Raw genomic sequence first — 57,671 nt, 5'->3', positions numbered from 1 at the left:
TTTTTTCGGTATCAAAAAAGTTTTGTTCTTCAATAGAAATATATTCGTCGAGATTGGCATTTTTGATATTGTCTTTGGCTTTCTGAACTGCACTTGGTGCTTTATCATAACCTTTTATGGTATAATGAAACTCACGAACGCGTTTCAATAAACTGTCTGAAATATTATCAAACAAATCATTGTCCCAATCGTTCCATTTTTCAAAAGCAAATTCCTTACGGTTTATATTTGCTGGAATATTACAAGCAATCATAGCTGCTTCTGCTAAAAATGTTCCTGATCCACACATTGGATCTAAAAAATCCGTTTGACCGTCCCAACCGGAAAGCAATAAAATTCCTGCTGCTAAAACCTCGTTTATAGGAGCAATATTGGTTGCTGTTCTGTACCCACGTTGATTCAATGCATTTCCTGAAGTATCAAGCGCTACTGAAACTTGGTCTTTATCGATATGAATGTTGATTCTTAAATCAGGATGTACTTTATCAATACTTGGTCGTTGCCCTGTTCTTTCTCTGAACTGATCCACAATCGCATCTTTACATTTTTGAGAAACGAATTCAGAGTGATTAAAATATTCTGAATGCACAGTAGTATCAATCACAAAAGTCTGATTGGCGTTCAGTAACTTTGACCAATTCATACTCGAAATACCTTTATACAATGCCTGTTCGTTATTGGCTTTGAAAAAATAAATAGGCTTAAGGATTTTCAAAGCCGTACGCAAAGACAAATTTGCTTTGTACATAAACCCTTTGTCTCCCTTAAAACTAACCATTCTGACTCCTTGTTCCACGTTTTGTGCACCTAGGTTTTGCAGTTCTTTTGCTAATATTTCTTCAAAACCAAAAAAGGTTTTGGCAATCATTTTATAATTATTTTCCATTTGCCCACTCTAACCCCTAATGGGGGAATTGTTATCGTTATATTCGGCAAAAATACACTAAATTTGCATCATTAGAATTAATTGAAAAAGAATAAATGTCTGCAGCACAAAATCCTCCCACAGAAAACCATCTAAAATCAACTGAAAACTGGTATACTTCCTGGTTTGACACTCCCTATTATCACATCCTTTACAAAGATAGAAATTATAGAGAAGCTCAGGTTTTTATGGATAATCTTACCCATTACTTAAATCTTCCAGAAAATGCAACAGTATTAGATTTAGCGTGTGGTAAAGGCCGTCATTCTATCTATTTAAATCAGTTAGGTTTTACAGTTCTTGGAGCTGATTTATCGGAGAACAGCATTGCTGAAGCCAATAAAAACACAAATAAAACCCTTAACTTCAAGGTACACGATATGCGTGAGCCTTTTGAAGAGAAATTTGATGCCATTTTCAATCTATTTACAAGCTTTGGTTATTTCGAAAATGACGAAGACAATCTCACTACGCTGAAAGCTATCAAAGAAAGCCTATCAGAATATGGTTTTGCCGTGATTGACTTTATGAATGTTACTCAAGTAATCGAAACGCTTATACCGGAAGAAACAAAAACGGTCGAAGGAATCGATTTTTACATCAAACGCTATCTAAAAGACGGTCATATTTATAAAGAAATTGACTTTGAAGACAAAGGTCAAAAATTTCATTTCACCGAAAAAGTAAAAGCACTTACTTTAAAAGATTTTGAGGAATTAATGGAAGAAGCTGGCATTTATCTTTTGGATATTTTCGGCGACTACAAACTTAAAAAATTCCATAAAACAGAAAGTGAACGACTAATCATGATTTTTAAATAATTGTTGGGTTAATCGGTTAATCGTTTAAAGGGTTAATCGTAAAAACAAACAAACCGTGAAGCAGATTAACGGTTAAACAAATAAACAAATAAACGGTTAAGCAAGAAACATGAATTACCTTTTACCATTACTATCCGTAATCATAGGTTACATCGTAGCATTGATTATACGTCCAAAGAATAAAAGCAACCTAAAATTGCTATTGGCATTTAGTGGTTCTTTTTTACTTTCCTTAACGGTAATGCATTTATTACCTGAAATTTACGAAAATGCAAACCCAAACATTGGCCTTTTTATCATGCTGGGGATTTTGTTCCAAATCATATTGGAGTTTTTCTCTAAAGGTGCAGAACACGGTCACGTACACGGACACGAAATAATGACACAAATCCCGTGGTTATTATTCATCAGTCTTTGTTTACATGCATTTCTGGAAGGATTTCCCGTAAGCCACCATAAGGATTTAGCAATAGGAATTGCCATCCACCACTTGCCTATAGCCATTATTTTGACTACCTTTTTTATTAATGCTAGTCTGAACAAAAAAGCAATTTTTTTCTTTATGATAACCTTTGCAGTGATGACACCACTGGGAACTATCTTGTCTGATTATTTGCCAATATTAAACGTATATTATACAGAAATCACAGCCATAGTTATAGGGATATTATTCCATATTTCATCGACCATTATTTTCGAAAGCAGCGAAGGACATAAGTTCAATATTGCCAAGGTTTCAATGATTGTGATAGGAATTGCATTGGCGTATTTTATTTAAATTTATAATTTGGGCGTGACCACAAGGGTCGGGCTATTCGTTGCAAATGAAATTCACCGAATTCCGGCTAAAATAAAAGTAAGATGAGGTAATCTTTTTTCATTTCGCTAACGCTACATGATAAAAAGGATTTCCACTTCTATCCCTTACGCAAGAAATAAATGTACGGACACCTCGCTAGTTGTCCCTCCAAAAAAACATAATTATGGAATTCACAAAAACCACCGAACAATCCTCAAAGTACGAACATTTAGAAAAAATGTCGGTTCAAAAATTGTTGTCTAATATCAATCAGGAAGACAAAACCGTTCCGCTTGCCGTAGAAAAAGCATTGCCGCAAATAGAAAATTTAGTAACTGAAATCGTTACTAAAATGAAACTAGGCGGTCGATTATTTTACATTGGCGCAGGAACCTCAGGAAGATTAGGAATTGTTGATGCTTCAGAATGTCCACCAACTTTTGGCGTTCCTTTCGATTTAGTAGTTGGGATTATTGCCGGTGGTGACACCGCTATACGTCGCGCTGTAGAAAATGCCGAAGATAACGCTACTCAAGCCTGGATTGACTTGAAAGCTTTTGATATAAATGAAAATGATGTTGTTGTAGGAATAGCAGCTTCGGGAACAACGCCTTATGTTATTGGAGGATTACAAACTTGCAACGAAAATAATATAACCACAGGAAGTATTTCTTGCAATGCCGGAAGTCCGCTTTCGCAAACAGCAAAATTCCCTATTGAAGTAGTTGTAGGACCAGAATTTGTAACAGGAAGCTCCAGAATGAAAGCAGGAACGGCACAAAAACTGGTACTGAATATGATTACTACGGCTACAATGATTCAACTGGGTAAAGTAAAAGGTAATAAAATGGTCGACATGCAACTCAGCAACAGCAAACTGGTGGATCGCGGTGTGAAAATGATAATGGGAGAAATTTCTGTTTCCTATGACGAAGGTGCCGAATTATTAAAAAAATACGGTAGTGTAAGGAAAGCGGTTGATAATTTTAACAAATAAACAGCGATGATTCACCATGTAGTAATGTGGAAATTAAAAGATTTTGCAGAAGGCAAAAACAAAACCGAAAATGCAATCATTTTAAAAGAGAGACTCGAAAGTTTAAAAAAGGATATTCCTGAAATAGTTGAAATTCGAGTAGGAATTAATATTGAAAGTGAATACTCTAACTTTGATGCCGTTCTACACTCCTACTTTGAATCGTTTGAAACATTAGACAAATACCAAAATCATCCAATACATAATGTTGTTGCTGAATGGATAGGTAAAATTAGATATTTAAGATATTGTGTGGATTATGAATTTTAATTATTAAATTATGGCAACGAATAAAGAACTATTATCAAAAGGAATAAAATATCTTGCAGGCGCATTACCATTACTATTTTTGGGGCCAACCGTGATTTATAATGCCTTTATGAACAAGCAAAACGTGTGGCATTATTTAGTTTTAGTAATTGGTATTATTGCCTGTGGTGCCGCCATGTATTTGATGTATGCCGGTTTAAAATTTATTATGAAAAGTTTATTTAACGACTGATGGAAGAACTCATTCACATTCAAAAAACATTTGAAAAAATCGTTTACATCGATAAAAAAGTAAACAATAGAGAATTTGAGGAATGCGTTTTTAAAAACTGCGATTTCTCTAATTGCGATTTCTCGAATAGTACATTTATGGATTGCGAGTTCATTGATTGTAATTTGGCCATGACTAAATTATCCGGAACTAGCTTGAAAAGTGTACATTTTAAAAACTGTAAATTACTGGGTATTCAATTTGAGGAATGCGATGATTTCTTGTTCAATGTGAGTTTTCAGGAATGTGTTTTGGATTATTCTTCTTTTATCAATAAAAAAATGCCAAAGACAAAATTCAATTCTTGCTCGTTAAGAGAAGCAAGCTTTGTTGGGACCAATCTTACGAGTGCTATTTTTGACAACAGTACTTTAGACGGTGCTATTTTTAACAATACGCAATTAGCCGGAGCCGATTTTTCAAAAGCAACTAATTTTAAAATTGATCCCGAATATAATCCGATGAAAAAAGCAAAATTTTCGACGGTAGGAATTATAGGGCTTTTAGACAAATATGATATTAAAATACAATAATGCCTACCCCAGATGGAAGTGAAAACCCATAAGGATTAAAGCTATTTTTTCTTGACTAAAAAGAGCGACCAAAGGAAGCTCCTTTTTTGTCATTAGAAAAAAAGATTTTAGAATTGAGAGTTGCAACGTACAGCTGGATTAGGTCCTAAAAAATAAAAAATAAAAAAAAATGAAAAAAATAGTATTCCTTCTCCCACTACTGCTTCTAATGTCATGCTATGATGTAGAGCGCAATTGTAAAGATTTTAAAACCGGAAAATTCAAATTTGAATATGAAGTTGACGGTGTCAAGAAAACAACTGTTTTTGAGCGTAATGATAGTATAGAAATAGAAACTTTTGAAGGAAAAACTGATACTGCATCAATACGATGGGTTAACGATTGCGAATATGTTTTACTGAAGTTACACCCAAAAAACATGGCAGAAGAAAAGGCTATTGGTATGAAAATTTTGACAACCTCAAAAAATTCCTATACCTTTGAGTTTGGCATGGTAGGTTCTGATGCAAAGCAAAGAGGAACAGTTACTAAGATTGCTGATTAAATATTAAAAACTATAATTAAATAAACATGGAAGTATTTTTAAATCCCGATGCTTGGGTTGCACTGTTAACATTAACTTTTCTTGAAATTATTTTAGGAATTGACAATATTATATTCATATCGATTGTTACTGGCAAATTACCTCCTGAGAAACGCAAAAAAGCTACTCAAATTGGTTTGTTTTTAGCTATGTTTATGCGAATTGCATTATTATTTGGAATCACATTACTGATCAAAATGAAGGAACCTCTTTTTAGTTTTGACTGGGGTTGGTTCAGCGGTCATTTTAATGGTCAAGCATTGATATTATTAAGTGGTGGTATTTTTTTAATTTATAAAAGTACCAAAGAGATTCATGAGAAAGTAGATCTTAAAGGCGAAGAGGAATTAGAGTTAAAAACCTCAGCGGCAAAATCATTTGGAAATGTAATTTTTCAGATTTTATTGATTGATCTTATTTTCTCTGTAGACAGTATTCTAACCGCTGTAGGAATGACTAACGGACTAGAAGGTGCTTTGTATATAATGGTTACTGCCGTAGTCATTTCTGTTATTGTGATGATGTTGTTTGCTGTGCCTGTAGGTAAATTTGTTAACAATAATCCTTCCATTCAGATTTTAGGTTTAGCCTTTTTGATTTTAATCGGATTCATGTTAATTACTGAAAGTATGCACTTATCAGATGCAGTATTGGCAGGACAAACTGTGGGTGCAGTCCCAAAAGCGTATTTGTATTTTGCAATCGCTTTCTCCCTTGCGGTAGAATTCCTCAATATGAAAATGAGAAAGAGGAAAAAATAATATTTCATAAAAAAAGCGCTAAAAGCGCTTTTTTTTATTTTTTATTCTAAACTTAAAGTAATCTGTCCATCATCATCTAATTGAATATCAGAATCATCGGCACCTGTCTCTCCTTTTACTTCTAAATCTTCAGGAATAACCTCAACAGGAATTTCATACGGCAAAGGCTCTAGTAGGTTTACTTGTTTCAACTTATCAGTTGTCAATTGATTTCCTAAGGCTTTGAATCCTTTTACAGCAATAAACGATTCTATGTCGACTGTCAAAGCCTCTTTTTGAACTCCTTTTACTTTTGTAAAAATCAATTCTGCTACAGGGCGATAATCTGTTGAAACAATCTCTAATTGCGAATTAGGATGCTCCGTGATAAAACTTTCTTCTTTATTCTCTGTTTCTACTAAAAAACGTTTGATGTAATACCGCTCTTTTTCACCATCATAGTAAATCGCAGAAATTGGTTTTTTAGGGATCCATTTTTCTAAAACCACCATATCTTCATCAAAATGAGTTGACAATTCTGGTGTGATTACTTTTAGTTTTCCAGCTTGCGTTATAACAAGGATTTTATCATTTGGCCTGAACTCGCCTAATAATCCTCCTCTTGCATCAACATTTAATCGTTGAACGGTATCGTCAAACCACACTTTTCTTGGTAATAAAGTAGAAATTCCTTTCTCTTTTAATTCTATTTTTTTGATTGGATATTTGGTTACTAAATTTCCTTTAGAAGCACGTCCTTTTATCGCTAAACTAGCAAAATCAATGTCGAATTTCAATTTTTTGACACTGCCTACCTGACGCAATAATATGGTAATTACCTCAGCTTCCCCATTGGGATTACAAGAAAAATACAATACTTGAGAACCAGCAGTTTCATTGGTCAAATCGTATGCTTTGTCACGGGTAACTCCTGAAACATTGAATCGTTTTATATACGAAGGACCTGATTTTCCATCGCGGTAAATCATGTTGTAAATAGTGCGCTTATCGCTTTTGTCAAAAATAGCAATGTGAATAATATCCTTACCTACAAAGGTTTTTGCATCGACTTTGGTAATCATCATTTTTCCATCACGAAGAAAAACAATTACATCATCAATATCAGAGCAGTCTGTAACGTACTCGTCTTTTTTCAAGCTAGTACCTACAAATCCTTCTTCTCTATTTACATATAATTTTGTGTTTCTTAAAACTACTTTCGTCGCTTCGATATCATCAAAAATACGAAGCTCCGTTTGTCGTTCGCGTCCTTTTCCGTATTTCTCTTTTAGTTTAGTAAAATAGGCAATAGCAAAATCAATCAGATGTTCTAGATTGTGTTTTACTTGTTCGATATCACCTTCTAACGCTTCGATTTTATCCTGTGCCTTGTTACTGTCAAATTTTGAAATACGCATGATTCGTATGTCTAACAAACGTAGTATATCTTCTTCGGTAACAGCACGTTTCAAGTGTTTTGTATGTGGCTTCAAACCATCATCAACGGCCTTAATTACCGTTTCTCTAGTCGTCATTTCTTCAATGTCACGATAGATTTTATTTTCGATAAAAATACGTTCCAAAGAAAGAAAATGCCATTGTTCTTCCAATTCACCCAACTGAATTTCGAGTTCACTTTTTAGCAATTCAACGGTTCGGTTTGTAGAAATTTTCAACATTTCAGACACACCTATAAAAAGCGGTTTGTTGTCTTCAATCACGCAACCTAATGGCGCTACCGAAGTTTCACAAGCCGTAAAAGCAAATAGTGCATCAATAGTTTTATCTGGAGAAACACCTGGAAAAAGATGAATTAATATCTCTACCTCTGCCGCAGTATTGTCTTCAATCTTCTTGATTTTGATTTTGCCTTTTTCATTCGCTTTCAAAATACTGTCAATCAAAGTCGTCGTATTGGTCGAAAACGGAATTTGGGTAATGACCAACGTATTTTTGTCCAGTTGACCTATTTTGGCACGAACTCGAACACGTCCACCACGCAATCCATCATTATAATTGGACACATCAGCAATTCCTTGCGTCATGAAATCTGGATAGAGTGTAAAAGGCTTCCCTTTTAATATTTTTATCGAAGAATCGATTAATTCATTAAAATTATGTGGCAAAACTTTGGTCGAAAGACCCACCGCAATACCCTCTGCTCCTTGAGCTAAAAGCAACGGGAACTTTACTGGAAGATTGTTCGGTTCCGCACGTCTTCCATCATAAGAAACGCCCCAATCAGTAATTTTTGGAGAATACAAAACCTCCAAAGCAAACTTTGATAAACGTGCCTCTATGTAACGAGATGCTGCAGCACCATCACCTGTTAAGATGTTCCCCCAGTTACCTTGGCAATCAATTAATAAATCTTTTTGTCCAATTTGCACCATGGCATCACCAATACTCTGATCTCCGTGAGGATGATATTGCATGGTGTGCCCGACAACATTGGCCACTTTATTATAACGACCATCGTCTAATTCTTTCAAAGAGTGCATGATACGACGTTGCACCGGTTTAAAACCGTCTTCAATAGCCGGAACTGCACGCTCCAGAATTACATACGAAGCATAATCCAGAAACCAGTCTTTATACATTCCCGTAACTTTGGTAATGGTATCGTTTCCGTCTTCTTGATTATCGTAAAAATGTTGGCCTCCAGAAGAAATTATATCTTCAAAACCATCATCACCACTTGTATTATCTTCTTCTTGACCCTCTGGTACTATGTTATCGTCTTCTTCGTCTTTCATTATATTGATTCCGAAATTAATTGTATTAAATCCTCTCTGCTTGGCAGAATTGTTTTGTATTTACTGGCAAAAATTTGCTCGTTATTTTCTGGTAAAGTGTATTCTACAACCAAATCACTTTTGTTTTGGCAAAGAACAATTCCTATTGTTTTATTTTCGTCTTCCAAACGCATTTCTCTGTCGTAATAATTGACATACATTTGCATTTGTCCTAAATCTTGGTGTTTCAATTCTCCTATTTTTAAATCAATGAGAACAAAACATTTAAGAATTCTGTTGTAAAAAACTAAATCGATTCGAAAATGTTTATCATCGAAAGTAATTCTGTTTTGTCTTGCTACGAAAGTAAATCCGTGACCTAATTCTAGTAAAAAATGTTCAAGTTTATTAATAATTCCCTCCTCTAATTCCGATTCCGAATACTGATGCAATTCTGGTAAACCCAAAAATTCTAAAATATAAGGGTCTTTAATAAGGTCTTTTGGTTTCTCTATAATCTGTCCTTGTTCCGACAGTTTCAAGACTCCTGCAAAATCTCGACTTAAAGCCAATCGTGTATAAAGAGCTGAATCATATTGTCGTTTTAATTCCCGAACACTCCAGTTGTATTTCTCAGATTCTATTTCGTAAAAACGTCTTTCTCGCTCATCGTCAATTCGCATTAAGAATGAATAATGAGACCATGTCAATTTAAAAATCGAAATCAGCGATTGCATAATTTCATTTTTAGAATTCATAGCCAGTGTTGACGAATTTGAATTCTCAAAATCCCTAAACATTGTCTCTGAATTATGAATCTGCAAAATCCTAGACACTGTCTCGGAAATTGAGTAAGCTAAATAAAACTTTCTTATATTCTCTAAATTTGCCACAGAAAACCCTTTTCCAAACTCAATTGTCAACTGTTCCGAAAGTCCTTTCAATAATTGCTTTCCGTATTGAGCTCGTTCTTTTCCGTTTTGCTCTTCTTCGACAATCATTCTTCCTATTTCAAAATAGGTATACACCATTGTTGAATTTACGGTGCGTAAAACCTGTAGACGGGCATTTTGCAATAGCGCAACTACTTGAGAAAATAAAATTTTATTTTTAAGATTATCTTGCATTAACTACTTGCTACCTTTAATAAACTATTTAAATTTTCTCAATTACATCCAATTCCACTTTCAAATTCTTGATAATAAATTCCTGTCGGTCTGGCGTATTTTTTCCCATATAGAAAGACAATAATTGCTCGATAGAAGTGTTTTTATCCATCATAATAGGATCCAAACGAATGGTTTCTCCAATGAAATTTTTGAACTCATCCGGGGAAATTTCTCCTAATCCCTTGAATCGGGTGATTTCTGGTTTTGGTTTTAGTTTTTCGATGGCATCTTTTCGTTCTTCCTCCGAATAACAATAAATGGTTTCTTTCTTGTTTCGAACCCTGAACAATGGCGTTTGTAAAATGTACAAATGTCCTTCTTTTATCAATTCAGGAAAAAACTGAAGAAAAAACGTAATCAATAATAATCGAATGTGCATTCCATCGACATCGGCATCGGTAGCGATTACAATGTTGTTGTAACGCAATTTTTCCAGTCCGTCTTCTATATCTAAAGCGGCTTGTAATAAGTTGAACTCTTCATTTTCATACACAATTTTCTTGCTCATTCCATATGAATTCAAAGGCTTACCACGCAAACTAAAAACTGCTTGCGTATTTACATCGCGAGATTTTGTAATAGACCCAGAAGCTGAATCTCCCTCTGTGATAAAAAGTGTACTTTCTAAATTTCTTGGGTTTTTGGTATCGGGTAAATGCGCACGACAATCTCTTAATTTCTTGTTGTGTAAATTCGCTTTTTTAGCGCGATCTGTTGCTAATTTTCGAATACCAGAAAGCTCTTTACGTTCTCTTTCGGCTTGAAGAATTTTTCGCAACAGCGCCTCTGCTGTCGCAGGATTCTTGTGCAAATAATTATCTAATTTCGTTTTCACAAAATCATTTACAAATGTACGTACCGATGGCATTCCAGGCTCTGAACCCATATCTGTAGAACCCAATTTGGTTTTGGTTTGCGACTCAAAAACGGGCTCCATTACTTTGATACTAATGGCCGTAACTATCGATTTTCGGACATCAGATGCTTCGAAACTTTTATTATAAAACTCCCGAATGGTTTTTACAATCGCTTCTCTGTATGCTGCTAAGTGCGTACCACCTTGTGTGGTATTCTGTCCGTTGACAAAGGAATGATACTCCTCAGAATATTGGGTTTTGCTGTGTGTTAAGGCAATCTCAATATCTCCCTCTTTTAAGTGAATGATAGGATATTCTAAATCCTCAACATTTATCGTGGCTTCTAGTAAATCTTTAAGTCCGTTTTCAGAATAGTATTTTTCACCATTAAAAATGATGGTTAAACCATTATTTAGATAACAATAATTTTGAATCATCTTTATTACATATTCCATACGGAATTTGTAATTCTTAAAAATGGTTTCGTCAGGAGTAAAAACAACTTTAGTACCTTTTCGTTTGGTAGTTTCTATAATGTCTTCTTCGAGAACTAAATTTCCAGCGGAGAATTCGGCTGCTTTTTGTTTTTCATCTCGAACAGACTCCACTCTGAAATAATTAGACAGCGCATTGACTGCTTTAGTACCTACCCCGTTTAGACCCACTGATTTCTGGAAAGCTTTTGAATCATACTTCCCACCAGTATTCATTTTTGACACTACGTCAACCACTTTTCCTAACGGAATACCACGTCCATAATCCCGAACAGTAACCGTTTTGTCCTTAATTGTTACCTCAATAGTTTTTCCGGCGCCCATTGCAAATTCATCGATACAGTTATCGAGAACTTCTTTGACCAAAATATAAATACCATCATCTGCTGAAGAACCATCTCCCAGTTTTCCGATGTACATTCCAGGACGCATGCGAATGTGTTCTTTCCAGTCGAGTGACCGAATATTATCTTCGGTATATTGATTTTGTTCGGACATTGTAGAATTTGTGGATTTTAACTTCGTTCAGTTCGGGCTTTACTATGCGCAAAGCTCTCGAGTGTGCTAATGTAGTGTAATTCGATAAAATTTAAAATAGGAAACCATCAAAGTTATCAAGAATAATATTGACATTTTCTATTGAAAGATTGAAAAAATAAAGGATTGAAAAAAGATTAAAAATTCTTGATAATTTCTTTCAGCTGACTGTCCAATTCCGGATTGGAAATATTTCCTTTTTCTACATCAAAATTAGCATCAAAACTTGGCAATGAAAAAGCAGCTTTTATATTTCCACCGTAAAATGGAAAAGCTTTTTTAGCAATTTCTAAAACGCTTGCTCCACCTCTTGCACCCGGAGAGGTTGCCATTAACAACATGGGTTTTTCTTGAAAAACTTTTCCTGAAATTCTGGAGCACCAATCAAATATATTTTTAAAAGCAACAGAAAAATTCCCGTTATTTTCTGCAAGGGAAACTACTAAAATATCCGCGGTTGCAATTTTAGCCATAAATGCTTTAGCTAATTCATGTTGGCCAATTTCCTTTTCAATATCAACCGTAAATATTGGCATCTGAAATTCATTTAAATCCAGAACATCAACTTCGGCATTTTCAAAAAGAGTTGCTGCGTAAGTTGCTAATTTTTTATTGATAGAGTTTTTGCTGGGGCTTGCGCCAAAAGCGATTATTTTCATGACGATTAATTTTTCTTAAAAGTAGTGAAAATAAAATAGCAACAACATAATTAGCCACAGATTCCCAGATCAGAAAAACTGTGTAAAAACTAAAATCTAATATCGTATTTTAATACAGCACTAAATTTCTTTGCCACAGATTTCAAAGATTAGCGCAGATTAACTCGTTGTGTAATTTTAAAAATCTTTTAATCCTTTCAATCTGTGGCAAAAACTCTTTTTACTATTTGCGACACAATATCTTTAGTACTACTTAAAAATAAAAAACGAAATTTTATTTTTCCTAGATCGATTTCTACCCCTGATTGCAAAGGCAAGCTAGATTAGGTCCATAAAAAAAGTCGAAAGTTATTACTAACTTTCGACTTTATGACTTTCAGCTTTATGACTGTATATTTAAACGTTGAATCTAAAATGCATCACATCACCATCCTTCACGATATATTCTTTTCCTTCTACTTTAAATTTTCCGGCTTCTTTGCATTTAGCTTCTGAACCGTAATGAACGAAATCCTCATAAGCAATAACTTCGGCACGAATAAATCCTTTCTCGAAATCAGTATGAATAACTCCCGCAGCTTGAGGTGCAGTTGCTCCTATATTAATGGTCCAAGCACGAACTTCCTTGACACCTGCGGTAAAATAAGTTTGCTGTTTCAATAACTTGTAAGCTGCTCGAATCAACACCGATGCACCTGGCTCACTTAGCCCCATGTCTTCTAAGAAAACCTGACGCTCTTCGTAACTTTCTAACTCCGTAATATCTGCTTCAGCACCTACAGAAAGCACGATAACCTCAGCATCTTCATCCTTAACCATTTCACGAACCTGATCTACATACTTATTTCCGTTAACAGCTGAATTTTCATCTACGTTACAAACATACAATACTGGTTTTGCAGTAATCAATTGAAAACCTTCCATCAAAACTTCTTCATCATTGTTTTGTGGCGTTATAGTTCTCGCTGATTTTGCTTGAAGTAAAGTCTCTCTAATTCTATTTAACAACGCTTCTTCAACAATTGCTTCTTTATTTCCAGTTTTAGCAGCACGTTTTACTTTTTCCAAACGTTTTTCAACATTTTCTAAATCTTTCAACTGCAACTCGATATCGATGGTTTCTTTGTCACGAATAGGATTTACATTTCCATCAACGTGAACTATATTATCGTTATCAAAACAACGTAAAACGTGAATAATCGCATTACATTCTCTAATGTTTCCTAGAAACTGATTCCCTAAGCCTTCCCCTTTACTGGCTCCCTTTACCAATCCTGCGATATCAACGATATCAACAGTAGCCATTTGCACGCGCTCTGGCTTTACTAATTCTTCCAATTTTTCAATTCGAGAATCTGGTACGTTTACTACACCTATATTAGGTTCGATAGTACAAAAAGGAAAATTTGCACTTTGTGCTTTTGCATTAGATAGACAATTGAATAATGTTGATTTTCCAACATTAGGTAATCCTACAATTCCTGCTTTCATATGTTGATAATATTTATTTTAATTGAATTTAGTATCGCAATTCAGTAATTTGTTTACCAAAACATTCTGTTTGCGATTTTATAATTATTTACTTTACAAATAACGGTTGCCTGTTAAAAGTTCAGCATTTACTTTAAAAGTTTGCAAATATAAGATTTTATAAATGTTTAAGTAAGTAAAAATTGCAGTTTAAACACGTTTACAAATTTTTTATAAAAAAAACAGATTATCCTTTAAAATTTTGTTAAAAAAAAATTATATTGCACCTGATTTTAAACCAAACAAAAACCAAACACAATTTAATTATGAAAAAATTTGCATTATTATTATTTCTATTAAACGTCTCGTTTCTTTTTGCACAAAAAGAAGTCACGGGTGTTGTAAAAGATAATTCCGGTAATTCTCTACCAGGAGTTAACATTGTTGAAAAAGGGACAAAAAATGGAGTATCCACTGACGCAGATGGTTCATACAAAATTAAAGTCAAAGAAGGAGCTACATTAGTTTTTAGCTATGTGGGCTTTAACAAAGTGGAGAGAGCCGCTAACGAGACTGTTATTAATGTTGTTTTATCCGAAGAAGGTGGACAAAATTTAAATGAGGTTGTTGTAACTGGTACAAGAACCGCACCCAGGAGTAATACAACATCAGCATTGCCAATAGATGTATTGTCTTCAAAAGACTTGACTTCAACTGGTCAAGCTACCTTTGACAAGGCGTTACAGTACAAAATACCGTCTTTTAACACGGTACAAACTCCTGTAAATGATGCTACTTCATTGCTAGATCCATATGAAATAAGAAATATGGGACCAAGTAGAACATTAATTCTTATCAATGGAAAACGTAAAAACTTGAGTTCATTGTTATATGTACAAACATCTCCAGGACGTGGAGAAACAGGTTCTGATATCTCTGCAATACCTACAGATGCTATCGAAAGAGTTGAAATACTTCGTGATGGTGCATCAGCACAATACGGATCTGATGCAATTGCGGGTGTAATGAACATTATCTTGAAAAAAAATACAAATGGTGCCTCTGTTACAATGAGAAGCGGAATGACATCTCAAGGAGATGGAGAAATGATTGGTGTAAGCTTAAATAACGGATCAGAAGTTGGAGAAAAAGGATATATAAATTATACAGTAGATTTTTCTAAAGTTAATTTAGCCAATAGACCTGGAACAGTGGACGCTGCTGGAGAAGCAGCTGATTTTGGAGCTTCACTAGCAAGTGTACAATCATTCTTAGCATTACAACCAGATGCTGGAAATATCAATGGATCTCCAGAAACTGCTGCCGCTAAATTTTTAGTTAATGGTGGATTTGGATTATCTGATGACACTTCACTTTACTATAATGCTGCTTATGTTTACAAAAAAGTAAATTCGTTTGCTAATTATAGAACTCCATATTGGAGAACATTATCTGACTTTCCTTTCTTAGCTGATTTCTTTGGGAATGGAACTCCTGCATCATACCAGGGCTATGTGCCTACATTTACAGGAGATCTTAACGATTACAATGCTACTTTAGGATACAAAGCAGTTAAAAACGGTTGGAATACTGACGCAAGTATTACTGTAGGTGGTAACTCTCAAACTTATAGTGTTGAAAATTCATTTAACCGTTCGAACATTCAAGATGATGCTGGAAATAATGTATATCTAGAGAACAGTCCAATCTCATTTAAACCAGGAGGAACTTCTTTCAATCACGTAGTAGGAAATATTGATATCTCTAAAAACCTTTCTGATAAAGTAAGTATTGGTTTTGGTACTGAAATTAGAACAGAAACTTTTGAAGTTACTGAAGGAGATAAAGCTTCTTGGGACGGAATTGGAGCTGACTCATTCGCGGGTAACAGACCTGAGAATTCAGGAAAATGGAACCGATATAATTTAGGTGCTTACTTTGATTTAGCGTATGACATTACAGAAGACTTTTTAATCAACGGAACTTTGAGATATGAAGATTATAGCGATTTTGGCGGAGCTACTGTATGGAAAATTAGTTCAAGATATAAATTCTTAGACGATAAGGTTACTTTAAGAGGTTCTGTGTCTACAGGATTTAGAGCGCCTACTTTACACCAAATTTATACTCAAAAATCTCAGTACTCATTTGTACCTGGACAAGGAATTCAAGTGAGTGGAATTATCAATAACGTTTCTCCACAGGCAAGACAACTTGATATTGATCCACTAGATGCTGAGAAATCGACAAACATCACTATTGGTATAGGTGCAAAACCATCTAAAAACTTCAATTTCACTGTTGATTACTATAACATTAAAGTTGAAGACAGAATCGTACTTGGTGATATTACTTCAACTCGTTTTGGAGATGTTGCTTGGTTTGAAAATTCATTTGATACTAGAACTTCTGGTTTAGACGTGGTAGCTAACTTCAGCAACATTATGTTAGGAGCTGGTAAATTAGGCGTTAACTTATCTGGAAATTATACTATACAAAACGAAAGAATATCACCAGTTAAAAAGAATAACTTTAGCCAAACTCTTGAAGCATTAATGTTTACATCAAGACCAGTAACTAAATGGATTTTAGGTGGTAATTATGAAATAGGAAAATTAGGATTCTCGCTTAACAATACATATTTTGGAAAATCTACATTTAAACAAGCAGGTTTAGATAACAATTTAAGAACTGAGTTTACTCCAAAAATTGTTACTGACTTAGGTGTTACATTCTCTGCTACAGAAAAATTAACACTGTCATTAAATGTGAACAACTTATTGAATGTACTTCCTGAATGGAATTTCAAAGCAGAAAATGCAGCTGGGACAGCGCTTTTAAATGACCCTGCTCAAGTAAAAAATCAATCTAACTTGATAACTTTCAACCAACGTTATTCTCAAATGACGTATGATGGATATCACTTTAGCCAATTAGGAACTATGTTTAATTTATCTTTAAACTATAAATTCTAATTCATTTATTGAATAACTCAAAAAGGGCTGTCGAAAGATAGCCCTTTTTTACGCTATTGTTTTATCAAAAACAACAGTAGTACAAACTATCATTTTCAATTTTATACAGAAGCATGATTACATATCGTGTAAAAGGTTATTATTACAAATGAAATGGTGCTTAGTGTAAATTATACAATTTATACTGAAAATTCCGTAACAACTTATTAGCGATTATAATGTATATTTACTTCATATTAATCTTATAAATAAATTATTATGAAAACGACATTAGTTGTAGCTATAGCACTATTATTTTCCCTACAGAGTCAGGGTCAAAACAAAAATGTAAAATCGGAAATAAAAACAACGGTTACTACCATAAAAGACTCCAAAGGCGAAAAACAACTTGTAAAAACTCAAGAAATAAAAGAAACTCAAAATATTGAGTTGAAAAATGCCGAATCTGATGAATTGAATAAAGAAATAAAACAAACTCCTGTTCAAGTTACTGCCATTACAGCTGTAACCTCAAATGGAGTAACAAAAATTCTAGATGTTGACAGATCTGCTTATTATAATTATAACGGACAAAAATTTCAAGTGGCTCTTGCCGAAACTGGTTATAACATGTACTTGCCTAATAAAGAAAAGACAGCTGTATTAAGAAAGACATCAAATAACAACTATATATACAGTACTAAAAACAAAACCTCTTTTGGTTATTTTAATGCAGATGGAAACTTAGTCTTAGAATCATATGATCCAGTAAATGATAAAATTACAACTGAGATTTTTGAAATTATCAAAGAATAATAAAAATAAAAAGCATAAAAAAACCTGAGAATTCTCAGGTTTTTTTATGCTTTTTATTTTTATTATTCTTTGTGCAAAAAGGCTTGTCTGTTTAGTAATGTTTCTTCACTTTCCACATGATTATCATCTGGAATACAACAGTCTACAGGACAAACCGCAGCACATTGTGGCTCATCGTGAAAACCTTTACATTCAGTACATTTTCCTGGTACAATGTAGTACACTTCGTCAGAAATAGGAGTTTGAGCTTCATCAGAATCAATTTCGGTACCATCCGGCAAAATTACTTTACCTTTAAGTTTTGTTCCATCTTTATATCTCCAATCATCTGCTCCTTCGTATATTGCTGTATTTGGACACTCTGGTTCACAAGCACCACAGTTGATACATTCGTCTGTTATAATAATTGCCATTTTTTTATAGTTTTAAAGTCTTAATGTCTAATGTTAAACGTCAAAATTCTTTTGACATAAGGACTTTTGACTTTCGACATATTTATGCTTATTTTTGTGCAAAATTACAATCAAAACTATTCATAAGCAAACATTATGACATTAGAAACAAAAAAAAGTGTTTTTGTTGAATTAGGAAAATTCTTAAGTCAATTTTCTGAAGATAATACTTCTAGAAATCCAAGTGTTTTGCACAACAATGTGTTTTTTGAAGATTTTATAGCATTAATAAAATTATCTCAATCTCATAATGGATGGTACACTCCTGAAAACGTCTATTTCTCCATACAATCATGGGCAGAAGCATTAACTTCAGAAAACTTAAATCAATGGCTTTCGGCTTATGATTTTCAAAAAAAAGAACCAAAAAACATTGCCTTAATCCTTGCAGGAAATATTCCTTTGGTGGGTTTTCATGATTTTCTTTCCGTATTAATTTCTGGAAATAACGTATTGGTAAAAACTTCATCAAATGACCAGCATTTGTTACCCTTTTTAGCGAAATACATCATTGCAATTGATTCTGAACTTGCAAAGAACATCACTTTTATTGAAGGGAAATTAGAAAATTTTGATGCTGTAATAGCAACAGGAAGTAATAATACCGCACGTTATTTCGAATATTATTTTAAAGACAAACCATCAATTATTAGAAAAAGCAGAAATTCAATTGCTGTTTTGAATGGAAACGAAACCAAAGAACAACTTACCGCTTTAGGAGAAGATATTTTTCGCTATTTTGGTTTGGGCTGCCGCAATGTTTCTAAACTTTTTGTACCAAAAGGATACGTATTTGATACCTTTTTTGAGGCAATATTTGAATACCAAGACGTTATTCATTACGAAAAATACGCTAACAATTATGATTATAATAAAGCTGTTTTCCTGATGAGTAATTTCAAATTATTGGATAACGGTTTTTTAACAATAAAAGAAGATCAAAGCCATGCCTCCCCTATTACTAGTGTGTTTTATGAATTTTATGATGATATAATTGATTTGAAATCAAGATTACAATCAGAAAACGAGCAAATTCAATGCATTGTAAGTGACAATCTTATAGAGAACAGCATTAGTTTTGGTCAAACACAAAAACCTAAATTGTGGAATTACGCAGATAACACCGATACTATTTCGTTTTTGTTAACAATATAGTGGAAAAAAGTTCAATTATTCCGAATTAATTAACGCTTTTTAAACTCCTATTGTCGAAATTTGCACTTTAATTTTTTGGACATAAACTACACCATGAAAAAACACAACTACAGCGCAGGACCTTGTATTTTACCGCAAGAAGTTTTTGAAAAATCAGCACAAGCAATTTTAAATTTTAATGATTCCGGGTTATCGCTTTTAGAAATTTCGCACAGAAGTAAAGATTTTGTTGCCGTTATGGATGAAGCAAGAGCCATAGTTCTGGAACTTTTAGGCCTTGAAGGCAAAGGATATCAGGCCCTATTTCTTGCCGGCGGAGCGAGTTTAGAATTTATTATGGCTCCCTACAACTTGATGAAAGAAGGCGGAAAAGCGGCTTATCTTGATACAGGAACTTGGGCAGCAGCAGCTATTAAAGAAGCCAAACTTTTTGGTGAGACTGTCGTTGTTGCTTCGTCAAAAGAAGAAAACTACAATTATATCCCAAAAGGTTATACCGTTCCTTCCGATGCTGATTATTTCCATTGCACAAGTAACAACACCATTTTTGGTACACAAATGAAGGAATTCCCCTCAGTTGACATGCCAATTGTATGTGATATGAGTTCTGATATTTTTTCAAGAGAATTAGACTTTTCTAAATTTGATTTGATTTATGCAGGAGCACAAAAAAATATGGGTCCCGCTGGAACTACACTAATTGTTGTAAAAGAAGAAATTTTAGGCAAGAATGGCAGAATAATCCCAAGCATGTTAGATTACGCTAAACATATCAAAGCAGAAAGCATGTACAATACGCCACCTGTTTTCCCTGTTTACGCCTCTTTATTGACTTTACAGTGGTTGAAAAACCTTGGAGGAATTGCTGCTATTGAAAAAATAAACAATGCTAAAGCGGCATTACTTTATGCAGAAATAGACAGAAACCCATTATTCAAAGGAGCTGCTGCTGTTGAAGACCGTTCTAATATGAATGCTACTTTCTTATTAAATGATGAAGCACATGCTGCAACATTTGATACAATGTGGAAAGCTGCAGGAATTTCTGGATTACCTGGACATCGTTCGGTAGGTGGATACAGAGCTTCTATGTACAACGCGCTACCTTTAGAAAGTGTTCAAGTACTAGTAGATGTAATGCAGGCTTTGGAAAAAGCAATTTAAAAATTAGATTATTGACTGATTTAAAGATTTAATTTTTAATCAATCACCCCATTAAAAAACACAGATTGAATCTTTACATTTTTCAATCTTTAAATATAAAACACAAATGAAAGTATTAGCCAATGACGGAATTTCTAAAAGTGGAATTCTAGCTTTAGAAAAAGGTGGATTTGAAGTGATAACAACAAAAGTAGCACAAGAACAAGTAGCTAACTTTGTTAATGAAAATAACATAAGTGTAGTTTTGGTTCGCAGTGCAACTAAAGTTCGTAAAGATATCATTGACGCTTGCCCAGGATTAAAAATTATAGGTCGTGGTGGTGTAGGAATGGATAATATTGATGTGGATTATGCTAAAAGCAAAGGGATTCACGTAATAAACACTCCAGCTTCATCATCAGAATCAGTTGCAGAATTAGTTTTTGCACACTTATTTTCAGGTGTTCGTTTCTTGCACGATTCGAACAGAAATATGCCTCTTGAAGGAGATACCAACTTTGAAGGTTTGAAAAAAGCCTATGCAAATGGAATTGAATTAAGAGGAAAAACGCTTGGAGTTGTAGGAATAGGTCGTATTGGTCAGGCTACAGCTAAAATGGCGTTAGGATTAGGAATGAAAGTTATTGCTGCAGATAGTTTTATCCCGCAAGTGGATATTAAAGTAGCGTTTTTTGACGGACAATCTATCACAACAACTATCGTTTCTCAATCTTTAGAGTCTTTATTCAAAGAAGCAGATTTCATTACATTACACGTTCCTGCTCAAGATGGTTACATCATTGGCGAAAAAGAATTAGCAATCATGAAAGATGGCGTAGGTATTGTAAACTGTGCTCGCGGTGGAGTTATTGACGAAGTTGCATTAGTAAAAGCATTAGACAGCGGAAAAGTATTATTTGCTGGATTAGACGTTTTTGAAAACGAACCAACTCCTGAAATGACTATTTTAATGAATCATAAAATATCGTTGACTCCACATATTGGAGCAGCAACTGGAGAAGCACAAGACAGAATAGGTACTGAATTAGCCTCACAAATTATTAGCATTTTAGGCTAGTATATTAGACTAAATATATTTGAAGGGATTTATTAACTTTTGTTTAATAAATCCCTTTTTTTATTAAATTTGATTTCTAATCTAAAAATACTTTCCATGTTTGAACAATTAACACAATTAGCACAACAGTTTGGAGTCGAGTCTGTTGTTAAGAACCAAGCCGTTCCTAACGAACAAAATGAAGCCGTTATGTCCGAGGCCAGTAATTCTATTTTCTCAGGATTACAAAAAATAGTTGCAGAAGGAGGAGCAGATCAACTTGCGGGTTTGTTTCTAGGAAATAATGCACAAAACAATTCAAATCCTGTAGTACAACAACTCACGGAACAACTTACTGGGAACCTAGGTGAAAAATTTGGTATAAGTAATGAAACTGCTTCTAGTGTTGCAGGAAGTTTAATTCCTCAAATATTAGGATCCTTAGTCAATAAAGCGAAAGATCCAAATGATAGTAGCTTTCAAATTTCAGATGTTATTGCGGCAATTTCTGGAAATAGTGGCCAGAATTCCAGCATAATGGAGGCTATATCTAAATATGGAGGCCAATTTGGTTTAGACCAAAATGCAGATGGTAAAGTAGATATCAGTGATGCGATGTCAGCCATAACAAAAAACGGTGGTGGTCTAGGAGGTATGCTCGGTAAACTCTTTGGGAAATAATAAAAATTAAATATCTATAAAATCATCTACTTAATGTAGGTGATTTTTTTTTATGTTAAAACGCTACTGACAAATCATTTAATGTTGTAAATTTAATATTCAATTTTCTGATTATGAAAAATAGTGTTTATATCATTGTAATTATTTTAGTTTTTATTTTTAGTTGCAACACTTCAAAGTCTAATTTTACAAGTATTGAAAAATCCATTGTAAATCAAGGTGATACAATCCGAATAGCCAATGATGAACTGGAATATGAGGTAATAATTATTGACCCAGGTTTTAGTTTATGGTTAAATTCTAGAGCTTTCCCAAGAAACTATCATTCACAATCTTTTTTGGAAATGAAAAACCAAGTTTATGTGATGGAGTGGAACAGTAGAGTGCTACAACCGCAACGGTACGATCCTAATTTATATGAAATGTCTATCAATTATGAACCAAATATTAATTATGGATACGAGGTAAATTATTTGATATACAATTATATGATTTATTTTCAAAACACATATAAACAAAAACTTTTTGGTTTTGTACCCATCAGATAATGTTACTATATTTGTATTCATTATAAATAAAAATGAACAAACTGAAACAGCGTTGGGGAATTGACAGCAATTTTCAACTTACCATCATATTTATTGTTTTTGCAATAACTGGATCTGCATCGGCGTGGCTCTCAAAACCGTTTTGTTTTTGGTTAGGAATTACAAAAGAAGATTTAGGCTATTGGTTTACTCCAGTTCGATTAATTCTAATTTTTCCAATATACCAAGTCTTATTAGTCTTGATAGGATTTTTGTTTGGACAATTTAAATTCTTTTGGGCTTTCGAAAAAAAAATGTTGAAACGCTTGGGATTAGGATTTCTGTTTAACGACTAACGAAAAATGCCTCGGATTACGAGGCATTTTTGTTTTTAATTACATAATTATAAATCCAGGTTAATGTAAAAGTGGGTATAAAATCCGAAAACGGTAAAATTTCCTCCACAAAGCTTAGTACACCTGCTACTCGCCCTATTGTTCCTTTATACATCCAGGTCATTAAATAACCCGCAAGCGGTGCCCAAATCACATCTGAAAATTCACCAATAAAAGGAACTGTAAAGGAAAGCATTCCAATGGCATCAAACAGTATTCCTAATACCAGATTTCTGGTTTTGTTATTTACTGCATTAACGGACACTTGTTCTGTCATAGTATTTAGATTATTACTTTCTATAATACGTACAAATCTAATGCCAATTATTTTTTGAGCTTATCCTTATATAATTTTTTTAGTTTATCAATTTTGGGCGTAATCACATAGCTGCAATATCCCTGCGTTTTGTTCTGATTGTAATAGTTTTGATGGTAGTCTTCTGCTACATAAAACTTAGTCGCTGATGAAAGTTTAGTTACAATTGGCTTTCCAAAAGTATTCTCTGTTGTCATTAAAGAGATATAATCCTCAGATAATTGTTTCTGAAAAGGGCTGTGATAAAAAATTTCGCTTCGGTATTGTGTACCAATATCATTTCCTTGACGGTTTAATGTTGTTGGGTCATGTGTGGCAAAGAATATTTCCAAAAGTTCGCCAAAACTAATTTTGTTGGGATCAAATGTAATCTCAATTGCTTCAGCATGTCCAGTTTCACCGGTACTGATTTCCTGATAGGTAGGGTTTACGGTTTTTCCTCCTATATATCCTGACACCACTTTACTGACACCATCCAGTTCTAAAAAAACTGCTTCAGTACACCAAAAACAGCCTCCCGCAAAGGTTGCTACTTCCATTCCTTTTTCTATTTCCATATTTTTTGTTTCTATACTTTTTGGGACAATGCTATTTTTTTCTTTTGCACAAAATGAAAAAGGCAATAGTGCCAAAAAAACTCCAATTATTTTTTTCATAATCTATGATTTAAAGCCAAATTTATTCATTAAATCGGAGTGCGTATTCCCTATTAACTAAAGTTTATACTTTGTCAAAGTAAAATAAATTGCTAAGCTTTTAATAATCATTAAAATCTTTGTTTCTTTGTCAAAACAGTTTGAAATGATACAGGCCAAAAATCTACATAAATATTACGAGCAACTGCATGTGTTGAAAGGAGTCGATTTACATATTCAAAAAGGAGAAATTGTCTCTATCGTTGGTGCTTCGGGAGCCGGAAAAACGACACTTTTACAAATTCTAGGTACTTTAGACAAGCCGACAGTTGAAAATGGAATCGAGTTGCGCATCAACAATGAAGACATTCTGACCATGAATGACAAAACCTTATCAAAATTCCGAAATTTAAACTTAGGTTTTATTTTTCAATTTCATCAATTGTTACCTGAATTTACTGCACTAGAGAATGTGTGTATTCCTGCTTTTATAGCTAATAAATCAAAATTGGAAACAGAAATTGAAGCAAAAAAATTGCTTACATATCTTGGTCTTTCCCATAGAATGAATCATAAACCCAATGAACTTTCTGGTGGAGAACAACAACGTGTGGCAGTAGCCAGAGCTTTAATCAACAAACCAGCAATTATTTTTGCAGATGAGCCATCAGGAAATCTAGATACTGCTTCAGCTGAAAACCTACACCAATTATTTTTTAAATTGCGTGATGAGTTAGGGCAAACTTTCGTTATTGTAACCCATAATGAAGATTTAGCTAATATGGCCGATAGAAAACTAATTATGGTTGACGGTTTGATTAGCAACTAAAAAAGTTTAAAGTTTCAGGTTTAAAGTTCATTTGAAACGACGGACCACATTAAACATTAAACTTTAAAAAAATGAATTCTTCAGAACTTAAATCTTTCCTTGACGAAAAAGTGGTGCAATATAACACTCTCGACTTCATCGATAGTGATCCTGTACAAATTCCGCATTTGTTTTCGCAAAAGGAAGATATTGAAATTGCCGGTTTTCTCAGTGCAACTATTGCTTGGGGGAATCGCAAAATGATTATTAAAAATTCCCATAAAATGATGGATTTAATGGGAAACGCACCTTATGACTTTGTGATGTCACATTCCGAAAATGATTTGGAACGAATGGAGACTTTTGTTCATCGAACGTTTAACGGACAGGATTTTGCAAGTTTTATTAGAAGCCTAAAAAACATTTATGTAAACCATAATGGATTAGAATTCGTATTTGCTAAAAACCAAGAGTTAAAAACCATGCAAAACAGCATCTCGGAATTCAAAAAGACATTCTTCGAAATTCCCCATCAAATTAGAACACAAAAACACATTTCAGACCCTCAGAACAATTCTGCAGCCAAGCGAATCAACATGTATTTACGATGGATGGTGCGCCAAGACAATAAAGGGGTCGATTTAGGAATTTGGAAAAGTATTTCTCCGGCTTCTTTATCCTGCCCTTTAGATGTACATTCCGGTAATGTAGCTCGAAAATTAGGATTGCTGACAAGAAAACAAAATGATGGAAAAGCTTTAGCAGAATTAGATATGAAACTTCGCGAATTCGATGCGAATGATCCCGTAAAATATGACTTTGCGTTATTTGGATTAGGTGTTTTCGAAAAGTTTTAAATTTAACAGTTAGGTAGTGTCATTTTATATACATTTGCTTGCCTATAAAATAGATACCATTTATATAGAGTTTAATATTAACACACCTTGTTCAAATAGTTTTATTTGAATCCTAACATAATAATGCTCAATTATATACGTATTTTTAAAAGCTATATTGTTGTGACTAATAACTCTTTAGGAAGTTCGAATACATTTGTTCTTTCATAACTTAATTGAAAGTTTTATTTAAACCTTTGTCATAAATTTTTAGGACTTGTTTCATAGGCTAAAATTAAGAATATTTTTTAACTTCTTGTAATAGCTAAGGTAGCATACCAAAACCGTTTAATCCTATCGAATTAGTTTTAAGAGTTAAGCGTTTTGTTTAAAAAAAGTTCCTTTTACTCTTAGCTAAAAATAACAATGCGATTGCCTAATGTTAGTATCCTCATAAAAAACGTATCTTTGCACAAAATTTAAGCAAATGAGTACTTTCGAACAATTCAATCTCCCTAAATCTGTACAAAAAGCAATTGATGATTTAGGATTTACTTCTCCAACTCCCATCCAAGAAAAAACTTTTTCTGTGATTATGTCTGGAAGAGATATGATGGGAATTGCACAAACTGGTACTGGTAAAACATTTGCCTATTTATTGCCATTATTAAAATTATATAAATTTACTCCTGGACATACTCCTAAAATAGTAATTCTGGTTCCTACCCGTGAACTTGTGGTTCAAGTGGTGGAAGAAGTAGAAAAATTGACAAAATACATGTCGGTTCGTACTGTTGGTATTTTTGGGGGTGTCAACATCAATACTCAAAAAACAACCGTTTATCAAGGTTGCGACATCTTAGTAGGAACTCCGGGAAGAATCATGGATTTAACACTGGACAATGTGATTCGTTTTGAAGAAATGCAAAAATTGGTAATCGATGAGTTTGATGAAATGCTAAATTTAGGTTTCCGCACTCAATTAACCGCTATTTTAGCCATGATGCCTAAAAAACGTCAAAATATACTTTTTTCTGCAACGATGACTGATGAAGTAGATGCAATTTTGAATGATTATTTTGATTATCCAGAAGAAGTTACGCTTTCAGCATCAGGAACTCCATTAGAAAACATTAAACAAATTACTTATAATGTTCCCAATTTCAATACCAAAGTAAATCTATTAAAACACTTATTAGAAACTAACCAAGACATGAGTCGTGTTCTGGTATTTGTCAATAATAAGAAGATTTCGGATATGTTACATGAAAGAATCGAAGAAGATTTTGATGGTCAGTTTGGAGTAATTCACTCCAATAAATCACAAAATTATCGTTTGAGTACGATGGCTTCCTTTCAAGAAGGCAATCTTCGTGGTTTGATTACTACTGATATTATGGCAAGAGGATTGGATATTTCAAATATTACCCACGTTGTCAATTTCGAGATGCCAGAAATGCCGGAATTGTACATGCACAGAATTGGTAGAACCGGTCGTGCGGATGCTACAGGAACTGCTATAAGCCTTATAGCTCCTCGTGAAGAAGAATTCAAAATAGAGGTCGAAGTGCTAATGAATATGGAATTAGCAATCGAGCCTTTCCCGGAAACCGTTGAAGTTTCAGCAAAATTAATCGAACCTGAAAAAGACAGACAACCAATTAAGTTTTTGATGAAAAAACAAAAACTGGCAGGAGATGGCGCTTTTCAAGAAAAAAGTAAAAAGAACAAGAAAGTCAATTTAGGTGGTCCTGGGGTAACTAAGAAAAAAACACATGGTTCTGTCAATAGAAACATGCTGAAAACCCGAGATAAAAAGAGAAAAGATAAGAACAAATAGATCTCAGTTTCTAACTCCTGATACTTTTAAATCATCTAGAACACAAGATAAAATATAAAAACGGGTTAAAAATGGAAACATTTTCAACCCGTTTTTTTTGTGAATTATATTAATTCTCAAGTTTAATTATTAGTAAAAACTAAACAAACGGGAGAGCATAATGGTATTTTTTTACCAGTATCAGTAAGTAATCCAGTCTTTTTACTTCTTTTAAAAATTACTACATCATTAGTATATTGATGTGCTATCAAAAGAAAATTCCCAGTAGGGTCAATCGCAAAATTCCTAGGACCTTTACCCAAAGTACTGGTTTGTCCTTTCAATACTAATTTTCCGTTATTTAGAATTTTAAAAATTGTAATGTTATTGGCTTCACCCCGATTAGAAGCATATAAAAATTTCCCGTCAGGCGAAATATGAATGTCTGCAGAACTGAACGTTCCTTTGAAATCTTTAGCTAAAATAGTTGTTTCATCAATCTTTGTTAAGGTTCCGTTTGAGTAACTAAACACCGTTAACGCACCGTCTAATTCTTGTAGTAAATAGACAAACTTACCATTTTTACTAAAGGTTAAATGCCTTGGTCCACTTCCTGATTTTACAGAAATACTATCTTTCAATTCTAAAACAGCACTGTAAACATTAGGATTATAGGAATAAGAATACACTTTGTCATTCCCTAAATCGTTAGACAAAACAAACTTCTTATCTGGAGAAAAATGAACCATGTGTACGTGCGGCGCTTCTTGTCTTTGTGCGTTAATTCCTTTACCATAATGCTGTATTACTTGCTTGGCTTCAGCAAGACTTCCATCATCATTTTTACCAAAAACAGAAATATTTCCACCAGAATAATTGGCAACAATTACATTTTTATCATCATTTATAATGTAACAAGGATCGGCACCCTTAGAGTTTTGCTTGTTGATTAAGTCTAATTTTCCGCTAACTGGATTATAACTAAAAGAACTTACTGAGCTTTCAGCACCAAATTCATTTACAGAATAAACAAAATTATTATCCTTAGAAACCGTCAAATAACTGGGATTAATAACCTTTTCAGTAGCATTTTTAAAACTAAAATCACCAGTTTTGGAATCAAATTCATAAACGTAAATTCCTTTACTGTCACAACTTTGAGTATAGGTTCCAATCAGTAAATTAAATTTGTTTTTTTGTGCTTGAACACTTGTAAAAATGAAAACTAATAAAACTACAGCAAACGGGTTTTTCATGTTTTTAAAATTTTTTAGAAAGCTAAAATACATAATATATTCATAATGAATGTCAATTGTTTATTCCTTTGAAAAATTATAACAACTTCATTTAAAACTGTCAACAAATTTGTATTTTTGACTCATAGAATTCAATGAACACCGTTGAAAATAAAATCCAATGAAGTAAACTCAACCTCAGAATGCATTTTAAACATCCCGAAATTTTATACTTTCTGTTCTTGTTGATTGTTCCTATTTTGGTTCATTTATTTCAATTACGCCGTTTTAAAAAGGAATATTTTACTAATGTTCGTTTCTTAAAAGCACTTTCGATTCAAACCCGAAAAAGCTCTAAAATAAAGAAATGGTTGCTTCTCGCCTGTCGTTTACTACTACTAACTTGTATTATTATAGCATTTGCTCAGCCTTTTTTTGAGTCGAAAGACAGTAAAAATGCGAGCAATGAATTGTATATCATTTTAGACAATTCTTTTAGTATGCAAGCCAAAGGCAAAAAAGGAGAATTGCTGAAACGAGCGGTTCAGGATTTACTAGAAAAAACTCCAGAAAACATCAATTTTTCTTTGCTTACTAATACCGAAAATTATTGGAACACCGATATAAAGTCAATTCGTAGTGCTTTGCAAAATCTAAAATACAGCGCTACTCCCTTTCAATTAGACAATATATTAGCTAAAATAAGAGCACATAAATCAGCTTTTAAAAAGGACATCATTGTCATTACAGATGCCGTAGGTCTTGATGAAAAACAACTAAAAAATAGTGATGCAACTAATTTGCCATTGTTTATAATCCCAAAAGCAGAACAAAAAAATAATGTTTCTATTGACAGCGTTTTCATCAATAAAACATTGGATAATTTTTATGAAATCAGTGTAAAAATTTCTGGATATGGAGAAGACTTCAACCCGATTCCAATTTCTTTATACAACGAAAATAAGCTTATTGCTAAAACGATAGTAACTTTAGACACAAAGAAAAAAAATCTTAATTTTACGATTCCTAAACAAGCTTTTCATGGTTATTTTTCCATAGTTGATAATGGATTATCTTATGATAACATGTTCTATTTTAGTATTGCTAAAACGAAGAAAACTAATGTTATCAGTATTGGCGAACCAGCAAAAAGTAACTTCCTTTCCCGAATTTACACCAGTGAAGAATTCAATTTTAACAATTATACTTTAAGCACATTAGACTATAATAAACTGGAGGAACAAGATGCAATTGTTCTCAATGAATTGGATGAAATTCCGCAAGCTTTAGCTACCACCTTAAAATCATTTATTGACAAAGGAGGCAATTTAATTGTGATTCCTTCCGCTAAAAGTTCAATTTCAAATATAAATTCCTTTATATCAAATTTTGGAAAACTTACATTCAATTCTTTTGAAATCAGAGAGAAACAGATTACTAAAATCAACTTTAACCACCCACTATTTAACGGAGTTTTTGAAAATAAAGTAACTAATTTTCAGTATCCAAAAACAAAAAGTTCTTTTGCTATTTCCAGCTCCAGTCCAGCTGTTTTGTCTTATGAAGATCAAAGTATTTTCTTGACATCAATAGCAAATTCAGTTGCAGCAGTTTCAGTTTTTGCAGCTCCTATTAACATCGAAAATTCAAATTTTCAGCAATCTCCATTAATTGTGCCTACATTTTACAAAATGGCTATAAACAACCAAAACAACGGTGTAAATGCTTTGACTATTGGAAATAACAACCCTCATTTTACAGAAGTATCGTTAAATAAAGACGCTATTTTAACAATAAAAGGCTTAGAAGAACAATTCATTCCTATCCAACAAATTCTAAATAATAAAGTCAAATTGACTTTCAATGATAATCCGGAACAAGCGGGGAATTTTAGTATTTACAATAAAAAAGAATGGGTAGAAAAAATTAGTTTCAATTACAACAGAACCGAAAGTGATTTGGCATCAATCAATGAAAACATTCTTTCTGACTATAAAACAATCAAATCAATCCCATCGCTATTTGACACTTTACAAACTGATAGAACTGACAATCAAATTTGGAAATGGTTTGTTATCTTTGCACTGATATTTCTGATTAGCGAAATGGCAATTATTCGATTCGTAAAGTAAATAACGAAGATTATATACTTGAAAAATCAATACCAAATTAAACTGGTTACAAAAGTTAATACAGCAATATTAATCCCATATTCCATCAAAAAACAAATATTATCTACCTATGAAATTAATCATCAGAAACGCCAAAATTATCGATTCGAAAAGTCCCTTTCATAATACGACTGCAGATATTTTAATTGTTGATGGTTTTATAAAAAAAATTGGAACATCACTTCCCAATCCAGATCAGGCAGACGAAATACAACTTGATAATTTACATGTTTCCCAAGGCTGGTTTGACAGCAGTGTATCTCTTGGAGAACCTGGCTATGAAGACCGAGAAACCATTTCAAACGGGCTTACTGTTGCTGCCAAAAGTGGTTTTACTGCAATCGCTTTACAGCCCAACTCCTTCCCTATTATTGACAATCAATCTCAAGTGAATTTTGTTCTGAACAAAGCACAAGGATTTGCAACTCAATTGTATCCTATTGGAGCATTGAGTAAAGAAAGCGCAGGAAAAGACATGGCTGAATTGTATGATATGCAAAAAGCCGGAGCAGTTGCTTTTGGCGATTATACTAAAAGTTTGGATAATGCTAATTTGCTAAAAATCGCTTTACAATACGTTCAGGATTTTGATGGATTAATTCTAGCTTTTTCCCAAGACGAGAATATAAAAGGAAACGGTGTAGCGAATGAAGGTATTGTTTCTACCCGATTAGGCCTGAAAGGAATTCCAAATCTAGCTGAAGAATTACAAATTGCTAGAAATTTATTTTTGTTAGAATATACTGGCGGAAAACTTCACATTCCGACAATTTCTACTAAAAAATCAGTTCAATTAATCAAAGAAGCTAAAGCCAATGGACTTAATGTGACCTGTAGTGCGGCAGTGCATCATTTGGTTTTATCCGATGAAAAACTGGAAGGTTTTGACACCCGCTATAAAGTTACACCACCACTAAGAACGGAAACCGACAGAAAAGCATTGTTGAAGGGAATTAAAGACGGAACAATCGATATGATTACATCCGACCATAATCCTATAGACATTGAGCACAAAAAAATGGAATTTGACGGTGCCAAAAATGGAACAATTGGAATGGAAAGTGCTTTTGGAGCTTTGATGACTGTATTGCCATTAGAAACTGTAATAGATAAATTGACATCCGGAAAAACAACTTTTGGAATCGAAACAGAAACGATTAATGAAGGTTCAAAAGCAAATATTACCTTATTTAATCCAGAACCAAAAAGCATTTTCACAAAATCATCCATTGTATCAAAATCAAAAAATTCTGCTTTTCTAGGTGCTGAAATAAAAGGAAAAGTGTACGGAATTGTAAATCAAGGAAAATTAATTTTAGCATAGAAAATGAATAATAACAATAATAATTCAGAATCCGGAAAAACTGCCGCGATTACCAGTTATATCTTAGGAGTTGGCGTTTTTATAGCAATGTCAATAAACTCAGAAGATAAAAATGCGTTTGCTTCCTTTCACATCAGACAAGGATTGGGACTCACATTAACTTTTGTATCGCTAGGACTAATCATCAGCAATTTTGACAGCTTAATGATATCTGCACCTATGTGGATTTTCGTATTTGTTTTATGGTCGTATGGCATTACCAGCGCTATAAAAGGCGAAACAAAACCGGTTCCTTTATTGGGAACTTATTATCAAAAATGGCTTTCAAACATATCTTAATTACAATGAATTTATCTTTAGAATATAAAATACGAGAGCCTAAAATAAAATTAGACAAAAATCCACTTATCCTTTTATTGCACGGATACGGCAGCAATGAAGAAGACTTATTTTCATTTGCCACTGAACTTCCTGATGAATATTATATTATTTCAGCGCGTGCTCCTTATGATATGCAATACGGTGCTTTTGCTTGGTACGCCATTAACTTTGATGCGGACGAAAACAAATTTTCTGACCACGAACAAGCTAAAGTTTCTAGGGATTTAATAGCTGGATTTATTGATGAGTTAATTGCCAATTATCCAATTGATGAGAAACAAACTGCTTTAGTTGGCTTCAGCCAAGGCGCTATTTTGAGTTACGCAGTTGCACTTTCTTATCCTGAAAAAGTTCAGAAAGTAGTAGCTATGAGCGGGTATTTAAATTTAGAAATTGTAGCTGAGGATTACCTCAAAAACAACTTTAATAATCTGAAAATATTTGCTTCACACGGAACGGTAGATCAGGTAATTCCAGTAGAATGGGCAAGAAAAACGCCTGCAATAGTAGAAAATTTAGGAATAAATTTAACCTATAAAGAATATCCAATTGGTCATGGAGTTGCTCCACAGAACTTTTATGATTTTAAAAATTGGCTTCAGGAAAAATAGTTTTAAATAAAGAGTCGCAGTATTAGAGCTTAATTTCTAAATACTGCGACTTATCATTTATTTCTGATGCAATAAGGATTGATTTACTTCAAAAGAAATACTTTCATCAGGATTAACAAAGTATTTCAACAATACTTCACCCCAAATTTCCCCATCACTATAATCTGCGATAATCCATCTGTGGTTTAGAATTTTTACTTTATTAATTATAAATTTATTAGCCCATATTTGGTCTTGACCAGTGTAAGGATTCCCCTTGGGATTGGAATTAAAATCTAATAATTTTTCAGTAACAAAAGGAATTAATTTCTCGAATTGAATTGTTTTTTGAGAACTTGCTGAATCAAAATAATTTTGCGCATTTTCATTTTTTTCCAAAGAAAAATAGTTGGCATCCGCTAACTGATTTGATACTAAAAGAAGACTATCTCTTAACTTTTTGGTGGTTTTCTCGTACCTGTTTTGTTCAAAGGCTACCTGTTTACTCAAAAACATATAAGTAAAAATTGAAGAAAGAACCGCTAAAATAGTAAGATAAAGAAGAAATGATTGTTTCATTTTGAATTAAATTATAATGTAATTTCTAAATTGTCGTAGGCTAAGAAAACATTAGGAGGAAGTTTTTTTTGTACCTCTTCATGAAATCCCATAATATGACTAATATGTGTCAAATAAGTAGTTTTTGGTTGCACCAAAGTTATAAAATCTAACGCTTCTTTCAAATTAAAATGCGTATTATGAGGCTCTTCTCGTAATGCATTTATAACTAATACTTTTAAGTTTTTTAATTTTTCGATTTCGCATTTATCAATAGTTTTCACATCTGTCAAATAAGCGAAATCATCTATTCGGTACCCAAAAACCTGAAGATTTCCGTGCATCACATTAATAGGAATTACCGATTTATTCCCAAGGTAAAATGGCTTATTATTGACAACTTCTATAGTTGCTACAGAAGGTGCACCAGGATATTTATTTACTGTTTCAAAAACGTATTCAAAACGTCTTTTCAAATTATCAATAACCCTTTGATGTGCATAAATTGGAATTTCTCCTTGTCTAAAATTAAATGGTCGAATATCGTCAATTCCAGATGTGTGGTCAGCATGTTCGTGGGTAAACAGGATTCCATCTACTTTTTGACAGTTTGAAGAAAGCATTTGTTGCCTAAAATCAGGTCCGCAGTCTATAACGAAAGAATGATTTTCCCAAGAAATCCAAACGGAAACTCTTAACCTTTTATCTTTAAAATCAGTGCTTTTACATACTGGATGATTACTTCCAATAACAGGAATTCCCTGAGATGTACCAGTTCCTAAAAAATATACCTTCAATTTTATAATTTTTATTTACAAAAATAGGGTTAATTATCTTTCATTAGAAACCTATTTCATTAACTTTGCAACATATTAGCCATATTAAAAGAAAATGGATACTGAAATAAAATTAAAAGGTGATAAAATCATCGAACAAATCCCTTCTATTAAAGATAAAGCGCTCCGTATCAATTTGAACGAAAATATTTATGGAACTTTTGCAGAAATTGGAGCTGGACAGGAAACTGTAAGACATTTTTTTAGATCAGGTGGTTCTTCTGGAACAATCGCAAAAGCAATGTCTGCTTATGATAAAGACTTTAGTGATGCCGTTTATGGTGTTGAAGAAGATGGCCGTTATGTTACTGAAAGCCGACTTAAAAAAATGCTTTCTCACGAAGTAAACCTAATAGAAAAAAGACTAAGCAGAGAAAAACATCCTAACAAAATGTTTTTTAGTTATGCCAACACCGTAGCAACTATTGATTTTGCAAAACAATTCAAAGGGCACGGATGGGTTGGAATTAGTTATCAAATTGAACCAGACGAGGATTATAACGAAATCATTCTTCACATTCGTTTTAAGGAAACTGATGTTCGTTTGCAACAAGAAACTTTAGGAATCCTTGGTGTAAATTTAATTTACGGTGCTTACTACAAATACAATGATCCTAAACGATTATTGCGCTATTTATACGACCATTTAGATAAAGATCAATTAGAAATAGATACTATAAATTTCTCAGGACCACGTTTTGCTGATGTAGACAATCGTTTGATGAGTTTACAATTAGTCAAAAACGGAATGACTGATGCAGTAATGTTTAATCCTGATGGAAAAAACATACTTCCTGCAGCCATATTATACAAGAAAAACATCCTTGCTTTTAGAGGAAGTTTTCGTCCCGTTACAAAAGTAAACATGGACATGTATGAGAAGTCATTGAAAATGTTCTTGAATGAGAATAAAGTTAATGCCCAAAATACACTGGTAGTTTTTGAAATTACACTCTCAAATTTACGCTCCGATGGTGAGATTGACGAAAGAGATTTCATGGATCGCGCTGAATTACTGTGTTCACTAGGACAGACAGTAATGATTTCAAACTTTCAAGAATATTATAAAGTAGTAGAGTATTTTGCAAATTATACTAAAGCTAGAATGGGATTAGCCATGGGTGTAAATAATTTAGTAGATATTTTTGATGAGAAATATTACCGTCATTTGAGCGGTGGAATTCTAGAAGCTTTTGGAAAATTATTTTATCGTGATATGAAAGTATTCCTTTATCCAATGATTGGAGAAAATGGTGAAATCATTACTTCCGAAAATTTGAAAGTACACCCAAGAATGAAAGAACTTTATAAATTCTTTAAATTCAACGGAAAAGTAGTTGATATTGATGATTATGACCCTACGATTTTAGAGGTTTTCTCCCGTGAAGTCTTGAATATGATCAATCATGGAAAACCAGGATGGGAACAAATGCTTCCTTCCGGTATTGCAGAAATCATCAAAGAACACAGACTTTTTGGATTTGATCCAAATAAAGTCTTGAACGAAAGCAACTAGAAAAGATAAAATTATAAAAAATAAGTCCAGATTTGAGATACTTTAAACCTCAACTCTGGACTTTATTAATTTTAGATAATTTGTTTTGCACTTTAATATCATTATTTGTAAGTGCAAAAACCTAAAATTTATTTTAGAATTTGAGCAGCATGAGCTTTAGTTTTTACATCAGCTATCACCTCATCAATGATTCCGTTTTCGTCTATTACAAATGTAGTTCTGTGAATTCCGTCATATTCTTTACCCATGAATTTTTTAGGCCCCCAAACACCAAAAGCCTGAATTACTGTTTTATCTTCATCAGCAAGTAATGGAAAAGGAAATTCATACTTGTCCTTAAATTTAGCTTGAGCCTTCGCTGAATCAGCACTTACGCCTATTAGTGCATAATTATTAGCTTCAAATCGTTCGAAATTATCTCTTAAATCACAAGCTTCAGCAGTGCATCCTGGCGTACTTGCTTTTGGATAAAAGAAAACGACTAGTTTTTTACCCTTATAATCAGATAATTGATGTGATTTTCCCTCTTGGTCAAGACCAGAAAATTCAGGGGCTTTATCTCCTTTTTTTAATGTTGTCATTAGTTATATTTTTTGTTTGAATTGAAATTGAATTTTGCTTTTGCAAATGAAATTGTTTTTCTTTACATCCAAATTTAATGAATAATGAATAAACAAGAACGTGTAACTTTTGTTATAAATACGTTAAAAGAACTTTATCCTACAATTCCAATTCCACTGGACCACAAAGATCCATATACTTTATTGATTGCGGTTTTACTTTCTGCACAATGCACCGATGTGCGAGTAAATCAAATTACACCTTTACTTTTTGCAAAAGCGGACAATCCTTATGATATGATTAAAATGTCTGTGGAGGAAATTAAGGAAATAATTCGTCCGTGCGGCTTATCGCCAATGAAATCAAAAGGAATTCATGGTTTATCTCATATTTTAATTGATAAACACGGTGGGGAAGTCCCGCAGAGTTTTGAATTTTTGGAAGAATTACCCGCTGTAGGTCATAAAACCGCAAGTGTCGTAATGTCTCAGGCTTTTGGAGTTCCAGCATTTCCTGTTGACACACACATTCACCGCTTGATGTACCGCTGGAATTTAACTAATGGAAAAAATGTCGTACAAACAGAGAAGGATGCCAAACGTATTTTTCCGAAAGAAATCTGGAATGATTTGCATCTTCAGATAATTTGGTACGGAAGAGAATATTCTCCAGCTCGCGGATGGGATTTAGAAAAAGATATTATTACTAAAACGATAGGAAGAAAAACTGTGATCGATGCGTATCAAAAAAATAAATAGGAGACAAAAAAACCACTGAATCAATTTAGAATCAGTGGTTTTTTTGTCATTACCGAATTGAAATAAAAAAATTAATCCTAATGTTAATTACATGAATTCTAATTCGATATAATTTCGAAACTTTTGTTATCTATCTTTATTATGCTTAACGCTTTGGAATAACTTAATAAAAAAGAAATTGTTTCTTTACTTGGTTTCCTATTTTTAGAAACTGATGTTTTTTTTGAGTAAATTTTTGCCATAGAGTGATATATATTTTTCTATATATAACAACGCAGCATTTTTAAACATATTGTTAGTTAGTCAAAACAATTTGATGTTTGTCAATCACTTTTCTCAAATTCATTAAAGCATAACGCATTCTCCCTAAAGCAGTATTGATACTCACTCCTGTTGATTCTGAAATTTCCTTGAAACTCATATCTTGATACATTCTCATGATCAAAACTTCTTTTTGATCCGCTGGAAGTCCTTCAATTAGCTTTTTTAAATCCATTTGGACTTGTTCTGAAATTATTTTATTTTCAATCGTCTGACAATCATCTGACATTATGGAAAAAATAGAGAATTCCTCGGTTTCTCTAAACATGGGCATTTTTTTTGTTTTCCTAAAATGATCTACAACCAGATTATGAGATATACGCATAACCCATGGCAAGAATTTACCCTCTTCGTTGTATGAATTCGATTTCAAAGTTTTAATTACTTTGATAAAAGTATCTTGAAAAATATCGTTAGTAATGTCTTTATCCGGAATTTTCGAATAAATAAAACCATAAATTTTTGATTCGTGCCTTTTTATTAATTTAGCTAAGGCATCCTCATTACCTGCGACATATTCCTTAACTAATGACGCATCAGGGAGTTGTATATTAACCATAATAATACTTTTTAGTTTTAAAAAAATAAGAGATATCTCTAAAAAGTAGTTTTTTATTATAGGCTATTGTTTATTTTATTTTGTTAAGACTTCAAATTTAACTAATTATTATTTTAAGATGCAAATAAAATTAATAAAATTTAACTATTCAAGGCTATAATTTGTTAAAAATTTTCTCCTTATTTAACATTTAATAACCAAATAGCATGCCGTTAAAATTAAAAAAATCTATATAACAAAGGATTCTAAAAAAAACTAAAACAAAGTCTAGTATTCAATTTTTTAGGATAGAATTAAACTTTATTTTAGTTTCTATTATTTATTCAAAAAGTAGGTTACTGATAGACTCTAATGTAATCTACGATAAAATCTTGAGGAAATATGGTGTCATCTACTTCTGGCCCACCAAAATTGCCTCCTATCGCCATATTGACAATAAAATAAAAAGGCTGGTTGTAAGGCCAGATTGCTTCTGTTTTATTTTCAGGCTGAAACGTGTACACTAAAGTATCGTCAACAAAAAAATCAATTTTGTCTTTTGTCCATTCCATTGCGTAAATATGAAAACCTTTCTCAATATCATCAAATCTAGTTTTCTTTGTATTGATAGTATTTCCATGGCTGTCTTGTGTATGCAAAGAAGTAAATACCATATTGGGTTCTTTGCCAACATATTCTAAAATATCGATTTCACCACATTTTGGCCAACCGACCTCATTGATATTTGAACCTAACATCCACAATGCAGGCCAAACTCCTTTTCCTACGGGCAACTTTGCTCTGGCTTCAAAACGACCGTATTGAAACTCTTTTTTGCCTTTAGTGGTAATACGTGTCGAAGTGTATTTATCACCCTCTTTTTTAGCCGTAACTACTAACTTATTTTTAGCAAGCTTATGATTTTGTTTCGTGTACAATTGTCGTTCGTTATTCCCCCAACCGCAATTAGGACAACCATTGCCAAGCTCAAAATTCCAACTGTTTTCGTTTAAAGTTTTACCGCTAAAATTTTCATCCCAAACCAATTTTCGTTTATTCTGTTGAGCAAAAGAAAAATTGACCACTAGCAATAGAACTACAATTTTTTTCATTTTTAGTTTAATTAGAATATTGAAAATCTCCCTCTAACTTCGTTACTGAACTTCCGCCGATAAATACTTTAAAATCGCCTGCTTCTGCTTCCCATTTCCTGTTTGCAGTGTAATATTCGATTAATTTTTCATCGATTATAAATACAATTTTTTTGGTTTGGTTAGGTTGTAATTCTATTATTTCAAATCCTTTCAACTCCTTAACCGGACGCGTAATGCTTCCTATCAAATCTCTAATGTACAATTGAACTACTTCTTTTCCAGCAACTTTTCCAGTATTTTTTAAAATTACTGAAACTTCAATTTTACCGTACTTAGCAAATGTTTTAGATGATAATTGCAAATCGGAATATTCGAATTTAGAGTAACTTAAACCGTGACCAAAAGGGTATAAAGGTGTGTTCTTTTCGTCAATATAATGAGACCAGAATACACTTTCAGGCTCGTTCATCGTTGGTCTCCCGGTATTTTTATAATTGTAATAAATAGGAACCTGACCTACATTTCTCGGGAAGGTCATTGGCAATTTTCCACTTGGGTTGTAATCACCGTATAATACTTGAGCAATTGCATTACCACTTTGCGTTCCTAAATGCCAACCCTCAACAATTGCAGGAATATTTTCATCAGCCCAAGGAATCGCTAATGGACGACCGTTATTTAAAACCAAAACAACATTTGGATTGACTTTGTAAATTGCTTCCAATAATTCTTGCTGAACACCTGGCAAACCAATTTCAGTTCTGCTTCTTCCCTCACCAGATTGCAATCCATGTTCGCCTAAAACCATAACAACGACGTCAGCTTGCTTTGCAACAGAAATAGCATCTGCAAATCCACTTTTATCCGTTGTATTAATTTTAGTTTCCCAAATGAATTGGGTTCTACCTTCGGTTACCTCAGCTCCTTTTGTATACGTAAGCTGATTACCAGTGTACTTTTGTAACCCCTCAAGAACCGAAACTGCCGAATTATCATCCGCAGCGATTCTCCAACTTCCCAACGGACTCGTTTTGTCATTTGCCAAAGCACCAATTAATGCGATTTTCTGCCCAGATTTTTTAAGAGGTAATAAATCCTTATCATTTTTCAAAAGTACAATCGATTTTTTAGCTACATCCAAAACTCCATCTTGAAATGCTGCTTTTCCTACGGTTGCCAATTCTCTACCTTCATCACAATATTTATATGGATCTTCGAATAAGCCCAATTCGAATTTTACTTTCAAAATACGTCTTGCTGCATCATTAATTACGCTTTCTTTGACTTTACCTTCTTTGACTAATGATACCAAATGCTCCACATAAGCACTAGATTCCATATCCATATCAGAACCTGCATTAATCGCAATTTCAGCAGCTTGTTTGCTGTCCTTAGCATAACCATGAGGAATCATTTCGTTGATAGAACCCCAATCTGAAACTACGAAACCATCAAATTTCCAATCTCTTTTTAAAATTTCTCTTTGCAAATAAGCATTTCCTGTCGCAGGAATACCATTCAATTCATTGAAAGAGTTCATAAACGTTCGTACACCTGCATCAACAACCGCTTTAAAAGGAGGGAAAATTGTATTTTGCAACACCGTTTCGCTGATATCAACCGTATTATAATCTCTTCCAGATTCTGCAAAACCATATCCTGCAAAATGTTTGGCGCAAGCTAAAATAGTATTTGTAGCGGCTAAATCATCACCTTGAAACCCTTGAACACGCGCAACAGCAATTTTGCTACCTAAAAATGTATCCTCACCGGCTCCTTCCATAACGCGTCCCCAACGAGCATCTCTGGAAATATCAACCATAGGAGCAAAAGTCCAGTTCAATCCCACAGCAGTGGCTTCTTCTGCCGCAATAGCAGCCGACTTTTTTATTGCTTCTAGATCCCAACTTGCTGCTTCAGCAAGCGGAATTGGACTAATGGTTTTATATCCGTGAATGACATCAAACCCAAAAAGTAACGGAATTCCCAGACGGGTTTGTTCTACTGCTATTTTTTGCAATGCTTTCACATCTTTAACACCTTTTACATTCAGCATTGAACCGACTAAACCTTTCTTGAGATCTTCGTATTTTTTTGCCGCATGACCTTCTTTTGGTGTTGGACCAGTAATATCCCAAAACCCGTTATATTGATTGAGTTGTCCTACCTTTTCTTCTAAAGTCATTAGTTGGAGAACTGAATCTACTTTAGTATCTAAAATACTTTCATTAGAGTAAGAAACAGGGGATTTTAAGATTTTATTACTGCATCCGGCAACTATTAAAGCTGCAATTGCGAATGATGCTAACAGTGATTTATTTCTCATCGATAAACTTTTTATATAATTAAAAGGCCGGTACAAAAACCGACCTTTATAAATCTTTACATGTTCTATTGATAAATCCTTACATAATCAATCTCCATTGAAGATTGTGAAAAAGTAGGGTCAATAGCTCCGCCAAAAGTCCCTCCCATTGCAACATTCAAAATCAAGAAAAAGTCACTATTGAAAGGCACCGAATTACTATTTGAAAAGGTATGAAATAGTTTATCATCTACATAAAACTGAATTGAAGTTGGACTCCAAATAGTTTTGTAAATATGGAATTCAGAAGCAACATTGGCAACTGTTGTTTTGGCTGTGTTTGGATTTCCACCAAAGTTACCTGGATAATGTAAGGAACCATGAATAACATTGGGATCATTCCCTCTGTGTTCCATAAAATCAATTTCACCACATTTAGGCCATGTATTTGTTTTATAATCTTGACCTAAAGACCAGATCGCAGGCCAAGTTCCGCCACCAACAGGCAATTTTGCTCTAACTTCAATTTTTCCATAGGTAAACTCATACTTATCTTCTGTTTTTAATCGAGCAGAAGTATATCCTGTTCCTGATTTCTTTGCAGTAATTTTTAGATTTCCGCCTTGAACAATTACATTATCCGCAGCACTTGTGTATGTTTGAGCTTCGGCATTACCCCAACCACCTGCACCAAGGTCATATCCCCATTTTGTAGGATCTGGTGCACCGTCGACATTAAACTCATCCGAGAATTTTAAAACGGTATAATCAGCTGTAGGAGTTGGTGTTACAGCTCCACCAGAAGGCGAAGTGGTAAAAATGTGGTACCATGCTAAAAATGGATTCCCAGACTGTATCGCTCTCACAACCATTCGATTATCTGTAATTGATAGGATTTCATATGAGCTAGCGCCAACAAAATATCCCATAAAACCTGCATCAGCAATATTTAGAACCGTACCTCTAGTTTGAGTTGCACTATCAGGATTTTTTGAAACAAATGAATCTGATTTACTCAAAGTTACCGTTTTAGCACCGCTAGTATTTAAGTCGTAACATGCATCATCTCCACCGCCTTTGAAAGCACCATTGTAATAGGTTTGACCTTTGTTATCCAATTCTAATTTCATTTGAGCTCCTACTAAAGAAAATGTCATCACACTATTATACATACATGTAGATGATTTTTCGTTTGCTTTAGCACCATAAAATGAAGGGTAATAATTTTGTTGTCCAAAAGTTGGGTCAGACCAAGCTACATTGGGACCAACACCTAAGTGCCCCTCCTCAGATTGCGCCCAATACCATTTTCTGGATGCACCACCTGTCAAGAATTGTACGGCTTGCTCATCTTTAAAATTACTAAAAACAGTTACTTCTAAAGTTATATTGGTAGAAATTCCTCCAGTACCAGAAGCAATAACGGTAACTGTGTACGTATTTGTACCTGGTGTTGCAAAGGTGTTTTCAAGAATCCCACTTGGAGAATTCTTTGAAGTTCCATCACTAAAAATGTATTTGTATGATATTGCATTATCTGCCGTGCTTACAAATTTTACTTTACCAGAACCGTCTCCATCTGGAAAAGCTGACGATTTACCTAAAATTTCAGCCGTAACCTTAAGGTTATTTGGCGAGTCTAATGCTCCAAAACCTAAAATGTCCTCCTGACAATTAACCATCAGAAGAAGGACTAAAACGGATACTATGTTTATTATTATTTTTTTCATTTTTATTATTTTTTAAAAAATGTAACTGTGATACTCGTTGTATACCAATTCATTTAAAATTCATAATTAGTTGCTACTATTTATCTTTTATTAATTATGAAAATAAACATTATCAATATAAACGGTGTTATTTCCGGAAGGAGCACCTACATAAATTAACTGAGCGATGTGTGCACGTGTGGTTAATCCTGTAAAAGAACTTAATGGAATATCTAAACTTACCCACGAACCTTTAGCAGGTGATGATATTGTTATTTCATGTTCTACGTCATCTCCACCGCCAAAATTTCCGTCTGCTCCAAAATCGACTAATTTTATTTTAAATTGAGTAAAATCAGATGACCAAACATCGGTATGAAAATGTGTCATTGCAGTTGCGTTTATAGGAGTTGTAGTAGCTTCGATACCAACAAAATTTAACGCACTGTATTTTTTAGTTGCATTTCCATCAATACTCAAATCTGTCAATGTAGCATTCGACCAAGAAGTTCTCCAGGTGTCTACTTGAACATTTGTATAGGCGTCGCTGAACATAGAAATCACTTTAGATGCCGCTTCAGTAGGTGTTGGCGCTGCCGTTATAGAACCGGCTTTATTATAAAAGAAAACGTTGTCAACATAAACGGTGGTATTTCCAGAGGGTGCTCCAACTAAAATTAATTGAGCAATATGAGAACGTGTTGTAAGCCCTGTAAAGCTACTTAATGGGAGATCTAAACTTATCCATTTTTCCTTTTCAGGATTTGAAATAGTAATTTCATGTTCTTTGTCATCTCCACCGGCAAAGGTACCATCAGCTCCAAAATCGACTAACTTAACTTTAAATTCATTTAAATCAGACGACCAAATATCAATATGAAAAAAGGTCATTGCAGAGGCATTGATTGGTTTAGTAGTTGCTTCGATACCTACAAAATTCAAAGCGCTGTATTTTTTAGTATTATTACCACTGATATCGATATCCTCTAGATTTGCCTGTGACCATGAAGTTCTCCATGTGTCTACAGGTACATTTGTATAACTATCACTAAACATCGAAATGACATTTTCAGCAGGGATCGTTGGAATTGGAGCAGCAAATAAATTAGTTAAAGTTACGCTTTGAGTTTTTTCCGTTGTAGCAACGCCACCACTCAATGCAACAACTTTTACTTGATAGGTTCCTGGATTTAAATACTTATGGGTAATTACTTCTCCTTCCATAAAATCTACTGGAACTTCATTAGCAACATCTCCAAAATAAACTTGAAAGAAAGTCTCTAATTCTGCTTTTGCAGTTACGTTAATTGAAAGATTGCTTCCAATAGTAATTGTAGGTTCAAAATTAGTTGGTGCTAAAAAAGAAACAGTTACTTCTTGAATGGTTTCTGTTTTTTTACCATTTACAGTTAAACCTATAATTTTTGCATTAAATTTACCCTCTTTATATTTGTGAGTAATCATCCCGCCTGGGCTCACAAAAACAGGAGCTGTGGTTGCATCACCAAAATAAATTTCGAATTGAGTCACACCTTCACCTTTAGGTAAAAAAGTGACATTCCCAGAGTTATCTTGTGTTATAGTAGTCAGAGCAGATATATTTGAAGGTGCATTTATAGCATCAAGATCTACGTCATTATTTTCGTCTGAACATCCTAAAAGGATAGTTAGCACAAAAAGACTCAGTATTAATTTTAAGTTTTTCATATTTAAATAATATTAGTTTTTAGTATCCAGGATTTTGCGTCCAATTTCCATTTGAGAATTGAATTTCCTCTATAGGAATTGGAAACAATTCATTTTTGTTAGCTTTAAATCCAGTAATTTCCAGAGCCGCTTTACTTGTACGAACTAAATCGAAAAAACGATGTCCTTCTCCTACTAATTCCACTCTTCTTTCAGCAAAAATAAAGTCAGTCAAAGCTGCGCCAGAAGAAGAAATATCATGATTCAAATCACCAAAAGCGCGTCTTCGAACTTGGTTTAAATATCCTCTTGCTTTAGCGTCGTCAATTCCACCTCGATTATAAGCCTCTGCCGCCATCAGAAGAACATCTGCATAACGGATGGACCTGTAATTATTAGGGTTAGTAAGGTTTAAGTCTCCTTGTGCCCCAGCGCTTCTTTTTCTTGGAATGTATTTTCTATTAAAATAACCAGTGTGTTCATATCCTTTTCCAAAAGTTGCTCCAGTAGATGTTGCCCAAGCTTCGATGTCCAATATTGCCACATCTTTTCTTTTGTCTCCTGCTTCAAATGCATTTACTACTTTCTGAGTTGGTACATTAAAACTAAAACCTGAGGTAAATAAACTACCTGAATAATTTCTTGGTCCATTAAAACCAACGGCTACATTTCCTTCACTACATTGTAGACATCCAAAACCGGCACCTTCAACATCTGTATATTGTACTTCGAAAACTGACTCTGAACCATTTTCACCTGCATTTTCAAACATAGTATTATAATCTGAAACCAATGAATAAGTAGATAATCCAATTAAAGTTTCGAAGGTAGTTGCTGCTTGTGTAAATTTATTTTGGTATAAATAAGCTTTACCCAATAATGCTAACGCCGCCCCTTTGGTAGCCCTCCCTTTTTGAGCTGCTGTTACAGATAAGTTTTGAGAGGCAAAGATTAAATCAGCCTCAATAGAAGCATAAACATCTGAAATAGAGGAACGCGGGATTATTTTTTCGTCACCGGAACTGAATCTTGCGTCCCCTTTTAATGGGATTCCACCAAACCATTTTACCAATTCAAAATGATAATAGGCTCTAAGAAAACGAGCTTCACCAATCACTTGATTTTTTTCTTTAAAATCAGTTTTGTCTTTAAATTCTAAAATATAATTAGCTCTTTGAACACCGGCGAACATCCAGTCCCACAAATTTTTTAGATTACTATTGACAGGAGTATGAATCATATCATCAATTTGCTGAAAACCTGGCGTATCGGATTGACTTTCGCCTCCAGCTAAAGTATTATCCGAAGCTATTTCGCCTAGTAATGCATTGAGATATGTGCTTTGCAACATATCATACGCTGCAATTAAAGCATTATCATAATCTGATTTTGAATTAAAATAATTCTCAGAATCAATCGAATATTCTATAGGTCGATCTACAAAATCATCAGTGCAAGAAATTGTTACTGTTGAGAAGATTGTTATCGATATAAGGGTAATAAAAAGATACTTTTTCATTTTAATATATATTAAAAATTAATGTTTAAACCTAGTAAATAGGTTCTTGGGATTGGATAAAAACCAAAGTCAATTCCTCCACCAATTGGAGCTCCACTAGATGCTCCTGGATCAAAACCTTTGTATTTTGTAAACGTGTACAAATTATTTACACCCGCATACAAACGTAGTTTTGTTATGCCCGCTTTCTCAGAAAATTTAGAATTTATGGAATAACCTAATTGCATGTTCTGGATTCTTAAATAAGAAGCGTCTTCAACAAAATAACTAGAAAAAGTAGAATTACCTGTAGCACTAGTAGTCACTCTTGGCGTAGTGTTAGTACTTCCCTCACCTGTCCATCTATCTAAAACATAATTGAGACGATTAACATCTGTAAGATTTCTTTCGTAATTTCTTACCATATCATTCCCTACAGAAGCAAAAGTGTAGACTGCAAAATCAAAGTCTTTATAATTCATTTGTAAATTGAAGCCCATTGTAGCATCAGGAATTGGATCTCCAATATTAGTTCTATCACTTGAATTGAGAATTCCATCTCCGTTTACATCTACAAAACGAAGGTCTCCGGGACTAGCATCAGCACCTAAAGATATTTGTGAAGGGTGCGCATCAACTTCTGCTTGATTTTGAAAAATACCATCTGATTTATATCCATAAAAGTAACCTATTGGCTTACCTACTTCCATTCTGGAAGGTGCTTGTTGACCTACACCAAAAGAACCTCCTTCGATATAACCTATTCCATTGTTTACAGCTAATACTTCGTTTTTAAGGAACGTAACATTATACCCAACACTCATCGAAAAATTATCCGAAAATTTATTTTTATAATCTATTGCAAACTCTAATCCTGAATTTCTTACAGTACCAGCATTGATTGTTGGTGAACCTGCACCAGGAGCTGCAGTTCCGTTAATTCCTGAAACAGGGATAAATGGGATTAATAAATCGGCCCTAGTATCTATAAAATAATCTGCAACGATAGAAACTTTATTTTGTATCAATTTTAGATCTAAACCAACATCAAATTTCCTAGCTTCTTCCCATTTCAAATTTGGATTTGGAATTTGTCCCGTAGCTAAGCCATTAACTAAAGCCCCATCAAAAACGTATGTCGCTTCACCGCTTAGTTGAGAAACATATCCATTATTAGGAATTTGGTCATTACCTAAAGTTCCATAACTTCCCCTCAACTTCATAAAGTTTATTATTTTGTCATCTCCAAAAAAGCCTTCGTCAGAAATTAACCAACCTGCTGTAAAAGATGGAAAATAACCCACTTTATTACCTGGTCCAAATTTTGTCGATGCATCACGTCGTATCATGGCAGAAAAAAGGTATTTTCCTTTGTAATCATATTGAGCTCTCGCAAAATATGAAAGTCTTCTTTCGTCATAATTATAAGAGCCATTTGTCAATACTTCGGCGATACCTCTTGTCAAACTTATATCAGCAAATTCCCATGAATTGTAAGGAACATCAAAACCAGTGGCAAATAATCCATTCCCAAACTGTTTAAAAATTGTATTTCCTACCGTTGTAACCAAATTATGGTCTTCTCCAATTTTCTTAGCATATGTCCCAAATAAATCAAAAGAATAATCATTATCATTAATTGCGCTTTGAGAAACAGAACTTCTAGGCACATCAAACACTTTTCCACCATAGTTAATTTCCTTAGAAAATGATTTAGATTCACTATTTGAGGTATTAAAACCAATAGAACTTGAAATAGTAAAATCATTAAAAAGTTTATAATCCAATCCAAAATTACCATTAACTTTCTTAAAGTTATAATCATTATAGGTATTAGCTATTTGAGCTAACGGGTTTATAATTTCTATACCTAACCCAGTGTTTGATGGTATTAAGGTAAAATCACCATTAACATCATAAGGATTTAAGGTTGCCGGCGTATTCAAAGCGTTAAATAAAACAGAACCCAAACCACTTTCGTTTAATGATTTCCTATTAAAATACGTATAGATAACATTAGTTTTTAATTTTAATTTATCAGAAACATCAGCGCTCAAAGAAACTCTAGCTGTATTTCTTAAAAATCCAGATTTGTCTTTGCCTATAATTCCCTCCTGGTCCAAATGAGAACCACTTATCGAATAAGTAATTTTATCAGATCCACCAGAAAACGAGATATCATGGTTAATGATTGGTACGCTAGTGCTAAAAACTTCATTTTGCCAGTTTGTTCCTTTGCCTAAACCAGAAACATTAGGAAAAGGAATAGGGTTACCGCCATTAGCATAACTTTCGTTCAATAATAAAGCATATTCTGTCGCATTCAACATTGGTAATGTTCTTGATGTTTCTTGAAAACCAGTATACGTGTTGTAATTGATTCTTGCTTTAGAATTTTTTTTACCCATTTTTGTAGTAATCAGTATTACACCATTGGCACCCGCAGAACCGTAAATCGCAGCTTGAGCATCTTTAAGAACTGTGATAGTGTCAACATCATTTGGATTAAGCAATCCAAGTTCTCCAATATAACCATCAATAATGGTTAATGGTCTGTTATCCCCATTAGTAGCAATACCACGAATACGAATGTCTAATGCTGCACCCGGAGCACCCGAAGTTGTTGTAACATTCACTCCAGAAACTGTACCTTGCAAAGCTTGTTCGATTTTAACTGGCTTTAAAGCTTCCAAGGTTTTACTATCTACAACCGATACTGCACCTGTTACTTCTCGCTTTTTTTGACTTCCATAACCAATTACTACAACTTCATCCAATAGTTTAGAATCTTCTTGTAATGTAATAGAAAGGGCACTGTTATTTGATATCACTTTATATTCTAAATTTTTATATCCTAAATATGAAAATATCAAAGTTGCGCCAGAGGTAACATTTTTTAAAGAAAAGCGACCATTCATATCTGTCGCAGTCCCAATAGTTGAATTTTTAACTTGAACATTAACTCCTGGAATAGGTAAACCAGAACCGGTTTCTTTAACAACTCCTCCTACATCATATCCTTGGGCGAAACCAAAAGAGGATATAAAGAGAAATAAGATTAGTAGATAGTTTGACTTCATAATTTGTTTTTTTTGTGAATTATAAAATTAATCTGAAGAACTAATAATAAATTAAAAAGAACCTCAACAAAAAACATACAATGCAAAAAAAACACTTATTTAGTTCATAATATTTAAAAAGGGTTGAAAATTAAGAAGAAATCAACAAAAAAGTAACTTTATCCAGAACTAAAAAACTGCAACAAGAACGCTATTGTTGTGGTAATGTATAGTTATATTTGTGAAATTTAGTGAAAACTATACAGATAAAATATACTCTACAAGTCCTTGTTCATGTGACAATTCCATTTTCTTGCGCAATCGATATCTTTTTATCTCAACGCTTCTTACAGAAATATTTAATAAAGGTGCCACTTCTTTAGAAGAAAGATTTAATCTTAAGTAAGCGCATAATCTCAAATCGTTTGATGTTAAAGATGGATGTGCTATTTTAATCTTTTTCAAAAAGTCTTTATCAGCATTATCAAAAGCTTCTTTAAAAACACTCCAGCTATCGCCTTCATTTATATTTTTATTAATCGTAGAGATGACTGATTTTATACTCCTATTACCATCATCTGAAGTTTTCTTTAAATCTTCTTTGATAAAAGCAAGCAACTCATTTTTACTGTTCAAACTCATCGTAGAAACAGCTAACTCTCTATTTTTAGTATCTACATCTTGAGAAAGTTGTTCGTTTCTAATGCGCATTAATTCTTGTTTATTTTCAAGCTCTTTAATCTCTAACAACAAATTATTTTCTTCTATAAGCTTCTCTTTTTGATTTTGATAGTAATTATTATTCCTTTTGTGAATAAATCGAGCCATCACAATTAGAAAAATGAAATAGGCCAAAAGAGCAATATTGGTTAAATACCATGGCTTTTTAACGGTAAAAGTATAAATTGCTATATTCTTTAAGGTAGAATTAGCAAATTTTGATCTAACCTTAAAAGTATATTCACCAGGAGCTAAATTTTTAAAATTTACAGTTGATTTCGCACTCCATTCGCTCCAATCCTCTTGAAATCCTTCTAATAAATATTGAAATTCAGCATTGATATATTTATTAAATTCAGGAACCGTATAATTTATAGTTATATTATTTTCATCATAATTAAAACTACCTTCTTCCAAAATAGAACGATTTTCAAAATTTTCATTTAGCTTATTTGTTGTAATTGCTGATATTGAAACATTATGGTTTTTAAAACTTAAATCATTAAGATTCAAAACATAATATCCATCAGTAGTACCTATCAAATAATTAGAATTGGAAATTTGAGTAATATTTTCGTAGCCTAACATAGAATTTGTCAATGAGGCTGGAATAGGAATTACATTCTGTTTCAGTTGATTATTTAATTTACTTAATGAGAAGTAATGGATGTAATTTTTTGAAAACAACCATATTTTATTGGAGTTATCCACTATCAATTTTCCTGAAGTATACTCATCTTTTTCAAAAACAGAACTTAATAATTTATCCTTATTAAATTGTTTTGTTTTCTCATTCAATTCAAAAATACCTTCTTTATTTGCATAGTAAATTATGTTGTTGAACTTCGTTAAACTTGCATTTTTACCTTTTTCGGGTGTTACATAAGTCACAAAAGGTTTTGTTTTAGATAGTTTTCCATCTAATTCTAACCTGTAAACTCCTTTATATTCATGACTTACATACACATTCAATGTATTAGTGATTTCAAAATATTTAGAAGAATAATCAAACCCTGCTATTTTATTTCTAAAAATCCACTGATTATTTGTTTTTTCCAAAACTGAAATTCCATAGTAATTCCCTTGAAATAAAAGTCCTTTTTGATTAGGTACTGTTTCAAATTTCCAAGTTCCAGAAGCAGAAAATATATTTTTTGCGACAGTATTTTCAATCACATATGTTCCCGAATCATGACCGCAAAAAAGTGTTCCATCATGCTCAAACAAAGACCAAACCTGCCCTTTAGTTCCATTTATAAATTTGAATTCATCATTAGTCAAATAGTTTTTATAAAACAAACCTTGATTAGTTCCTACATATAAGTTACCATTATAAAGTTTTGAAGTATACACGGTTCCTAAAATTCCTGTGTCATCTACAAAATTTTGAATGGGCGATTGCAAATTAATACAATTGATGCCGTTGTCTAATCCTACCCAAAGATTCTTATCGGCATCTTCATATAAAGACAAAGCTGTATTATTACTCAATCCTTTGTTTTGATTGATGTGATACTTAATTTTCCCATTATTGTTTAGGATAAAAATCCCATTAGAGACTGTTCCCAAGGCAAAACTTCCATCTAATAGCAATTGACTACTGTACACGCTACTAGATGCTAATTCCGAATCTACTTCGGTAGAAAACTTAGTCAAAACAGTTCCTATAAGTTTATAAAATCCATTCAACTGAGTCTGGATTAAAAGGCCTTCATCAATAGCAAAAACATTGACAATTTTATTGGTTTGTAAAATTGGATTATTAGAAACCAATAGTCCTTTTCCGCTTTCAATTTCAAAAAGCCCTTCATTAATTGTTTGAAAGTAAATCGCATTTTTCGTTCGGAAAGATTTAGTGATATTATTTTGGGGGGCAATAATTTTGAAACCTCCCGTTTTAGTATCATAAATATATATTCTGTTCAGGGACTGAAAAATTACCCATTGATCATAATTTAAAATATTCCAAAATTGTTCGTCGTCAAGTATCTTATTTTTTAATGTTTTGCTAAGCGACGTATATTTTAGTTTTCCATTTGCTTGTCGGGTCCAAAAACCAAATTCCATATAACAACCCGTAAAAATTTTATTCCCAATCACTTTTACAGAGCGAACAATGGTTTCATTTGGCGATGGATATAATTCCCAATTGGATCCATTGAATTCTAATAATCCCTCATTATTTGCAAAGAAAATATAGTGATTTTGATCCTGCGAAATCATCCAGTTTTGATTTCCTGCCCCATATATAGTTGAGGCATATTTTACAATTGGAGGCAACTCCTGCGAAAGAGCACTTACACACACTAAAAATAATAGAAAGAAATTTTTTGTTTTCAAAAAAGAGATAATTAAATTGAATAAAGAATAATGCACCTAGTATTCTAAAAAAATAAATTTTATGGCATTGAAAGATATAAAATAAAAATAAAAAAACTAAAAAAAAATTGTTTTATTAAGTTACCTATGTCCTCTAAAAAAAGCAGTAATCAACTCAATAGTTTGATATATCCCCTCACCTCCACTACAAATAACTCCCCTACTAGAGCGCCTTACGATTTATTCGAATAAAATCGAGTCCAACATACCTACAAAAAAAACGCCTCTGGTTAAGAGGCGTTTTATCAACAGTAAAATAAATTTTTTAAAACAAACTAATTGGTTCTAAATCTCCAAGTTTGACCTATGGTCGTCCCTCCTTTGTCATCCTTTACGACAACTTTCCAAAAATATTCTTTAGCACCTGTTATGACCACATCAAGTGTTGAATTAGTTAAATCATCACCTATTTTATTAACCGGTGGATTAGTAGTCCCAAAATACACGTCATAAACAAGCTTATCTTTAACATCAACATCTGAAGCTGTCCATCTGAGCTGCAATGCTGTAGGATTCACCAAAGCGTTTAATTCAGGAGCAACCAGATCGGGTAAAAAAGGTAAATAATTAATTACCCCAACTCCCGAAGTGTAAAAACTAAAAATAGAAGAATAGTTACTTGACAAACCTTTACTATCTATTGATTTTACTCTCCAATAATAAGCAGTAGCTTTTTCCAAAGTAAAATTTTGATACGTAGCGCTACTCCCGCCAGACATTACAATATTCGCAAAATCTTTGTCTTTTGCAATTTGAATTTGATAAACCACAGCATCATTATTAGCATCAGTTGAAGCGTTCCATTCAAAGCTGACCGAATTATTGATACATAATTTATTGTTTACAGGAGAAGCCAAAGTTGGAATTGTTGGCGCTACATTAGCTGTCTCTGGAGGCGCATCTCCATTATCACAAGAAATAATCAAGACACTAATAATGGCTAAATATACATTTTTTTTCATGGTTATTTTTTAATAATTTTTAAATATGAAGGGGTTTCCAAATACACTTTTGCAATATAAATCCCATCCATTTGTCCTTCAAGACTCAAACTAATATTTCCATTTTGTAAAGGATATGTTTTACTTGAAATAAGAACTGAATTAAGAGAATATAAATCTACAACAATCTCTTTTTTATTGGTTGGTATCGCAATTTCAAAACTTCCAGAAGTTGGGTTTGGGAATACAGCAGATGAAGACAAAATTCCTTCAATTTTTTTAATAAATGTACCTTCACACTTTTTGGCTGTTGTTACTTCTATAATACTATCGTTGTTTACATCCAGAGTGAACATCGAGAAAGGAGTTTCAAACTGTTCGACATTATCCAAATACACTTTAAAAGGAGCTGTACCTTCCGTCATCAAAACCGTGATCTTATTATAAGACAACTTGGATGTTTTACCACTAATAGTTGAACCTTTTGCTATTACTGCTACAAAGCTTTGTGACGTAGCTTCTCCTTTAACTGATATTGAAATAGTATACGTTCCAGCAGGTAAGTCAAATACTCTTAAATTATTGGTTGTAAACTCATAACTTTTATTGTTCACAACAGCAACATAAACATTCGTTTCAGAAGCATTAATTAAAATTTCTCCGTTATTTTCCCCCAAACAGGTTTCACCAATTGTTTTAATAGTAAAATTATTTGATTTCAATTCACGAACAACATCTATACTAATTGTAGTAGTACTTGTTCCTGAACTATTTGTACCTGTTACAGTAAATGTTGCCGCTGAACTCAATGCTGTTGGGGTACCGCTAATAGTTGCTGTTGTAGTATCAAATTTTAATCCTATTGGCAAACTTGGACTAATGCTATACCCACTCGCTGGTACTAATCCTCCACTATTAATGATCGCTAATGGGTAAATTGCTTTTCCTATTAAATATGTCTGACTCGCTACACCGTAGCTTAATGCAGGTAAAAAAGCCTCTTCGACCATTTTAACATCATCAAAATAATAGATTTTTTCAGTTCCTTTTGTACCGAATCCAAAGAAAATAGTAGCTTTATCATAAGTATACGCTAAATTTATAGCGGCAGTTCCCGAAACCGGTTTTGCAAAATCAAACTCAACTGTTTCCCAGCCCTTTGAGGTAGTAACTGTACTTTCTGTTTCTACTGTACGGTTTTTATCTGCATGATCCTCCACTTTTAATCGAACGATAGTTCCTGCATCCGGGGACCAAATACGAACACTCATTTTAGTAACACTAGTTGAAAAAGGAATTGGATTTTTAAATCCTAAACCAGCGGCAGCAGAAATAGTTATTCCAGCCCAAGTTTCAGACACAGCAGGTTTCACCACTTTGGCTACTTTGTTCGTGGCCGAAGTTGGATCAACTACAATAGAGGAGCCTTCTGTACCACCGAAACCAAGTATTGAATAATCAACCTTTGAATCATCAAAAGTAACTGGTAAATCCATTTGAGCTAGAGCAGTAGAAGCATCTTTCCAAAAGTAGAAATTATCCAAAAACACATTAGAGCCTTGTTTTTCAGAAGTTAACTTCATTTGAAACACTTTAGACAAATCAACGCCAGGCATTGTAGTAGAATTTAAATCCAAATCAAAACTATTCCATCCTGTTTTTGTAGGTGTGAATTTGAGTGCTGCTTCTACACTTCCACCAGGAGTTTGCTGAACCAATGCAAGACTAACTGATTTAGCATCATTAAACCATAAATCAATATGAACTTTATTCATATCCGATAAATTGAAAACTTCTCCATCAGGAAGTGTAATACCTTGATAAGTAAAGTCTTTTAACAATCTTGCATTATCCCCTGCAACAATAACAACTTCTTCAACAACAGTAGATTGTCCCCAACATTGACACCAATTTCCTGCTTTGTAAACTGCATAAACATCACTAAAAATAGATTTCACATCTGTTGCATTACGTAAAGGAGGTTTAGAAGCTGCAACAGTAGGATTCTCTACTGGAGGAGCAACATAATCTGGCTCGAATAATTTTTTGGCTGAAAATTTAATATCGTCAAAATACAAAACTACATCTGAGCTTCTAACTGGATCTGTATCTGATCTGAAATCTGGAAAAACAACAAATTTGTTAATCATTGTTGCATCACCACTCTTAATAAATGAAGATATATCAAAAGTCATTAACTCCCATTCATTAATTTTTGTATTATTTTTTTTGATTTCAAAAGTTGTACCGTTGAACTTGGTAGCCATTTTAATTCCAACTGGACTAATTACCGACTTGTAAACCATCATAGTAACAGTAGTAGATGTTGCATCTAGTTCCCATGTCCCAATAGATCCACTAGCTGTTTCACATCCAGCCCATCGTTGTCCTGAAGGAACAGCTGTAAATCTACCTACTTTGTCTGAAATATTTATTCCTGTTTTTGAAGGATTATTTGCAAATTCAAATCCAGTTTGCCCCGGATTTTCAAATGAATTCCAAATACCAATTAGACTATCCGTCTCAAAAGAAACCAAATAATTAGTAGATGGTACAAGAGGAATCGAAGCTTGTTTAACATCATCAAAATAGTAAGTAGAATTGGCACTTCCATCTCCTACGGTTCCAAAATCAAATATGAAAACCATAAAATCGGCAGTATTATTAGTACCTACATTTGTAAAATCAAATGTTAATTCTTCCCAAGTATTTGCAGTAGTAACCCCTGTGGATTCTTTTTCAAAATTTCCAGCGGTACCCTCAAATTTTAATAAAAGTTTTTTACCCGCAACTGGAGACCAAACTTTTACTTTAAACAATTTGTTTGCTGTAAAGTCTACTGGAGCAGCCATTTTAATTTTGCTACCTGCCCACATTGCTCCAGCACCTTTTACCATTTTGGCAACATTGGCACTTGTATTTATACCATTACTTTGAGGATTAGCAACTTTAGTGGTTACACCTCCATCAAAATCAACAAAAGTATAATTCGGTGCTTCAAAATCTAAAGGAAGAGTTGCTCCTGTAACTGGAGCTGAACCCGCTAATTGAGTAATCTCATCAAAATAATAAGTCGAGTTTACACTTCCATCTCCAGTAGTTCCCAAATCAAATATGAAAACCATATCTGAAGCCGTATTATTTGTACTAACATTCGTAAAATCAAATGTTAGTTCTTCCCAGGTATTGGCAGCAGTTACTCCAACTGACTCTTTTTCAAAATTACCATTTGAACCTTCAAATTTCAATAATAGCTTTTTACCAGCAAATGGAGACCAAACTTTTATTTTAAATATTTTCTTAGTTGAAAAATCAACTGGTGAAGCCATTTTAAGTTTACTTCCTGCCCATTGTGCTCCAGCTCCTTTTACCATTTTGGCAACTGTTGCTGTAGTGTTAATACCTGTTTTGCTTGGATTAGCAACTGTACTAGCAGCACCTCCGTCAAAATCAACAAAAGCAAACGTTCCTGATTCAAAATCTAAAGGTAACGTTGGCCCTGCAACCACTGGCGGTGTACTTCCTGGTTGCGTGATTTCGTCAAAATAATAAGTCGAATTTGCACTTCCATCACCTACAGTTCCCAAATCAAATATGAAAACCATAAAATCATTCAAGTTATTTACTCCAGCAACTCCTGTATAATCAAAAGTTAACTCTTCCCAAGAATTAGCAACTGTAGTAGCTACTTCTTTTTCGAATGCTGCGCCAGCTCCTTCAAATTTTAATAATAGTTTTTTACCAGCAACTGGTGACCAAACTTTTAATTTGATTACCTTCTTTGTCGAAAAATCAACTGGTGAAGCCATTTTAAGTTTACTTCCTGCCCATTGTGCTCCAGCTCCTTTTACCATTTTGGCAACTGTTGCTGTAGTGTTAATACCTGTTTTGCTTGGATTAGCAACTGTACTAGCAGCACCTCCGTCAAAATCAACAAAAGCAAACGTTCCTGATTCAAAATCTAAAGGTAACGTTGGCCCTGCAACCACTGGCGGTGG

At 33.4% G+C, this 57,671-nt stretch carries 48 protein-coding genes (1 of these 48 running past the window's edge); 25 read left to right on the top strand and 23 right to left on the bottom strand.

All coding sequences use genetic code 11. The features are described 5' to 3' along the window. Positions 1-886 carry the 5' portion of a THUMP domain-containing class I SAM-dependent RNA methyltransferase gene (locus DFR66_RS09880; protein ID WP_114754682.1) on the bottom strand. It extends 290 nt beyond the left edge of the window, so 886 of the gene's 1,176 nt are visible here — the first part of the coding sequence; the start codon lies at positions 884-886; the stop codon falls past the left edge of the window. A 95-nt stretch (positions 887-981) separates the two neighbouring features. Here DFR66_RS09880 and DFR66_RS09875 point away from each other — a divergent pair, with 95 nt between their 5' ends. From DFR66_RS09875 to DFR66_RS09840, 8 genes are all read left to right on the top strand, one after another. Then, complete coding sequence (locus tag DFR66_RS09875) at positions 982-1,746, top strand: class I SAM-dependent methyltransferase (RefSeq protein WP_114754681.1); 765 nt, start codon at positions 982-984, stop codon at positions 1,744-1,746. 109 nt (positions 1,747-1,855) lie between these two features. Beyond that, entirely contained in the window at positions 1,856-2,524 is a 669-nt protein-coding gene (locus tag DFR66_RS09870; RefSeq protein WP_114754680.1) for a ZIP family metal transporter, read from the top strand. 205 nt (positions 2,525-2,729) lie between these two features. Further along, entirely contained in the window at positions 2,730-3,542 is an 813-nt protein-coding gene (gene murQ, locus DFR66_RS09865) for an N-acetylmuramic acid 6-phosphate etherase (protein ID WP_114754679.1), read from the top strand. Between the two features lie 6 nt (positions 3,543-3,548). Next, a complete protein-coding gene (locus DFR66_RS09860; RefSeq protein ID WP_114754678.1) occupies positions 3,549-3,851 on the top strand; it encodes a Dabb family protein in 303 nt (100 codons plus the stop codon). Positions 3,852-3,861: 10 nt separating this feature from the next. Further along, positions 3,862-4,083 (top strand): DUF6095 family protein, encoded by a 222-nt coding sequence (locus DFR66_RS09855; RefSeq protein WP_114754677.1) that lies wholly within the window; start codon positions 3,862-3,864, stop codon positions 4,081-4,083. After that, on the top strand, positions 4,083-4,655 hold the full coding sequence (locus tag DFR66_RS09850) for a pentapeptide repeat-containing protein (protein WP_114754676.1): 573 nt from the start codon (positions 4,083-4,085) through the stop codon (positions 4,653-4,655). Before DFR66_RS09855 ends, DFR66_RS09850 begins: the two co-directional genes overlap by 1 nt. Before the next feature lie 169 nt (positions 4,656-4,824). Continuing rightward, a complete protein-coding gene (locus DFR66_RS09845) occupies positions 4,825-5,199 on the top strand; it encodes a DNA topoisomerase IV (RefSeq protein ID WP_114754675.1) in 375 nt (124 codons plus the stop codon). Positions 5,200-5,225: 26 nt separating this feature from the next. Next, the gene (locus tag DFR66_RS09840; RefSeq protein ID WP_114754674.1) at positions 5,226-5,999 is read left to right on the top strand and encodes a TerC family protein; all 774 of its coding nucleotides are present in this window, start codon (positions 5,226-5,228) and stop codon (positions 5,997-5,999) included. Positions 6,000-6,040: 41 nt separating this feature from the next. Here DFR66_RS09840 and DFR66_RS09835 read toward each other — a convergent pair whose 3' ends face one another. The 5 genes from DFR66_RS09835 to ychF form a co-directional block, all read right to left on the bottom strand. Further along, complete coding sequence (locus DFR66_RS09835; protein WP_114754673.1) at positions 6,041-8,734, bottom strand: DNA gyrase/topoisomerase IV subunit A; 2,694 nt, start codon at positions 8,732-8,734, stop codon at positions 6,041-6,043. Continuing rightward, a complete protein-coding gene (locus DFR66_RS09830) occupies positions 8,734-9,840 on the bottom strand; it encodes a PDDEXK nuclease domain-containing protein (protein WP_114754672.1) in 1,107 nt (368 codons plus the stop codon). Before DFR66_RS09830 ends, DFR66_RS09835 begins: the two co-directional genes overlap by 1 nt. Before the next feature lie 28 nt (positions 9,841-9,868). Continuing rightward, positions 9,869-11,731, bottom strand: coding sequence for a DNA topoisomerase IV subunit B (locus DFR66_RS09825; protein ID WP_114754671.1), 1,863 nt, complete (start codon positions 11,729-11,731; stop codon positions 9,869-9,871). 176 nt (positions 11,732-11,907) lie between these two features. Beyond that, on the bottom strand, positions 11,908-12,429 hold the full coding sequence (locus DFR66_RS09820; RefSeq protein WP_114754670.1) for an NADPH-dependent FMN reductase: 522 nt from the start codon (positions 12,427-12,429) through the stop codon (positions 11,908-11,910). Positions 12,430-12,825: 396 nt separating this feature from the next. Then, a complete protein-coding gene (ychF, locus tag DFR66_RS09815; RefSeq protein WP_114754669.1) occupies positions 12,826-13,920 on the bottom strand; it encodes a redox-regulated ATPase YchF in 1,095 nt (364 codons plus the stop codon). 305 nt (positions 13,921-14,225) lie between these two features. On the opposite strand from ychF, the gene DFR66_RS09810 reads away from it, so the two are divergent. After that, on the top strand, positions 14,226-16,874 hold the full coding sequence (locus DFR66_RS09810) for a TonB-dependent receptor (protein ID WP_114754743.1): 2,649 nt from the start codon (positions 14,226-14,228) through the stop codon (positions 16,872-16,874). A gap of 258 nt (positions 16,875-17,132) precedes the next feature. Next, the gene (locus DFR66_RS09805) at positions 17,133-17,669 is read left to right on the top strand and encodes a hypothetical protein (RefSeq protein ID WP_114754668.1); all 537 of its coding nucleotides are present in this window, start codon (positions 17,133-17,135) and stop codon (positions 17,667-17,669) included. A gap of 62 nt (positions 17,670-17,731) precedes the next feature. Here the strand turns inward: DFR66_RS09805 and DFR66_RS09800 are convergent, their stop codons facing one another. Then, complete coding sequence (locus DFR66_RS09800; protein ID WP_114754667.1) at positions 17,732-18,082, bottom strand: 4Fe-4S dicluster domain-containing protein; 351 nt, start codon at positions 18,080-18,082, stop codon at positions 17,732-17,734. A gap of 135 nt (positions 18,083-18,217) precedes the next feature. Here DFR66_RS09800 and DFR66_RS09795 point away from each other — a divergent pair, with 135 nt between their 5' ends. From DFR66_RS09795 to DFR66_RS09770, 6 genes are all read left to right on the top strand, one after another. Continuing rightward, positions 18,218-19,276 carry an acyl-CoA reductase gene (locus tag DFR66_RS09795; protein ID WP_114754666.1) on the top strand — a complete coding sequence of 353 codons (1,059 nt, stop codon included), beginning with the start codon at positions 18,218-18,220 and terminating at the stop codon, positions 19,274-19,276. A 93-nt stretch (positions 19,277-19,369) separates the two neighbouring features. Next, the gene (gene serC, locus DFR66_RS09790) at positions 19,370-20,440 is read left to right on the top strand and encodes a 3-phosphoserine/phosphohydroxythreonine transaminase (protein WP_114754665.1); all 1,071 of its coding nucleotides are present in this window, start codon (positions 19,370-19,372) and stop codon (positions 20,438-20,440) included. A gap of 106 nt (positions 20,441-20,546) precedes the next feature. After that, the gene (locus DFR66_RS09785; RefSeq protein WP_114754664.1) at positions 20,547-21,497 is read left to right on the top strand and encodes a D-2-hydroxyacid dehydrogenase; all 951 of its coding nucleotides are present in this window, start codon (positions 20,547-20,549) and stop codon (positions 21,495-21,497) included. Between the two features lie 96 nt (positions 21,498-21,593). Next, the gene (locus tag DFR66_RS09780; RefSeq protein ID WP_114754663.1) at positions 21,594-22,157 is read left to right on the top strand and encodes a DUF937 domain-containing protein; all 564 of its coding nucleotides are present in this window, start codon (positions 21,594-21,596) and stop codon (positions 22,155-22,157) included. Between the two features lie 113 nt (positions 22,158-22,270). Further along, entirely contained in the window at positions 22,271-22,705 is a 435-nt protein-coding gene (locus tag DFR66_RS09775) for a DUF6146 family protein (RefSeq protein WP_114754662.1), read from the top strand. A gap of 32 nt (positions 22,706-22,737) precedes the next feature. Next, a complete protein-coding gene (locus tag DFR66_RS09770) occupies positions 22,738-23,040 on the top strand; it encodes a DUF6787 family protein (RefSeq protein ID WP_114754661.1) in 303 nt (100 codons plus the stop codon). Positions 23,041-23,056: 16 nt separating this feature from the next. Here DFR66_RS09770 and DFR66_RS09765 read toward each other — a convergent pair whose 3' ends face one another. Together DFR66_RS09765 and msrA are read right to left on the bottom strand one after the other, a co-directional pair. Next, complete coding sequence (locus tag DFR66_RS09765; RefSeq protein WP_114754660.1) at positions 23,057-23,356, bottom strand: hypothetical protein; 300 nt, start codon at positions 23,354-23,356, stop codon at positions 23,057-23,059. A gap of 47 nt (positions 23,357-23,403) precedes the next feature. After that, positions 23,404-24,051, bottom strand: a complete 648-nt coding sequence (msrA, locus tag DFR66_RS09760; RefSeq protein WP_114754659.1) for a peptide-methionine (S)-S-oxide reductase MsrA — start codon at positions 24,049-24,051, stop codon at positions 23,404-23,406. A 145-nt stretch (positions 24,052-24,196) separates the two neighbouring features. Between msrA and DFR66_RS09755 the strand changes: the two genes are divergently transcribed. The 3 genes from DFR66_RS09755 to DFR66_RS09745 all read left to right on the top strand — a co-directional run bounded on the left by DFR66_RS09755 (position 24,197) and on the right by DFR66_RS09745 (position 27,514). After that, a complete protein-coding gene (locus tag DFR66_RS09755) occupies positions 24,197-24,859 on the top strand; it encodes an ABC transporter ATP-binding protein (protein WP_114754658.1) in 663 nt (220 codons plus the stop codon). A 71-nt stretch (positions 24,860-24,930) separates the two neighbouring features. Beyond that, positions 24,931-25,695, top strand: coding sequence for a TIGR02757 family protein (locus tag DFR66_RS09750; RefSeq protein ID WP_114754657.1), 765 nt, complete (start codon positions 24,931-24,933; stop codon positions 25,693-25,695). 466 nt (positions 25,696-26,161) lie between these two features. Next, complete coding sequence (locus DFR66_RS09745; protein WP_114754656.1) at positions 26,162-27,514, top strand: DEAD/DEAH box helicase; 1,353 nt, start codon at positions 26,162-26,164, stop codon at positions 27,512-27,514. A gap of 122 nt (positions 27,515-27,636) precedes the next feature. Here DFR66_RS09745 and DFR66_RS09740 read toward each other — a convergent pair whose 3' ends face one another. Next, on the bottom strand, positions 27,637-28,749 hold the full coding sequence (locus tag DFR66_RS09740; protein ID WP_114754655.1) for a lactonase family protein: 1,113 nt from the start codon (positions 28,747-28,749) through the stop codon (positions 27,637-27,639). A 182-nt stretch (positions 28,750-28,931) separates the two neighbouring features. On the opposite strand from DFR66_RS09740, the gene DFR66_RS09735 reads away from it, so the two are divergent. The 4 genes from DFR66_RS09735 to DFR66_RS09720 all read left to right on the top strand — a co-directional run bounded on the left by DFR66_RS09735 (position 28,932) and on the right by DFR66_RS09720 (position 33,215). After that, positions 28,932-30,860 (top strand): BatA domain-containing protein, encoded by a 1,929-nt coding sequence (locus DFR66_RS09735; protein ID WP_114754654.1) that lies wholly within the window; start codon positions 28,932-28,934, stop codon positions 30,858-30,860. Positions 30,861-30,969: 109 nt separating this feature from the next. Next, positions 30,970-32,223 carry a dihydroorotase gene (locus tag DFR66_RS09730; protein WP_114754653.1) on the top strand — a complete coding sequence of 418 codons (1,254 nt, stop codon included), beginning with the start codon at positions 30,970-30,972 and terminating at the stop codon, positions 32,221-32,223. A 3-nt stretch (positions 32,224-32,226) separates the two neighbouring features. After that, complete coding sequence (locus DFR66_RS09725) at positions 32,227-32,562, top strand: hypothetical protein (RefSeq protein WP_114754652.1); 336 nt, start codon at positions 32,227-32,229, stop codon at positions 32,560-32,562. A gap of 5 nt (positions 32,563-32,567) precedes the next feature. Beyond that, complete coding sequence (locus DFR66_RS09720) at positions 32,568-33,215, top strand: alpha/beta hydrolase (RefSeq protein ID WP_114754742.1); 648 nt, start codon at positions 32,568-32,570, stop codon at positions 33,213-33,215. 57 nt (positions 33,216-33,272) lie between these two features. Here the strand turns inward: DFR66_RS09720 and DFR66_RS09715 are convergent, their stop codons facing one another. Next, the gene (locus DFR66_RS09715; RefSeq protein WP_114754651.1) at positions 33,273-33,773 is read right to left on the bottom strand and encodes a hypothetical protein; all 501 of its coding nucleotides are present in this window, start codon (positions 33,771-33,773) and stop codon (positions 33,273-33,275) included. A gap of 11 nt (positions 33,774-33,784) precedes the next feature. Next, entirely contained in the window at positions 33,785-34,549 is a 765-nt protein-coding gene (locus DFR66_RS09710; RefSeq protein ID WP_114754650.1) for an MBL fold metallo-hydrolase, read from the bottom strand. A gap of 94 nt (positions 34,550-34,643) precedes the next feature. Here DFR66_RS09710 and DFR66_RS09705 point away from each other — a divergent pair, with 94 nt between their 5' ends. After that, complete coding sequence (locus DFR66_RS09705; RefSeq protein ID WP_114754649.1) at positions 34,644-36,104, top strand: TonB-dependent receptor; 1,461 nt, start codon at positions 34,644-34,646, stop codon at positions 36,102-36,104. Between the two features lie 128 nt (positions 36,105-36,232). Here DFR66_RS09705 and bcp read toward each other — a convergent pair whose 3' ends face one another. Further along, entirely contained in the window at positions 36,233-36,685 is a 453-nt protein-coding gene (bcp, locus tag DFR66_RS09700; RefSeq protein ID WP_114754648.1) for a thioredoxin-dependent thiol peroxidase, read from the bottom strand. Positions 36,686-36,769: 84 nt separating this feature from the next. Here bcp and DFR66_RS09695 point away from each other — a divergent pair, with 84 nt between their 5' ends. Then, positions 36,770-37,423 (top strand): endonuclease III domain-containing protein, encoded by a 654-nt coding sequence (locus DFR66_RS09695; protein ID WP_114754647.1) that lies wholly within the window; start codon positions 36,770-36,772, stop codon positions 37,421-37,423. A gap of 295 nt (positions 37,424-37,718) precedes the next feature. Here DFR66_RS09695 and DFR66_RS09690 read toward each other — a convergent pair whose 3' ends face one another. The 10 genes from DFR66_RS09690 to DFR66_RS09645 all read right to left on the bottom strand — a co-directional run. Then, a complete protein-coding gene (locus tag DFR66_RS09690; protein WP_114754646.1) occupies positions 37,719-38,303 on the bottom strand; it encodes an RNA polymerase sigma factor in 585 nt (194 codons plus the stop codon). Positions 38,304-38,638: 335 nt separating this feature from the next. Beyond that, on the bottom strand, positions 38,639-39,394 hold the full coding sequence (locus DFR66_RS09685; RefSeq protein ID WP_114754645.1) for a glycoside hydrolase family 16 protein: 756 nt from the start codon (positions 39,392-39,394) through the stop codon (positions 38,639-38,641). 7 nt (positions 39,395-39,401) lie between these two features. Further along, positions 39,402-41,702: a beta-glucosidase BglX gene (gene bglX / locus DFR66_RS09680; protein WP_114754644.1), complete on the bottom strand. Its 2,301-nt coding sequence runs from the start codon at positions 41,700-41,702 to the stop codon at positions 39,402-39,404. 65 nt (positions 41,703-41,767) lie between these two features. Then, positions 41,768-43,411 carry a family 16 glycosylhydrolase gene (locus DFR66_RS09675; protein ID WP_114754643.1) on the bottom strand — a complete coding sequence of 548 codons (1,644 nt, stop codon included), beginning with the start codon at positions 43,409-43,411 and terminating at the stop codon, positions 41,768-41,770. Between the two features lie 90 nt (positions 43,412-43,501). Beyond that, the gene (locus DFR66_RS09670; RefSeq protein WP_114754642.1) at positions 43,502-45,097 is read right to left on the bottom strand and encodes a hypothetical protein; all 1,596 of its coding nucleotides are present in this window, start codon (positions 45,095-45,097) and stop codon (positions 43,502-43,504) included. A 19-nt stretch (positions 45,098-45,116) separates the two neighbouring features. Next, positions 45,117-46,595 carry a RagB/SusD family nutrient uptake outer membrane protein gene (locus DFR66_RS09665; RefSeq protein WP_114754641.1) on the bottom strand — a complete coding sequence of 493 codons (1,479 nt, stop codon included), beginning with the start codon at positions 46,593-46,595 and terminating at the stop codon, positions 45,117-45,119. An 11-nt stretch (positions 46,596-46,606) separates the two neighbouring features. Continuing rightward, a complete protein-coding gene (locus tag DFR66_RS09660) occupies positions 46,607-49,654 on the bottom strand; it encodes a SusC/RagA family TonB-linked outer membrane protein (RefSeq protein WP_114754640.1) in 3,048 nt (1,015 codons plus the stop codon). A gap of 237 nt (positions 49,655-49,891) precedes the next feature. After that, the gene (locus DFR66_RS09655) at positions 49,892-52,693 is read right to left on the bottom strand and encodes a helix-turn-helix and ligand-binding sensor domain-containing protein (RefSeq protein ID WP_242008659.1); all 2,802 of its coding nucleotides are present in this window, start codon (positions 52,691-52,693) and stop codon (positions 49,892-49,894) included. A 314-nt stretch (positions 52,694-53,007) separates the two neighbouring features. Beyond that, on the bottom strand, positions 53,008-53,694 hold the full coding sequence (locus tag DFR66_RS09650) for a glycoside hydrolase family 78 protein (RefSeq protein ID WP_114754639.1): 687 nt from the start codon (positions 53,692-53,694) through the stop codon (positions 53,008-53,010). Positions 53,695-53,696: 2 nt separating this feature from the next. Continuing rightward, the coding region (locus DFR66_RS09645; protein WP_147277694.1) for a T9SS type A sorting domain-containing protein at positions 53,697-57,671 on the bottom strand (3,975 nt) is incomplete at its 5' end.

The organism is Flavobacterium glaciei (assembly GCF_003350545.1).
Classification (GTDB): Bacteria; Bacteroidota; Bacteroidia; order Flavobacteriales; family Flavobacteriaceae; genus Flavobacterium; species Flavobacterium glaciei.
This window is presented reverse-complemented; position numbering and strand designations above follow the sequence as displayed.

Excerpts from the sequence above, each read along its gene's own strand:
- DFR66_RS09875 (WP_114754681.1), top strand. The coding sequence starts at position 982 with ATGTCTGCAGCACAAAATCCTCCCACAGAAAACCATCTAAAATCAACT.
- DFR66_RS09870 (WP_114754680.1), top strand. The coding sequence starts at position 1,856 with ATGAATTACCTTTTACCATTACTATCCGTAATCATAGGTTACATCGTA.
- murQ (WP_114754679.1), top strand. The coding sequence starts at position 2,730 with ATGGAATTCACAAAAACCACCGAACAATCCTCAAAGTACGAACATTTA.
- DFR66_RS09860 (WP_114754678.1), top strand. The coding sequence starts at position 3,549 with ATGATTCACCATGTAGTAATGTGGAAATTAAAAGATTTTGCAGAAGGC.
- DFR66_RS09855 (WP_114754677.1), top strand. The coding sequence starts at position 3,862 with ATGGCAACGAATAAAGAACTATTATCAAAAGGAATAAAATATCTTGCA.
- DFR66_RS09850 (WP_114754676.1), top strand. The coding sequence starts at position 4,083 with ATGGAAGAACTCATTCACATTCAAAAAACATTTGAAAAAATCGTTTAC.
- DFR66_RS09845 (WP_114754675.1), top strand. The coding sequence starts at position 4,825 with ATGAAAAAAATAGTATTCCTTCTCCCACTACTGCTTCTAATGTCATGC.
- DFR66_RS09840 (WP_114754674.1), top strand. The coding sequence starts at position 5,226 with ATGGAAGTATTTTTAAATCCCGATGCTTGGGTTGCACTGTTAACATTA.
- DFR66_RS09835 (WP_114754673.1), bottom strand. The coding sequence starts at position 8,734 with ATGAAAGACGAAGAAGACGATAACATAGTACCAGAGGGTCAAGAAGAA.
- DFR66_RS09830 (WP_114754672.1), bottom strand. The coding sequence starts at position 9,840 with ATGCAAGATAATCTTAAAAATAAAATTTTATTTTCTCAAGTAGTTGCG.
- DFR66_RS09825 (WP_114754671.1), bottom strand. The coding sequence starts at position 11,731 with ATGTCCGAACAAAATCAATATACCGAAGATAATATTCGGTCACTCGAC.
- DFR66_RS09820 (WP_114754670.1), bottom strand. The coding sequence starts at position 12,429 with ATGAAAATAATCGCTTTTGGCGCAAGCCCCAGCAAAAACTCTATCAAT.
- ychF (WP_114754669.1), bottom strand. The coding sequence starts at position 13,920 with ATGAAAGCAGGAATTGTAGGATTACCTAATGTTGGAAAATCAACATTA.
- DFR66_RS09810 (WP_114754743.1), top strand. The coding sequence starts at position 14,226 with ATGAAAAAATTTGCATTATTATTATTTCTATTAAACGTCTCGTTTCTT.
- DFR66_RS09805 (WP_114754668.1), top strand. The coding sequence starts at position 17,133 with ATGAAAACGACATTAGTTGTAGCTATAGCACTATTATTTTCCCTACAG.
- DFR66_RS09800 (WP_114754667.1), bottom strand. The coding sequence starts at position 18,082 with ATGGCAATTATTATAACAGACGAATGTATCAACTGTGGTGCTTGTGAA.
- DFR66_RS09795 (WP_114754666.1), top strand. The coding sequence starts at position 18,218 with ATGACATTAGAAACAAAAAAAAGTGTTTTTGTTGAATTAGGAAAATTC.
- serC (WP_114754665.1), top strand. The coding sequence starts at position 19,370 with ATGAAAAAACACAACTACAGCGCAGGACCTTGTATTTTACCGCAAGAA.
- DFR66_RS09785 (WP_114754664.1), top strand. The coding sequence starts at position 20,547 with ATGAAAGTATTAGCCAATGACGGAATTTCTAAAAGTGGAATTCTAGCT.
- DFR66_RS09780 (WP_114754663.1), top strand. The coding sequence starts at position 21,594 with ATGTTTGAACAATTAACACAATTAGCACAACAGTTTGGAGTCGAGTCT.
- DFR66_RS09775 (WP_114754662.1), top strand. The coding sequence starts at position 22,271 with ATGAAAAATAGTGTTTATATCATTGTAATTATTTTAGTTTTTATTTTT.
- DFR66_RS09770 (WP_114754661.1), top strand. The coding sequence starts at position 22,738 with ATGAACAAACTGAAACAGCGTTGGGGAATTGACAGCAATTTTCAACTT.
- DFR66_RS09765 (WP_114754660.1), bottom strand. The coding sequence starts at position 23,356 with ATGACAGAACAAGTGTCCGTTAATGCAGTAAATAACAAAACCAGAAAT.
- msrA (WP_114754659.1), bottom strand. The coding sequence starts at position 24,051 with ATGAAAAAAATAATTGGAGTTTTTTTGGCACTATTGCCTTTTTCATTT.
- DFR66_RS09755 (WP_114754658.1), top strand. The coding sequence starts at position 24,197 with ATGATACAGGCCAAAAATCTACATAAATATTACGAGCAACTGCATGTG.
- DFR66_RS09750 (WP_114754657.1), top strand. The coding sequence starts at position 24,931 with ATGAATTCTTCAGAACTTAAATCTTTCCTTGACGAAAAAGTGGTGCAA.
- DFR66_RS09745 (WP_114754656.1), top strand. The coding sequence starts at position 26,162 with ATGAGTACTTTCGAACAATTCAATCTCCCTAAATCTGTACAAAAAGCA.
- DFR66_RS09740 (WP_114754655.1), bottom strand. The coding sequence starts at position 28,749 with ATGAAAAACCCGTTTGCTGTAGTTTTATTAGTTTTCATTTTTACAAGT.
- DFR66_RS09735 (WP_114754654.1), top strand. The coding sequence starts at position 28,932 with ATGCATTTTAAACATCCCGAAATTTTATACTTTCTGTTCTTGTTGATT.
- DFR66_RS09730 (WP_114754653.1), top strand. The coding sequence starts at position 30,970 with ATGAAATTAATCATCAGAAACGCCAAAATTATCGATTCGAAAAGTCCC.
- DFR66_RS09725 (WP_114754652.1), top strand. The coding sequence starts at position 32,227 with ATGAATAATAACAATAATAATTCAGAATCCGGAAAAACTGCCGCGATT.
- DFR66_RS09720 (WP_114754742.1), top strand. The coding sequence starts at position 32,568 with ATGAATTTATCTTTAGAATATAAAATACGAGAGCCTAAAATAAAATTA.
- DFR66_RS09715 (WP_114754651.1), bottom strand. The coding sequence starts at position 33,773 with ATGAAACAATCATTTCTTCTTTATCTTACTATTTTAGCGGTTCTTTCT.
- DFR66_RS09705 (WP_114754649.1), top strand. The coding sequence starts at position 34,644 with ATGGATACTGAAATAAAATTAAAAGGTGATAAAATCATCGAACAAATC.
- bcp (WP_114754648.1), bottom strand. The coding sequence starts at position 36,685 with ATGACAACATTAAAAAAAGGAGATAAAGCCCCTGAATTTTCTGGTCTT.
- DFR66_RS09695 (WP_114754647.1), top strand. The coding sequence starts at position 36,770 with ATGAATAAACAAGAACGTGTAACTTTTGTTATAAATACGTTAAAAGAA.
- DFR66_RS09690 (WP_114754646.1), bottom strand. The coding sequence starts at position 38,303 with ATGGTTAATATACAACTCCCTGATGCGTCATTAGTTAAGGAATATGTC.
- DFR66_RS09685 (WP_114754645.1), bottom strand. The coding sequence starts at position 39,394 with ATGAAAAAAATTGTAGTTCTATTGCTAGTGGTCAATTTTTCTTTTGCT.
- bglX (WP_114754644.1), bottom strand. The coding sequence starts at position 41,702 with ATGAGAAATAAATCACTGTTAGCATCATTCGCAATTGCAGCTTTAATA.
- DFR66_RS09675 (WP_114754643.1), bottom strand. The coding sequence starts at position 43,411 with ATGAAAAAAATAATAATAAACATAGTATCCGTTTTAGTCCTTCTTCTG.
- DFR66_RS09670 (WP_114754642.1), bottom strand. The coding sequence starts at position 45,097 with ATGAAAAACTTAAAATTAATACTGAGTCTTTTTGTGCTAACTATCCTT.
- DFR66_RS09665 (WP_114754641.1), bottom strand. The coding sequence starts at position 46,595 with ATGAAAAAGTATCTTTTTATTACCCTTATATCGATAACAATCTTCTCA.
- DFR66_RS09660 (WP_114754640.1), bottom strand. The coding sequence starts at position 49,654 with ATGAAGTCAAACTATCTACTAATCTTATTTCTCTTTATATCCTCTTTT.
- DFR66_RS09650 (WP_114754639.1), bottom strand. The coding sequence starts at position 53,694 with ATGAAAAAAAATGTATATTTAGCCATTATTAGTGTCTTGATTATTTCT.